Genomic DNA, 57,671 nt, shown 5'->3' on the forward strand with positions numbered 1-57,671 from the left:
ATCAATTTGAAGAAGGTGGCGGTCAGTTCGACCGTAGCGGCCTGTGGAGGGGAAGGCGCTGGCCCTGCGCGTGAGCGCAGGGTGAAACCGGCCCCGATGAAGCAGGAATCCAACAGCAGGCAGCTTTAAGCAGCAATGGCTAGCTTTGCGCAAGTTTGGAGGAACGGAAATCGCAAATACAAGAGGCCGGTGGAGAAATTGCTGCGGGAGGGGAAAGCGCACGGCGCGATGCCGTGGTGTGCAAGGTGGCGGCGCTGCCGCCACCCCCGCGGTATTACGACTGCGGCAGCAGCTGGTCCACGCCGTACAGCGCGGCGAGCTTCTGGACGTTCTCGGGAACGTTGATGAAGTCCAGGCGCTGGCCGGCCTTGAGCGCCAGGCGCTGCCAGCCCAGCATCACCGCCACGCCCGACGAGTCGGCCGTGCTGACGCCGCCCAGGTCGAACACGGTCTCGCCCGCGGCGATCGCCGCGCAGCCCTGCTCCAGCGCGCTTTTGGCGCTGCCGAAGGTGAGGGCGTCGAGCGAGAGCATGGGATTTGCCTCGGCCATTACTTCGGCGCCTTCAGCGGCTTGGCTGCCAGCTGCTGGTTACGCTCGGCCAGCTTCTTGATCAGGCCATCGATGCCGCCCTTGTTGATCTCGCTGGTGAAGGTGCCCTTGTAGGTCTCGACCAGCCACGCGCCCAGCACGTTGATGTCGTAGATCTTCCAGCCCTGTGGGCCGTTGGCCAGGCGGTAGTTCAGGGTGATCGGCTCGCCGCGCGCGACGTTCACCTGCGAACGCACCTCGACGTCGGTGGCGCCGGCTTCGGCGCGCATCGGCTTGAACTCGACGGTTTCGTTCTTGATCTGGGTGAGCGCGCCGGAATAGGTGTAGACCAGCAGGGTCTTGAATTCCTGCGACAGCTGCTTCTGCTGTTCCGGGGTGGCCTGGCGCCAGAAGCGGCCGGCCGCCTGCGCGGTCATCTTGTCGGCGTCGACGTGCGGCAGGATCTTGGAATTGACGAGGTCCATGATCTTGCTGCGGTTGCCGGACTGGATGTCCTTGTCGGCCTTGACGGTGTCGATGACTTCGGCGCTGATGCGCTTGACCAGTGCGTCCGGGGCTTCCGCGGCAATGGCGGCGGTGGCGAAGGCGAAGGTGGCGCTGGCTGCTGCGATCAGTTGAATGACTGGTTTCATGTGTCGTTTCCCTTATCGATGGAGGCCGCGCCGAGCGGGTGCCGGCGCGGCATGTCCATGGTTAACTCTTCTTACTTCTTCTCGGATGACACCGGTTGTGTAAGCATTTGTGAGCCTGCCGGCGCGGCAGCTGCCTTGCCGGCCGGATCGGCGCCTGGCTCGGCATTGCTGGTCGCGGCCTCGGCGTCGTCGCCCTGGCGCGGCGCGTTGCCGTCGTACACCTGGCTCTGGCGGCGCTGCATATAGCCGTCACGGATGAACTCGTAGCGGTCCAGCGCCGCTTCTTCCAGCAGGTTCGAGGCGTCCAGCAGGGTGGCGCGCTTGTCGACGATGTTCACGGCCTTGCCGATGTTGCGCCAGTTCACTGGTTCCTTGTAGCCCCAGATGTCGCCGGCCATATCGGCCGGCAAGGCTGCGGTGTCACGCACCGTAGATGGGCCCAACAGTGGCAACATCAAGTAGGGTCCGCTTGGAACGCCCCACACGCCCAGGGTCTGGCCGAAATCTTCGTTGTGCTTCGGGATGCCGGCTTCCGACGCGATGTCGAGCAGGCCCAGGATGCCGAAGGTCGAGTTGAAGGCAAAACGGGTCATATCGCCCATGCCGGCCTGGCCCTTGCCCTGCAGCAGGTTATTCACGGCGCTCCAGGCGTCAGACAAATTGCCGAAGAAATTGTTCACGCCAGTTTGCGCGAAGCTCGGCACCGTCTTCTTGTAGGCGGTGGCGGTCGGTTTCAGGACGGTGCGGTCGACCGCATCGTTAAAGCTGAAAACAGCGCGGTTGTACTTCTCGAGCGGATCCTGCGGATTCTGCGTCGTGGCGCAGCCGGTCAGCAGCAGGACTGCAGCGATTGCTGCGAGTCCATGGATACGGCCGGGGACAGCGAGTGGTGCGTGTGTCATTCACTACCTTCCTTTCCTTCAGCGGCCTTACTATAGATAAATTGATTGATCAAGTCTTCCAGCACCGTCGCCGATTGGGTACGGGCGATGCGGTCGCCGTCGACCAGGTTATTGGTGTCGCCACCCGGTTCGATACCGATGTACTGCTCGCCCAGCAAGCCGGCGGTCAGGATCTTTAACGAACTGTCTTTAGGGAATTTATATCCTGGCTCCATATCGAGGCGCACGAGCGCCTGGTAGGTCTTGTCGTCGAAGGTGATGTCACCCACGCGGCCAACCACCACGCCGGCGCTTTTCACCGGTGCCTGCGGCTTGAGGCCGCCGATATTGTCGAACTTGCCGGTCACGGCGTAGGTCTTGCTGAACGAAAGCGTGCTCATGTTGCCGACCTTGAGGGCCAGGAACAGCAGAGAGACCAGGCCCAGCAGGACAAACAGGCCAACCCAGACGTCGATAGTTTTGCGGTGCATACGAATACCCTAATGGAACTTGATTACTTTGATTTATTTATTGAACATCAAGGCGGTCATGATGAAGTCCAGGCCCCAGACCATCAGCGACGCGATGACGACGGTGCGCGTGGTAGCGCGCGACACGTCTTCCGGGGTCGGCTTGGTCTGGTAACCCTGGAACAGCGCCGTGAACGTGACCGCCACGCCGAAGATAAAGCTTTTGATTACACCGTTCAGTACGTCAGCGCGCACATCGACGCCGGCCTGCATCTGCGACCAGAACGCGCCCTCGTCCACGCCGATCAGCTGGACGCCGACCACGTAGCCGCCGAACACGCCAACGGCCGAGAACACGGTGGCCAGGATCGGCATCGCAATGACGCCGCCCCAGAAGCGCGGCGCCAGCACGCGCTGGACCGGGTTAATCGCCATCATTTCCATGGCCGACAGCTGCTCGCCGGCTTTCATGAGGCCGATCTGCGCGGTCAGCGAGGTGCCGGCGCGGCCGGCGAACAGCAGCGCGGTCACCACCGGGCCCAGCTCGCGCACCAGCGCCAGCGCCACCACCTGGCCCAGCGCCTGTTCGGCGCCGTAGGCCTGCAATGTGTAATACCCCTGCAGGCCCAGCACCATGCCGACGAACAGGCCGGAGACGATGATGATCACCAGCGAATAATTGCCGATGAAGTGGACTTGCTCTGAAATGAGAGCCGGACGCCGGAAGGCGCCGGGCGAGACGCCCAGCAGGTTGAAGAAGGCGCGGGTGGCGAAGCCGACACTGGCAATGGCTTCGCGCACGGTGCGGCCGATGGTGCCGAGGACATTTGCAATCATTTGCGCACTCCCAGGCCCAGGTCGTCGGCCAGTGACTTGCCCGGGTAATGGAAGGGCACCGGTCCGTCCGGCGCGGCGTTGACGAACTGCTGCACGTACGGGTCTTCCGACACGCGCAGGTCCGACGGCGTGCCTTCGGCGACGATCTTGCCTGCCGACATGAAGTACACGTAGTCGGCAATCGCGAAGCACTCGTGCACGTCGTGCGAGACCAGGATGGAGGTCGAGCCGAGCGCGTCGTTCAGGTTGCGGATCAGGTTGGCGGTGACGCCCATCGAGATCGGATCGAGGCCCGCGAAGGGCTCGTCGTACATGATGAGTTCGGGGTCGAGCGCCACGGCGCGGGCCACGGCCACGCGGCGCGCCATGCCGCCCGAGATCTCGGCCGGTTTCAGGCGGTGCGCATTGCGCAGGCCGACGGCGTTGAGTTTCAGGAGCACCAGGTCGCGAATCAGTTCTTCCGGCAGGTCGGTGTGCTCGCGCAGCGGGAAGGCGACGTTGTCGAACACCGACAGGTCGGTGAACAGGGCGCCGAACTGGAACAGCATGCCCATGCGGCGGCGCAGGCGGTACAGGCCGTCGGTGTCGAGCTGGTGCACGACTTCGCCGCCCACGCGCACTTCGCCGCGCTGGGGGCGGATCTGGCCGCCGATCAGCTTCAGGACCGTGGTCTTGCCGCAGCCCGAGCCGCCCATGACGGCCACGAGCTTACCGCGTGGGAAATCCATGCGGAGGTTCGACAGGATGGAACGATCCCCATAGGCAAAGTGCAGATCGCGGATTTCGACTAGGTTCGACACAGGGTAATTAGTATTTGGGTAATCCGTTATTGTAGTGCAGAAAGCTTAACCCCCGCTTGAGGCGCCCCATTTTCGGGCCGCTCTTCGACGTACTATTACAACAAAACTAACCGAGAAGTCAGATATTTCCACGGCTAAGCTTTTGTTTTTAAACAGATATGCATATCAATCAATATTGCATTTAATTGAATTTTATCAATAAATTCCATCGAGCAACGAAACCGGTAATTTTTGGTTAAGCCGCTGTCAGCCTCATGACGTGATGCGCTGCAATACTGTCTAGCCTAAGGACGTTGACCCGAAAACACCCGTGCGGACGCGCACATAAGTGTGTTTGTAAGTCACAATTCGCGGGTCGCTGTTGGTTCATGACCACAGCACATTGCCCAAGAATAAGAAAAGGCGGCCAAGGCCGCCTTTTTCCCAGATGCCGCGATTCAGCGCGGCAGCACCGAACTGCCCATCAGGAACTCATCCACCGCACGGGCGCACTGGCGCCCTTCGCGGATCGCCCACACCACCAGCGACTGGCCGCGGCGCATGTCGCCGGCCGCGAACACCTTGCTCGATGAGGTCTGGTAGGACTTGTCGCCCTCGGTGCTGGCGCGCGCGTTGCCGCGGGCATCCTTCTGCACGCCGAACGCGTCCAGCACATTCTGCACCGGCGACACGAAGCCCATCGCCAGGAACACCAGGTCGGCCTTGAGTTCGAACTCCGAGTTCGCCACCTCGACCATCTTGCCGTCCTTCCACTCGACGCGGCAGGCGATCAGGCGTTCAACCTTGCCGCCCTTGCCTTCCAGGCGCTTGGTCGCCACCGCCCAGTCGCGCTCGCAGCCTTCCTCGTGCGAGGACGAGGTGCGCAGGCGGGTCGGCCAGTAAGGCCAGACCAGCGGCTTGTTTTCCAGCTCCGGCGGCTGCGGCATCAGTTCGAACTGGGTCACGGAGGCGGCGCCGTGGCGGTTCGAGGTGCCCACGCAGTCCGACCCCGTATCGCCGCCGCCGATCACGACCACATGCTTGCCGGTGGCCTTGATCTGGTCCTTGAGCTTGTCGCCGGCGTTCACCCGGTTCTGCTGCGGCAGGAAGTCCATTGCGAAGTGCACGCCTTTCAGCTCGCGCCCCGGCACCGGCAGGTCGCGCGGCTGCTCGGCGCCGCCGGCCAGCACCACGGCGTCGAATTCCTTCTCCAGGTCTTCCGGGAAGATGGTGTCGCGCGCCATATTGCTGACGGTCGCCGGGAAGTCCTTGCCGATCAGGACGCCAGTCCGGAAGATCACGCCTTCCGCCTGCATCTGCTCGACGCGGCGGTCGATCAGGCCCTTCTCCATCTTGAAGTCGGGGATCCCGTAGCGCAGCAGGCCGCCGATGCGGTCGCTCTTCTCGAACACGGTGACGGCATGGCCGGCGCGCGCCAGCTGCTGGGCGGCGGCCAGGCCGGCCGGGCCGGAACCGACCACGGCGACCTTCTTGCCCGTTTTGATGGCTGCCGGTTCCGGCACGATCCAGCCGTGCTCCCAGCCCGCATCGGAGATCTTGCGCTCGATCGACTTGATGCCGACCGGGTCGTCGTTGATGCCGAGCGTGCAGGCAGATTCGCAGGGCGCCGGGCAGATGCGGCCGGTGAACTCGGGGAAGTTGTTAGTCGAATGCAGGTTCTCGACGGCCGCACGGTAGTTGCCGTGGTAAACCAGGTCGTTCCAGTCCGGGATCATGTTGTTGACCGGGCAGCCCGTGTTACAGAACGGGATGCCGCAATCCATGCAGCGCGCGCCCTGCACCTTGGCCTGGCCATCGCTCAGGGTCAGCACGAATTCCTTGTAGTTCTTGACGCGATCAGCGGGCTCAAGGTGACCCTCTTCCTGCCGTTCGAATTCCATGAAACCGGTAATTTTGCCCACGTTGTTTTCCTTTTGTCGTTCCAGTGGCGGTGCCTGCCCTGCCACTATCTTCATTCCATCCACCACCACGTCGTTCCGGCGAAGGCCGGAACCCAAGTTCGTCGCATTACGTCTGCGCTTGCAAAATTGGGTTCCCGCCTGCGCGGGAACGACGTTGTTTGAGTGCGTTGCTTAAGCGGCCAGCTCGATCTTGTCGTTCGCCTCTTCCATGCTCGAGTTGTGCATCTCCTCGAGCGCCCGTTTGTAGTCGGTCGGGAAGACCTTCACGAACTTGGTGCGGCTGTTGGCCCAGTCGTCGAGCAGGTTGCGCGCGCGGGTAGAACCCGTGTGCTTGAAGTGGCGCTCGATCAGGCGGCGCAGGATGGTTTCATCCGACTCGCGCTCGCCGTTGCGGGTCTGGCTGTGCCAGCCGGACTTGTCACCCTGCTGCTTGGTGGCCAGCACCGGCTCCAGGTTCACCATCGAGGTATTGCACTTGCCCTCGAACTCGCCCTTCGGGTCATACACGAAGGCGACGCCGCCCGACATGCCCGCGGCGAAGTTGCGGCCGGTCTCGCCCAGCACCACCACGGTCCCGCCGGTCATGTATTCGCAACCGTGGTCGCCGCAGCCCTCGACCACCGCGATGGCGCCCGAGTTGCGCACGGCGAAACGCTCGCCCGCCACGCCATTGAAGAAGGCTTCGCCGGCGATCGCGCCATACAGCACGGTGTTCCCGACGATGATGTTGTCCACCGCCCAGCCGCGGAACTCGGTGTTCGGGCGCACGATGATGCGGCCGCCCGACAGGCCCTTGCCGACGTAGTCGTTGCCTTCGCCGACCAGGTCGACCGTGATGCCGGCCGCCAGGAAGGCAGCGGCCGACTGGCCCGCGGTGCCCTGCAGCTGGATGTGGATGGTGTCGTCCGGCAGGCCGGCGTGGCCGTAGCGCTTGGCCACTTCGCCCGACAGCATGGTGCCGACGGTGCGGTTCAGGTTCTTCACCGGCGAGATGAAGGACACCCGCTCGCCCTTTTCCAGCGCCGCTTTGGCCTGGGCGATCAGCTTGTGGTCCAGCGCCTTGTCCAGGCCGTGGTCCTGCGCGTCGGTGTGGAACAGCGCGCGGCGCGAATCGACCTTCGGTTGGTAGAAGATGTTGCTGAAGTCCAGTCCCTGCGCCTTCCAGTGCCCGACCGCCTTCGATTTGTCGAGCAGGTCGGCGCGGCCGATCAGTTCGTCGTAGCTGCGGATGCCCAGTTGGGCCATCAGCTGGCGCGCTTCTTCGGCCACGAAGAAGAAATAGTTCACCACGTGCTCTGGTTTGCCCTGGAACTTGGCGCGCAGGACCGGGTCTTGCGTGGCCACGCCCACCGGGCAGGTATTGAGGTGGCACTTGCGCATCATGATGCAGCCTTCGACCACCAGCGGCGCGGTGGCGAAGCCGATTTCGTCGGCGCCCAGCATGGCGGCCACCACCACGTCGCGGCCGGTGCGCATCTGGCCGTCGGCCTGCAGGCGGATGCGGCTGCGCAAGCCGTTGAGCACCAGGGTTTGCTGGGTCTCTGCCAGGCCCAGCTCCCACGGGGTGCCGGCGTGCTTGACCGAGGACAGCGGCGAGGCGCCGGTACCGCCGTCATGGCCGGCGACCACGATGTGGTCGGCCTTGGCCTTGGCCACGCCCGCAGCGACGGTGCCGATACCCACTTCCGACACCAGCTTCACCGAGATCGAGGCGTTCGGGTTGGCGTTCTTCAGGTCGTGGATCAGCTGCGCCAGGTCTTCGATCGAATAGATGTCGTGGTGCGGCGGCGGCGAGATCAGGCCCACGCCCGGCACCGAGAAGCGCAAGGACGCGATGTACTCGGACACCTTGTGGCCCGGCAGCTGGCCGCCCTCGCCCGGCTTGGCGCCTTGCGCCATCTTGATCTGGATCTGGTCGGCCGAGGCCAGGTATTCGGCAGTGACGCCGAAACGCCCCGACGCCACCTGCTTGATCTTCGAGCGCAGCGAGTCGCCGTCTTCCAGCGGGATATCCACCGCCACGCGGTCGGTGCCCAGGATCGAGGCCAGGGTTTCGCCCTTGGCGATCTTGATGCCCTTGAATTCGCCCATGTAGCGCGCCGGGTCCTCGCCGCCTTCGCCGGTATTGCTCTTGCCGCCGATCCGGTTCATGGCAATGGCGAGCGTCGCGTGGGCTTCGGTGCTGATCGAGCCGAGCGACATGGCGCCGGTGGCGAAGCGCTTGACGATCTCTTTCGCTGGCTCGACTTCGTCCAGCGGGATCGCCTTGGATGGGTCGATCCGGAACTCGAACAGGCCGCGCAAGGTCAGGTGGCGGCGGGTCTGGTCGTTGATCAGCTGCGCGTATTCCTTGTAGGTGCTGAAGTTGTTCGAACGGGTCGAGTGCTGCAGCTTGGCGATGGCGTCCGGAGTCCACAGGTGGTCTTCGCCGCGCACGCGGAAGGCGTATTCGCCGCCGGTATCCAGGGCATGCGCCAGCACCGGGTCGGCGCCAAAGGCCAGTGCGTGCAGGCGCAGCGCTTCTTCGGCCACTTCGAACAGGCCGATGCCCTCGACGGTGGACGAGGTGCCGCGGAAGTACTTGTCGACCAGCGACTTGTTCAGGCCCACGGCTTCGAAGATCTGCGCGCCGCAGTAGGACATGTAGGTGGAGATGCCCATCTTCGACATCACCTTCATCAGGCCCTTGCCGATGGCCTTGGTGTAGTTATAGCAGGCCTTGTCGACGTCCATCTCGTGCGGCAGGCTGTGCGCGAGTTCGGCCAGGGTTTCCAGCGCCAGGTAAGGGTGCACGGCTTCGGCGCCGTAGCCGGCCAGCAGCGCGAAGTGGTGGGTCTCGCGGGCCGAACCGGTTTCCACCACCAGGCCGGTGGAGGCGCGCAGGCCGCGGCCCACCAGGTGCTGGTGGATGGTGGAGGTGGCGAGCAGCGCGGGAATCGCGACCTGTTCGCTGGAGAGGTTGCGGTCCGAGATGACCAGGATGTTGTGGCCGGACTTGACCGCATCGACCGCTTCCGCGCACAGCGAAGCGAGCGAGGCTTCGATGCCTTCCTTGCCCCAGGCGACCGGATAGCAGATGTTCAGCTCATACGACTTGAACTTGCCGCCGGTGTGCTGGCTGATCGAGCGCAGGCGCGCCATGTCGTCGAAGCCCAGCACCGGCTGCGAGACTTCCAGGCGCATCGGCGGGTTGACGTTGTTGGTGTCGAGCAGGTTCGGCTTGGGGCCGATGAAGGACACCAGCGACATCACCATGCTTTCGCGGATCGGGTCGATCGGCGGATTGGTGACCTGGGCGAACAGCTGCTTGAAGTAGTGGTACAGCGGCTTGAGCTTGTTCGACATCACCGCCAGCGGCGAGTCGTTGCCCATCGAGCCGGTGGCCTCTTCGCCCAGCACGGCCATCGGGGCCATCAGGAACTTCAGGTCTTCCTGGGTGTAGCCGAAGGCCTGCTGGCGGTCGAGCAGGGAAATGGCGCTCTTCTCGCCCTGTGCCGGGATGTCCTTGTTGCGGTGCTGGGCCAGCTGGCTTTCCGACAGCTTGATTTCATTGAGCTTGATGCGCACCGACTTGATCCAGGCCTTATAGGGCTTGGCGTTCGAGTAGGTGTCTTTCAGTTCCTTGTCGTCGATGATGCGACCGGCTTCCAGGTCGATCAGGAACATCTTGCCCGGCTGGAGGCGCCACTTCTTGACGATGCGCGATTCTGGAATCGGCAGCACGCCCGATTCGGAGGCCATGACCACCAGGTCGTCCTCGGTGATGACATAGCGCGCCGGGCGCAGGCCGTTGCGGTCGAGCGTGCCGCCGATGTGGCGGCCGTCGGTGAAGGCCATGGCGGCCGGGCCGTCCCAGGGTTCCATCATCGCGGCGTGGTATTCGTAGAAGGCGCGGCGGTTGTCGTCCATCGAGGTGTGGTTCTCCCAGGCTTCCGGGATCATCATCATCATCGCCTGGGCGATCGGGTAGCCGGCCATGACCAGCAGCTCGAGGGCGTTGTCGAAGCAGGCGGTGTCGGACTGGCCTTCGTAGATCAGCGGGAAGAGCTTGCCCAGGTCCTCGCCCAGCACGGCCGATTTCAGCACGCCTTCGCGCGCGCGGGTCCAGTTGAAGTTGCCCTTGACGGTGTTGATCTCGCCGTTGTGCGCGATCAGGCGGTAGGGGTGGGCCAGCGGCCATTCCGGGAAGGTGTTGGTCGAGAAGCGCTGGTGCACGAGGCTCAGGGCCGAGATGCAGCGCGGGTCCTGCAGGTCGCGGTAGTACACGCCCACCTGGTCGGCCAGCAGCAGGCCTTTATAGACGATGGTACGGGCCGACATCGACGGCACGAAGAACTCCTTGCCGTGCAGGAGTTTCAGGGCCTGGATCGCGTGGCCGGACGACTTGCGGATAACGTAGAGCTTACGTTCCAGCGCGTCGGTGACCATGATGTCCGGGCCGCGGCCGATGAAGATCTGGCGGATCACCGGCTCCTTGGCTTTCACGAAGGGCGACATCGGCATGGTCTCGTCGACCGGCACGTTGCGCCAGCCCAGCACGACCTGGCCTTCGATGCGCACGGCGCGTTCGATTTCCTGCTCGCAGGCGATGCGCGAGGCGTGCTCCTTCGGCAGGAACACCATGCCGACGCCGTATTCGCCGGGCGGCGGCAGCTCGACACCCTGCCTGGCCATCTCGTCGCGGAAGTACTGGTCGGGGATCTGGATCAGGATGCCGGCGCCGTCGCCCATCAGGGCATCGGCCCCCACCGCGCCGCGGTGGTCCAGGTTCTTCAGGATCTGCAGGCCCTGCTCGATGATCGAGTGGCTCTTGTTGCCCTTGATATGGGCGATGAAACCGACACCACAGGCATCGTGTTCATTGGCGGGGTCGTACAAACCTTGGGCAATCATGAGGCAATCTCCACAGCTATTTCGGGTCGAAAATCGAGAATAGTGCAATGCAACACAAACGGCAACAAGAATAATGAGGGTCGGAGTCGAATTGTTTGATAACTTTTCCGAACGAGATTTAATTAGGGACAGAGTAAAATCGGGCGGCGCGCGAGCCCTTGATGAGATCGCCCCCGCGCTATGCGTCCGTCAAAGGGGGGATCGGCGCCCTGAACGGCCGTCCACGCTTGGCCGGCAGGATCTGGCGGCTGGTCTTGCGTTCCAGCTCGGCCTTGAAGGCATCCGAACCGAGTGGCTGGTTCTTCAGGACCGCATTACTGATGAAATCCACTTCATCCTGGGCAATGCCCTGCATAACCAGGTCCGTATACGCCGCCTCACGCTGGAATGGCGTATTACCCAATCCCCAGTACAGCAGGTGGTCGGTGACGACTCCGTCGCTCCGCACGCCCGCGTGGTGGGCGTAGCTCGACCACGGATAGTCCAGCGGGCTGGCAACCAGGTTGGCGCGCAGCGGAGCGAGCTCGATATAGCGGCTGCAGGCCAGGAAATAGTGCTCGGTATCGATGAGCGAGGTACGGAAGCGCCCCTCGAACAGGCCACCGCTGCGCTCGTACTTGCTGTTGAACCAGGGGACGTAGAAGCGGCCCAGCTTCTGCATCATCAGCGCCAGGCCCGCGGCGTCGGCCGGCGTGGCCAGCACGTGCAGGTGGCTTGGCATGAGCACATAGGCGTGGATTGCCACCTGGTAGAAGCGCGCCGCCTCCTTCAGCCAGGCGATAAAACGCTGGTAATCCTCGTCTTCGCGGAAGATCGGCTGGCGGTTGTTGCCGCGCTGGAGAATGTGGTGCGGCTGCTTGGGGATGATCAGTCGGGGTAGGCGTGCCATGGGGAGTGCTCAAAGGTCGAGCAGGCATTCTAGCCCAGAAGGCTGACCCTGTCCCCAATTAATATGGGGATCGCCGAAAAACGGCCTGACCCTGTCCCTGATTAATCAGGAAAGGGTGAAGCCGGCGGACAGGCTGTAGCCTTCGCCGTAGGCGCTGCGCAGCGGCAGGTCCTGGCCCAGGCCCGAGCGGGCTTTCTTGCGCAGGCGGTACACCAGCATGTCGACCCGGCGGCTGGCGTCCGGGTCTTCGCCGCCCATGCCGGCCACGATGACGTGGCGCGGGACCGGGCGGGTGTTGATGGTCAGGAGGTGCAGGAAGTTGCACTCCTTTTCGGTCAGGTCGATCACCTTGCCGGCCAGTTCGAGCTGGCGCGCGCTCACGCGCAGGGTCCACTTGCTCGGCGCGGGGGCTGGATCGGCGGGACGCACGCGGCGATCGAGCGCTTCGATGTGGGCGGCCAGTTCCGGGAACTTGATCGGCTTGGTCAGGTAGTGGTCGGCGCCCAGGCGCAGGCCCAGGATGCGGTGATCGAAAGCGACGCGGCCGGTCAGCACCAGCAGGCCGATCTCGGGATACAGCTGGCGCATCCGCGGGATGACGTTGAAACCGTCTTCGTCCGGCAGACCCAGGTCGAGCACGACGACCGCTGCCGGCGTGCGCGTCAGCGCTGCCCACATCTCGCTCGCGGTCTTGGCGATCGTGACGTCGTGGTCGAGCTCCCGCAGGAATTCGGCCATGTCGTCGGCGTATTCGCCATTGTCTTCAACAATCAGGATCTGCGTCATGGTTGGCCAGGTTAATGATCGTTCCGATTATCACTGCTGGAACCCGATGAGGCAAGTTGTTGTTGTCCGCCCATATCCAAGCCGGGTAGCCACAGCCTGAATTCAGCGCCGCCGGGGTTTTCACCCAGGCGCAGCATGCCGCCATGGACGTCGACGATCGAGCGCGCGAGGTATAAACCGAGCCCGCTGCCGGGCAGTCCATCGGCATTGCGGCCACGGTAGCCCTTGTCGAAGATGCAGGCGGCGTCTTCTTCCGGCACGCCGCTGCCTTCGTCGCGCACGGTGAATTCGACGCCGCTGCCGCTGCGGCGCGCGCCGAGGGCCACCCGGGTGCCGGCCGGCGAGAACAGCAGGGCATTGTCGACCAGGACCTTCAGCGCCAGCCGCAAGCCTTCCGGTTCGCCGCGCAGGCCCACGCTGAGTTCTTCCGCGTCGACCGCCGCCTCGCGCCCCGCTTCGCGCACCTGCTTCACGCCGGCGGCCAGCAAGTCGCGCGGCGCGATCGTGTTGGCCTGGCGCAGCTTGCCGATGGCCGCCATGCGGTCCGGCGACAGGTATTCGTCGAGCATGGCGATCAGGCGGTCGGCCGCGACCGCGATCTTGCGGTAGCGCTGGCGGGTCGGCTCGTCGGCGCCGTGGGCGGTCGCTTCCAGGCGCTGGATGGCGCCGTCGATGGTGGCCAGTGGGGTGCGGAATTCGTGGTTCAGCATGCTCGTGAAACGGCGCTGCTCGACCAAGTGGGCGCGCTGCGGCGACAGGTCGCGCAGCAGTCCGACCAGCGCGGCGCTGCCGTCCGCATTGGCGAGCTGGGTCGAGATCACCTGCAGGCCGACCGGGTGGCCGTCCGCATTGCGCACATCGATGTCCTGGACCACGCGCTCGCCCTGCGTGCGGCCGTGGATGCTTGCGCCGAGATGCGCCGCCAGCGGCGCGAGCGCCGCGTGCTGGCCCGCCAACGCCTGCTGCAGGGCGCCCGCCTCGTGGCCCAGCAGGGCAGTGAAGGCGGGACTCAGGTAACGCAGTGTGCAGGAAGGGAGGTCGATGCTGAACGCGATGTCGCCCGCGAGTTCGGCGATGGTGCGGAAGTGTGCGTCCGGACTGGTCATCGAAGCCTCTCTGTTATCGATGGAGCAATGAAAATTGTCAGGCAGTATATCGTTGGTTTTGTCTTCCTGTACAGGTGCACCTGACCGTGCCGATGCACGCGCAAGATGAAAAATGCGCCACGACGCGCGCAGTTGTTGGATAATTCGGTCCATGAACGATACCGCTACCCTCCCCCCGCTTCCAGACCGGCTCTCGATCGATCCGAGCAGCCCTTTCCATAACCGCGACGTCTTCCAGCACGACATCGGCATCCGCTTCAACGACAAGGACCGTACCGACGTCGAAGAGTACTGCCTGAGCGAAGGCTGGATCAAGGTCGCCGCCGGCAAGACGCTCGACCGCAAGGGCAGGCCGATGCTGATCAAGCTGAAAGGCAAGGTCGAGGCGTTTTACAAGTAAAAATCACGTCGTAAACAAAGAAGGGCGACTGGTGGATGCCAGTCGCCCTTTTTTTGTTCACGCGGCAGACTATTACAATTATTCTTCCAGCGGTGCGAAGATCGCCTGCAAGTCTTCCTGCGTCAGCGCCATCTTCTGCGATTCGCCTTCGGACAGGATCGACTGCGCCAGCTCCGATTTCTTCTGCTGCAGCAACTGGATCTTTTCTTCCAGTGTGCCCTTGGCGATCAGCTTGTAGACGAATACCGGTTTGTCCTGCCCGATGCGCCAGGCGCGGTCGGTGGCCTGGTTTTCGGCGGCCGGGTTCCACCACGGGTCGTAGTGGATCACGGTGTCGGCCGCGGTGAGGTTCAGGCCGACGCCGCCGGCTTTCAGGCTGATGAGGAAGATCGGCACCGCGCCCTGCTGGAAGGCGGCCACCTGGGCTGAACGGTCGCGCGTCTCGCCGGTGAGCAGCGCGTAGCGGATGCCGCGCGCGTCGAGTTCTTCTTCGATGAGCGCGAGCATGCTGGTGAACTGCGAGAACACGAGGATCTTGCGGCCTTCGCCGAGCAGGTCTTCGACCATCTGCATCAGGTCGAGCAGCTTGGCCGACACCGCCGCGGTGTTCTTCTTGCCCGGCATGGCTTTTACCAGGCGCGGGTCGCAGCAGACCTGGCGCAGCTTGAGCAGCGCTTCCAGGATGACGATCTGGCTGCGCGCCACGCCCTTGCGGTCGATCTCGTCGCGCACCTTCTTGTCCATCGCCAGGCGCACCGTTTCGTAGAGGTCGCGCTGCGGGCCCGAGAGCTCGATGCGGCGCACCATCTCGGTTTTTTCCGGCAGCTCCTTGGCCACGTTGTCCTTGGTACGGCGCAGCAGGAAGGGCTTGATGCGGCGATTGAGCAGCATGCGGCGCACCGGATCGTCCTGGCGTTCGATCGGGTGGCGGAACTGGCTGTTGAAGGTTTTTTCGTCGCCCAGCAGGCCCGGCAGCAGGAAGTGGAACTGCGACCACAGCTCGCCCAGGTGGTTTTCCAGCGGGGTGCCGGACAGGCACAGGCGGTGGCGCGCGTTGAGCGAGCCGGCTGTTTGCGCCGCCTTGGAGCGGGTGTTCTTGATGTAGTGCGATTCGTCGAGGATCACCAGGTGGTAGTGGTGCTCGCGCAGCTTTTCCTCGTCGCGCGGCAGCAGCGCGTAGGTGGTGAGGACGATGTCGGCGCCGTCGATCTGGTCGAACAGGTCCATGCGCTCCTTGCCCTGCAGGAGCAGCACTTTCAGGCTCGGGGCGAAGCGCGCGGCTTCCTCGCACCAGTTGGTCATCAGGCTGGTCGGCGCGATGACGAGGGCCGGGCTGGTGAGGCGGCCGGCTTCTTTTTCGGTGAGGATGTGGGCGATGGTTTGCACGGTTTTACCCAGGCCCATGTCGTCGGCCAGGATGCCGCCGAGGTCGTACTCGCGCAGGAACTGCATCCACGACAGGCCATCCAGCTGGTAGTCGCGCAGGGTGGCTTGCAGGCCTTTTGGCGGCTCGACTTTCTTCACCGCGCCGAACTGGCTCAGCTTGCGGCCGGTTTCGCGCAGGCGTTCGCCGCCGCTCCAGCGCAGCTCGAGGCCGCGCGCCAGTTCCTCCAGGCGCGCCGCGTCCAGCGTGGACAGGCGCATGCGGCCCTTGATCTTGTCATTGAAGTACAGCTCGCCCAGGGTGGCCAGGATGGGCTTGAGGCGCCCCCACGGCAGCGCCACGCGGGTGCCGTCCGGCAGCGTGGCCAGGGTCTGGTCGGCTTCGGCGTGCGCGGCCAGCACGGCCGGGTCGAAGTCGTTCGGGGCGCTGCGGATCAATTGCACCAGCACCGGCAGCAGCGGCACGCGCTGGCGCGCCACGATGATGCCCAGTTCCAGTTCGAACCAGGCATTGCCCGCTTCGGCCGGTTCGTCGATGTGGGCGTACCACTCTTCGACCGGCACCACGTCGTAGCGGTACTTGGCCGATTTTTGCACGTGCCAGCCGGCGTCGGACAGCGCATCGAGGTCGTTTTCGGCGAAGCGCAGCCAGTGCGCCTGGCTGTCCAGCGCCAGTGCGCCTGCCATGGCGTTGAAGGGCGCCGTCACCGGCTTGCGGAAGCCGATTTCGTTGAGCTTGTTGAGCGCCGAGGCTTCGGCTTTCGGGTCGCGTTCGATGATCTCGGTGACGTCGCCGATCTGGCGCACCACGCGCTGGGCCGGATCGAACGACACGCGCTGGCCGTCGTAGTCGTAGGCCAGCACGGCGAAGTCGTGCCAGCGCGGCGCGCCGCCGTCCGACATCTGCACCGATTCGAGCAGCAGGTGCGGGATGGGTTTGACGTCGTTGCGCAGGCGCTGGGTGAGCGGCTGCGGCAGCGGCATCAGGCCCTGCAGGCCGTGCGCGAGCAGCAGCTGCGACACGCGCTTCTTGTCGGTGCCGGTGAGGGCCGGGGCCTGGGCCACCAGGGCCTGCAGTTCGGCCAGCGAGATGTCGATGCCGCCGCGATTGAGTTCCAATGGGCCGATCGACAGGTTGTCGATGTACCACGGCGGATCGGTCGGCAGCATGTAGTCGATCTGGTCGGCGGCGCTGTGGGTGGCGCCCTTGGCCGGTTCGACCGACCAGCCCAGCTTGGCCACGCGGCCTTCGTCGCGCCAGGCCAGGCTGGCAAGGCGCTGCGGGCCGGCCTGCAGCGGATACACCAGGCCGCCGGCCATGTCGGACCACGAGTTCGCCCACAGCAGCTTGCCCTGCTCGAGCAGCATCTGCAGCAGGATCGCGCCGACCTTGCCTTTGGGTTCGGTGGCGCTGGTGCCCTGCGCGGAGCCGCTGCGCATGGCGATGAAGAAGCGCACCAGGTCGACGTCTTCGCCTTCGAGGTAGGCCGGGGGCGCGGACAGCAGCGAGAACACTTCGCTCACCGGGCTGGCGGCGGCGACGTCGCCGTTCGGGCGCAGGCGCGCCTTGCACAGGCAGATGGCCACGTGGCGGCCGCCGCTGGTGGGCGCCATCACGTAGACAAACTTGTACTGCACGGCCTTCGGATCGACGACCTCGTCGGTCAGTTTAGGCTGGGGATGCGCCGCCGCTTCGACCCGTTGCAGCCAGCTCACCACCGGCGCGGGCAGGGCGGGAGCGCGTGCGGGAGCGCGGACAACCGGTGTGGCGTCGCTGGCGTTCTCGCGGTGATCATCGACTGTGTGCATGGGTCTCGTGGTGTCAGTATTAAAAACGACAATAAATACCATTATCCTTCATACGGGCACTTCCGTTTTGTTCGGAATCGCACGTAGCGGGCAAAACTTCCACGCGCCTGCGCCTTCCTTGCGCGGGCATGTGAATTCGTTGTGCACAGCCGACTGTTCTCGCATGATCACGTGACGCTGTCAAGACTGGCGCATCCGCCACGTTTGCGTATGATTGTTTGCTTGACCTTTTGACGCATTTGATTCACGCCCATGCTGCCTTCCATCGAACAACGCCTCGCCCTCGAACTGTCCGCCAAACCAGCGCAGGTGGCCGCCGCCGTCGCCCTGCTCGACGAAGGCGCCACCGTCCCCTTCATCGCGCGCTACCGCAAGGAAGCCACCGGCGGGCTCGACGACATCCAGCTGCGCCTGCTGGAAGAGCGCCTGCGCTACCTGCGCGAACTCGAAGACCGGCGCGCCTCGATCATCGCGTCGATCACGGAACAGAACAAGATGACGCCGGCGCTGCTGCAGTCGATCGCCCTGGCCGAAGACAAGACCCGCCTGGAAGACCTCTACCTGCCCTACAAGCAGAAGCGCCGCACCAAGGCGCAGATCGCGATCGAAGCGGGCCTGGCGCCGCTGGCCGAGGCCCTGCTGGCCGACCCCACGCTCACGCCCGAAGAAGCAGCCGGCGCCTACCTGCGCGACGCCTTCACCAACGACGATGGCGGCGCCAACCCGGGCGTGCCCGATGCGAAGGCTGCACTGGACGGCGCGCGCCAGATCCTGATGGAGCGCTTCGCCGAAGACGCGACCCTGCTGCAATCGCTGCGCGACTACGTGCGCGAGCACGGCGTGGTGGAGTCGAAAGTCGTCGCCGGCCAGGAAGACGCGGGCGAAAAATTCGCCGACTATTTCGACTATTCCGAGACCCTGGGCACCATCCCTTCGCACCGCGCGCTGGCGCTGATGCGCGGACGCCGCGAAGGCGTGCTCGATGTCGTGCTGCGGCTCGATACCGAAAGCGAAAAGCCGAAGTGGGACGCGCCGCACAACCCCTGCGAAGGCCGCATCTGCGCCGCCTTCGGCATCAAGAACAATGGCCGCCCGGCCGACAAGTGGCTGGCGGACACCGCGCGCTGGACCTGGCGCGTGAAGAGCTTCATGTACATCGAAACCGAATTGATGGGCGCGCTGCGTGAGAAGGCCGAACTCGATGCGATCGGCGTCTTCGCGCGCAACCTGAAAGCCCTGCTGCTGGCGGCGCCGGCCGGCCCGCGCGCGACCATGGGCCTGGACCCGGGCCTGCGCACCGGCGTGAAAGTGGCGGTGGTCGACGCCACCGGCAAGGTGGTCGATACCGCCACCATCTACCCGCACCAGCCGCGCAACGACTGGGACGGCGCGCTGCACACGCTGGGCCAGCTGGCGGCGAAACACAATGTGTCGCTCATCTCGATCGGCAACGGCACCGCCTCGCGCGAAACCGACAAGCTGGCCGGCGACCTGATCAAGCAGAATCAAGAGCTCAAGCTCCAGAAGATCGTCGTGTCGGAAGCCGGCGCCTCGGTGTATTCGGCGTCCGAATTCGCGTCGCGCGAACTGCCCGACCTTGATGTGTCGATCCGCGGCGCGGTCTCGATCGCGCGCCGCCTGCAGGACCCGCTGGCCGAACTGGTGAAGATCGACCCGAAATCGATCGGCGTGGGCCAGTACCAGCACGACGTCTCGCAAACCCAGCTCGCGCGCTCGCTCGACGCGGTGGTGGAAGACTGCGTGAACGCGGTGGGCGTGGACGTGAACACGGCATCAAGCGCGCTGCTGGCGCGCGTGTCGGGTTTGTCATCCAGCGTGGCGCAGGGCATCGTGGCCTACCGCGACCTGAAGGGCGCGTTCGCCTCGCGCGCGGCCTTGAAGAGCGTGCCGCGCCTGGGCGACAAGACCTTCGAGCAGGCAGCCGGCTTCCTGCGCGTGATGAACGGCGAGAACCCGCTCGACGCGTCGGCGGTGCACCCGGAATCGTATCCGGTGGTGCAGAAGATCCTGCTTGATACCAAACGCGACATGAAGAACGTGATCGGCGACGCTGCGCTGATCAAGTCGCTGAACCCGGCAAAGTACGCGGACGAGAAGTTCGGCGTGCCGACCGTGACCGACATTTTGAAAGAGCTGGAAAAGCCGGGGCGCGACCCGCGTCCGGAATTCACCACCGCCACCTTCAAGGAAGGCGTGGAAGCCATTTCCGACCTGCGCCCCGACATGATCCTGGAAGGCGTGGTCACCAACGTGGCGGCCTTCGGCGCGTTCGTGGACATCGGCGTGCACCAGGATGGCCTGGTGCACATCTCGGCGCTGTCGAATACCTTCGTCAAGGATCCGCACACCGTGGTCAAGGCCGGCCAGGTGGTCAAGGTCAAAGTGCTGGAAGTGGACCCCAAGCGCAAGCGCATCGCGCTGACCATGCGCCTGACCGACAGCGCGCCGCAGCCCGGCGCCAAACCCGAGCAGCGCGCCGACCGCAACGACGGCAAGCGCCTGGCCCAGCACCAGCGCCAGGAAAAACCAGCGCCCGCAGCGGGCGGCGCGATGGCGGAGGCCTTCGCCAAGCTGCGCAAGTAAGCGCACCACCGGCGGAAACGCCGCTTGCCTGGCAAGAAAATGTAGGGTGGCCGGCTTCGCCGGCCGCGCGTCCGGATCACCGACGCACTGTGTGGCAGACCACGCCGGAGCTGAGCGCGCGGCCGGGGAAACCCGGCCGCCCTACCTCAGCGGTGCTTGAAGTACACGCCCACCAGGTAGATACCCAGGCAGGCAAAGCCGATCAGCAGCATGCGCGACTGCGCCATGGCCGGGACGCCGGTCTTCTTGATGTGCATGGCGTCGCGCACCAGCAACAGCGCATACGCCAGCGCCGACACGCCGCACAGGAAGTCGCCGGCGCCGCCACGCAGGACGCCCCCGACGAGGTTGATCACGCCCGGGATGCCGAGGATGGTCGCGATGACGAGGTTGGACGTGGCGGAGGGACCGCGGCGGGGTGGCTGTTGCATGGCGTGGACCTGGGATGTTTGGAAATCCGCGCGATCATACAACAGTCGCGGCCCGGCCGTAACCGCAGCGGCTGGCCTCAGGCGAAGATGCGCATGGCGCTGGCGCCGACCTTGACGACGAAGCACAGGCAGAACAGCCCGAAGCAGGCGTAGCCGACCAGCGTGGTGCGGGGCGAGGCGATCGCGAGGCGCTTGTCGCGCCAGGACTGCACGGCGCAGTACAGCAGGAAGGCCCCGGCCAGCAGCTGGGTGGTGCCCAGCATGACATCTTCCAGCGGATCCTGGAACATCCCCGTCATCGCATCGTACACGCCCGGAATGACGAAGAACGCAGCCATGATCCACAGCAGGGGCGACGGCATGGAGGCAAACCCCCGGTATGTAGTCATGATGACTCCCGTTCGAATGGCATGCGAACCATCATAGCGGGCTTTTTTCGCCAAAAACGCGTAGATTGTCACGCCGGGACGCAGGCCCCCCGCTGCCGCCCATGCCCGCCCAGCCGAATTCTTATAAAATGTCGGCATCCCACCCATTCTCACTGAAGGCTAATCACATGAGCGACGTACAAACCTGGATCAAAGACACCGTGGACTCCACCCCGGTCGTGCTCTTCATGAAGGGTACCGCCCAGTTCCCGCAATGCGGTTTCTCGGGCCGCGCCATCCAGATCCTGAAAGCCTGCGGCGTCGAGAACATCGCCACCGTCAACGTGCTGGACGACCCGGAAGTTCGCCAGGGCATCAAGGACTACTCGAACTGGCCAACCATTCCCCAACTCTACGTGCGCGGCGAGTTCATCGGCGGCTCGGACATCATGAACGAGATGTACGAATCGGGCGAACTGAAAACCCTGCTGAACAATGGCTGACCGGCCGCGCCGGATCGTTGTCGCCATCACCGGCGCAACCGGCGCGACCTATGGCGTGCAGCTGCTCAAGCGGCTGGGCGCCACTCCCGGCGTCGAGACCCACCTGGTCATGTCCGACGCCGCCTCCCTCACCCTGCACCAGGAACTCGGCCTGCAGCGGCGCGACGCCGAAGCGCTGGCCCACGTCGTCCACCGCAACCGCGACATCGGCGCGTCGATTGCGAGCGGCTCGTTCCAGACCGACGGCATGGTGATCGCGCCCTGTTCCATGAAAACGCTGGCGGCCGTTGCCCACGCCCTGTCGGACAACCTGGTCACGCGGGCCGCGGATGTGATGCTCAAGGAAAGGCGCAGGCTGGTGCTGATGGTGCGCGAAACGCCGTTCAACCTGGCGCACCTGCGCAATATGACCGCCGTGACGGAAATGGGGGGCATCGTGTTCCCGCCCCTGCCGAGCTTCTACCAGCGCCCGGCGACCATCGAGGAGATGGTCGAACACACGGTCGACCGGGCGGTCGACCTGCTCGGGCTCGACAACGCCCTTGCCCCGCGCTGGGGCGGCATGAAAAGCGCGCCGGACGCCTGACCGGCGCCCCGGCTGCACTCAGCCGTTCAACGCTTGTCGCCGTCGAACGGGTCGTCGGCCTTCTTTGCTTCGCGCGCTTCCTCAATCATCCGCCGCCGGGCGTTACGTTGTCGCATGACCTCGGCATGGCGCGCCGCCGTCATGGGCGGTGCGGTCATCAATTCCTTGAGCTGGGCGGTGTTGGCGTAATTGTTTCGCATACGGCAGCTGCTCCTTGACGTGACGGGTGGCGGCGGATCCGCTCGCCACCAACCGATTATGGACTACCTCCGGCCGTTTGTGCGTTCCGGAAGTCACGAAAAGTGCAGTTACGAAACTATTTTTGCTCGGGCTTCTGGTGATTCATGCGCACCAGCATGCGAATGAATTCGCGTGCGAGCTGGCGATGATGCTCATCCAGGCGTTGCAGGTCAGCAATAAGCTTGACGTCGGCCGATTCGAAACGTGCGCTGCCATTGGCGGCATCGCCGTTGCCGGCCACGTTGTCGGTGCCGCCGAAGCGCAGCCAGTCCGCCGGCACGCCCAGCCACTGGGCAATCATGCGCAGTTTTTCCTGGGTCGGGATGGCTTCGCCCACCAGCCACTTGCGCGCGGCATGGACGGTGATCGGGCGGCCTTCGAAGCGGATGTTGAATTCCCTGGCGAGGCGGGTCGGGCTATCGGGCGAGTAGTGGGCGTTCTTCAGCGCCTGCTGCAGGCGCCCACTGAAGCTCTCCCGTTCATTAGTTGAATTCATTGTGATACTTACAATATATGTGCGGATGGCCAGGGAGCGGCCAGCTCCTAACTGCTGAGAAGCATTCGGACAATCATACCCTTAAAAAGTAACAAAGATGTGATTATTTAATAGAATTTGCGTGTTTTAGATACTGCAAAGTCGGCCTGTATTCTAGCGCAAAAGGCAGAATATATCTTATAGGAAATATTATGCGCCGGCCGCACGCTTGTTCCCGAGCTTTATCGTCGCGGGATAATCCGCCGGTAATCCGGCATATCAGGCTCAGGCGAGCTGGAAACGGAAGACGCCGTCAGCGTCTTTGGCGCGCCGCAGCATGCCGTCGCGCCAGAGTTTATGGAGGTGAGCCAGTGCCTCGCCCAGAGCGAAGCTGAGCTGGTGGGCATCGAGCTGGCGGCGGAACATGATGGGCACGATATCGACCGCCGACTGCGGCGCGACACAGGCCGCCATCACTTCCGCCAGGCGCGCCGTATGGTGGTCGCGCAGCTGCCGGATCCGGGTATGCAGGCCGCGGAAGGGCTTGCCGTGTGAAGGCAGGACTAAAGTGTCTTCCGGCAAGTTTGTGAACTTTTCCAGCGAGCGCAGGTACTGGTCGAGCGGATTGCCTTCAGGCTCGACCGCGAATACCGAGACATTGGTCGAAATGCGCGGCAACACCATATCGCCGGAAATCAGCACATTCAATTGCTCGGAATACAGCGAGGCATGTTCGGGTGAATGGCCGAACCCGGTGATGACGCGCCAGTTATGGCTGCCGATCCGCACCAGGTCGCCGTCCTGCAGGCGGGTATAGGCGTCCGGCACGGCCGGCACCAAGGAGGGGTAGTAGTTCTTGCGGCTGCGCATCTGCTCGAGCAGGGCGGGATCCCTCAAGCCGTGGCGCTCGAAGTGGGGAATGGCCGAGGGACCATCGACACCCGGCAGCGCCGCCGCCATCATGCGGGCGAATCCGAACTCGCCGGCGGTGGTCCAGAACGACGCATCGAAACGCTTGCTGAGCCAGCCCGACAGGCCCACGTGGTCAGGGTGGCAATGGGTGGCGAACACGCGCAGCAGCGGCGCGCCCTGCAGGCCACCGTCCAGCACGTCTTCCCAGGCGGCGCGGGTGGCGTCGGTGCCGGCCCCGCTGTCGATCACGCTCCAGCCGCCGCGCCCTTCCTGCTCGTCTGCCAGGAGCCACAGGTTGATGTGGTCCAGGGCGAAGGGCAGCGGCATGCGGATCCAGGACAGGCCCGGCATCACTTCATGCACGAGGCCGGGCACGGGAATGGTGTCGCCAAATGGATAGTTCAGCTGGGCTTCGAGCGGGTTCATACCAAACTTTCTGTTCGTGATAAAGCGGGCGCGCTACAATGCGATTAACGTTAACGTAAACGGCAATCCGCACCTGTAGATTGTAAGCGATTCCTTGTTTTGCTTCCCTTGACCGCATAGCTCACCATGGCCACTTATACCATCGCCGAACTGGCACGCGAATTCGACATCACGGCCCGCGCCATCCGGTTCTATGAGGACCAGGGCCTGCTGAGCCCCTCGCGCGAAGGCGTGGGCGGGCGCAACCGCGTCTACACCCCGCGCGACCGCACCCGCCTCAAGCTGACCCTGCGCGGCAAGCGCCTCGGCCTGACCCTGTCTGAAATCAAGAGCATCGTCGACATGTACGAGTCGCCGCGCGACACCGTGGCCCAGATCGACCGTTTCCTCGGCGTGCTGGCCCACCAGCGCGTGACCCTGGAGCAGCAGCGCGCCGACATCGAGATGGCGCTGGAAGAAATTGCCGCCCACGAAGAAGAATGCCGCCGCCTGCTGGCCGACAGTAGCGAGCGCCGCGACGCCGCCTGAAGCCAGAACCAGGGGGCGAACTGCCCCCATTTTTTGGCCTGTTAGTTGACGTTTACGTTAACGTAAGAGGCGAGTATGATTCACCCTTGATTCCTGCCCAACCACCGTTCACCGTGAGGACGACATGCTGCATCTCCCAGGCTTGACCTTTGACCATGGCGAAGACATCGCCGCGCTGCGCGAAGCGGTGCAACAGTTCGCCGCCGCCGAAATCGCACCGCGCGCTGCGGAGATCGATCGTTCCGACCAGTTCCCGATGGACCTGTGGAAGAAGATGGGCGAACTCGGCCTGCTGGGCATCACCGTGAGCGAGGAATACGGCGGCGCCAACATGGGCTACCTGGCGCACATCATCGCCATGGAAGAAATCTCGCGCGCCTCGGCCTCGGTCGGCCTGTCCTACGGCGCCCATTCGAACCTGTGCGTCAACCAGATCAAGCGCAACGGCACCGAAGAGCAGAAGCAGAAGTACCTGCCCAAGCTGATCTCGGGCGAGCACGTGGGCGCGCTGGCCATGTCCGAGCCGAACGCCGGTTCCGACGTGGTGAGCATGAAGCTGAAGGCCGAGCTCAAGGGCGACCGCTACGTGCTCAACGGCACCAAGATGTGGATCACCAACGGTCCGGACGCCGACACCCTGGTGGTGTACGCCAAGACCGACCTGGAAGCCGGCCCGCGCGGCATGACCGCCTTCCTGATCGAAAAGGGTTTTAAAGGTTTTTCAGTCGCGCAAAAGCTCGACAAGCTGGGCATGCGCGGCTCGCACACCGGCGAACTGGTGTTCCAGGACTGCGAAGTGCCGGTCGAGAACATCCTGGGCGGCCTGGGCAAGGGCGTGAACGTGCTGATGTCGGGCCTGGACTTCGAGCGCACCGTGCTGTCGGGCGGCCCGCTGGGGATCATGTCGGCATGCATGGATTCGGTGGTGCCCTACATCCACGAGCGCAAGCAGTTCGGCCAGGCGATCGGCGAGTTCCAGCTCATGCAGGGCAAGATCGCCGACATGTATTCGACCATGATGGCCTGCCGCGCGTATGTGTACGCCGTCGGCCAGGCCTGCGACCGCGCCGACAACGCAGCTGCCGTGCGCGCACTGCGCAAGGACGCGGCCGGCGCGATTTTGTATTCGGCTGAAAAAGCGACGTGGATGGCGGGTGAAGCGATCCAGGCGCTGGGTGGGAATGGCTATATCAACGAGTACCCGGTGGGCCGCCTGTGGCGTGACGCCAAGCTGTACGAGATCGGCGCGGGGACCAGCGAGATTCGCAGGATGCTGATTGGGCGGGAGTTGTTTGGTGAGACGATGTAAGTGAGAGGCGAAGGTGGGGATAAGGCGATGCGGCGAGATTTGCGCAACGCGTAGCTTATACGCGTAATTTTTCCTTCGCCAACCTCAAGACCGTCGTTCCGGCCTTCGCCGGAACGGCGTGCAAGTGTGACGGCTAAGGCGTCTTGCTGCACCACGCTTCAGCGTCATGCACATCAGCAGTTACTGCCCTAGAATGTCCGCTCCACCTCCCAGCGCGCGAGACGAACGATGACCCACGTGGCGTTCCCCAAACTGCTGTCGTCCCAGATCGCATTCGACATCGCGCGCGCCATCCTGGATGGCTTCGACAAGCATTACCGCCTGTTCCGCCAGGCCAGCCAGCAGGCCAGGCGCTACTTCGAGACCGCCGACTGGGGCGCCGCGCAGCAGGCGGCGCGCGAGCGCATCGATTACTACGACCGGCGGGTGCAGGAATGCGTGCGCATCCTCGAGGACGAGTACACGCCCGAGGAGCTCAGCGACCTGGTCTGGCCCGAAACCAAGCTGCACTACATAGGCCTGCTCTCGGGCCACAAACAACCGGAACTGGCCGAGACCTTCTTCAACTCGGTCAGCTGCATCATTTTGCACCGCAGCTACTACCATAACGATTACATCTTCGTGCGCCCGGTGATCTCCACCGAGTACATCGAGACCGACGAGCCGCAGCCCACCTACCGCGTGTACTACCCCGCGGCCGACAGCCTGCGCTTTGCGCTCAAGCGCGTGGTGACCAACTTCCAGCTTGCCCTGCCTTTCGAGGACCTGGACCGCGATATCGCCCTTGTCGAGGCGCGCCTCACCGAGGCATTCGGACTCGACCGGGCGGAACCGAACCTGCAGCTGCAGGTGCTATCCAGCCTGTTTTTCCGGAACAAGGAAGCCTACATCGTCGGCCGCGCCATCAACGGCCCGCGCGACTACCCCTTCGTGATTCCGGCGCTGCACAACCGAAGCGGCCAGCTGGTGCTCGATACGGTGCTGCTGGACGTGTACCACATCACCCTGCTCTTCAGCTTCACGCGCGCCTACTTTTTGGTAGACATGGAAGTGCCGTCGGCGTTCGTGGGTTTCTTGCGCAGCCTGATGCCGCGCAAGCCGCGCAGCGAGATCTACACGGTGCTGGGGCTGCAGAAGCAGGGCAAGACGCTGTTCTACCGCGACTACCTGCAGCACCTGAAGCACAGTTCGGACAGCTTCCAGATTGCCCCCGGCATCCGCGGCCTGGTGATGCTGGTGTTCGAGCTGCCCTCCTTTCCCTATGTATTCAAGGTGATCAAGGATTTCTATCCGCCCCCAAAAGACACCACGCGCGCGCTGGTCAAGGAAAAATACCTGCTGGTGAAGCACCACGACCGGGTCGGGCGCATGGCCGATACGCTGGAATATTCGGACGTTGCCTTTCCGCTGGCGCGTTTTTCGGAAGAGCTCCTGGCCGAACTGAAGCAGTACGCGCCGTCGCTGGTGGAGATCGAGGGCGAGCGGATTATCGTGCACCACCTGTATATCGAGCGCCGCATGGTGCCGCTGAATATCTATCTCACCAATGCCCAGCAAGCCGGCCGGGACGACCTGGTCGAGCACGGCGTGCGCGAATACGGCAATGCGATCAAGGACCTGGTGGCGGCGAATATCTTCCCCGGCGATATGCTGTATAAAAATTTCGGCGTCACCCGTCACGGCCGCGTCGTGTTCTACGATTACGATGAAATCGACTACCTCACCGACTGCAACTTCCGCGATATCCCGCAAGCGCGCAACGACGAGGACGAGATGGCGTCCGAGCCGTGGTACCCGATCGGCAAGCACGACGTGTTTCCCGAACAATTTGGCCGTTTCCTCCTTGGTAATCCGAGGATCCGCCACCATTTCATGCAGCACCACGCGGATCTGCTGACCCGCGATTTCTGGCAATCCCGCAAGGACCGCATCCTGGAAGGCGTCATCGACGACGTGTTCCCGTATCCCCAGCACATCCGCTTTTGCAACCAGACACCCACCCCTCTTTTGGAGAACACACAATGAATGATCCAGTCGTTATCGTTGGCGCCGCCCGTACCCCGATGGGTGCCTTCCAGGGCGATTTTTCGTCGAAGTCGGCGAGCGACCTCGGCGCGGTGGCGATCAAGGCGGCGGTGGAGCGCGCCGGCGTCGCCGCCGACGCGGTCGAACACGTCTACTTCGGCAACTGCCTGATGGCCGGCCAGGGCCAGGCCCCGGCGCGCCAGGCGCTGATCAAGGCCGGCCTGCCGATGTCCACCGGCGCCGTCACCCTGTCCAAGATGTGCGGCTCGGCGATGCAGGCCGCGATCTTCGCGCATGACCAGCTGCTGGCCGGCAGCGCCGATGTCGTCGTCGCGGGCGGCATGGAATCGATGACCAACGCGCCCTACCTGATCCCGAAGGCGCGCGGCGGCTACCGCATCGGCCACGCGACGATGTTCGACCACATGATGATGGACGGCCTGGAAGACGCCTACTCGCGCAACGAGAAGACCGGCGAAGGCCGCTCGATGGGTACCTTCGCCGAAGAGTGCGTGGCCACTTACCAGTTCACCCGCGAAGACCAGGACGCGTTCGCGATCGAATCGGTCAAGCGCGCCCAGAACGCCAGCAACGAAGGCTGGTTCAATTGGGAAGTCGCGCCGGTTTCCGTGGCCAGCCGCGCCGGCGAGGTCGTGGTCGAAAAGGACGAAGGCCCGATGAAGGCCAAGATCGACAAGATCCCTTCCTTGAGGCCCGCCTTCAAGAAGGACGGCACCGTGACCGCCGCCTCGTCCTCGTCGATCAACGACGGCGCCGCGGCCCTGGTGATGATGCGCGAATCGAAGGCGAAGGAACTGGGCCTGGCGCCGATCGCGCGCATCCTCGGCCACGCCACCTTCGCCCAGGAACCGAACCTGTTCACCACCGCCCCGATCGGCGCGATGCACAAGCTGTTCAAGAAGACTGGCTGGACGGCGGCGGACGTCGACCTGTTCGAGATCAACGAAGCCTTCGCCGCGGTGCCGATGGCCGCCATGCGCGACCTCGACATTCCGCACAGCAAGGTCAACGTGCACGGCGGCGCCTGCGCCCTGGGCCACCCGATCGGCGCCTCCGGCGCGCGCATCATCGTGACCCTGCTCGGCGCGCTCAAGCGCACCGGCGGCAAGCGCGGCGTGGCCTCGCTGTGCATTGGTGGCGGCGAAGCCACCGCCATGGCGATCGAGCTGGTGTAATTTACAAAACGTGGTTAATGCGGCCAATTTACGTCGCATTAACCACGAATTGAATTGAATCCACACAAAAGGAGCCTGTCATGCCTACTGCCTTGATCATCGGCGCGTCCCGCGGCATCGGTCACGAGATGGTGCGCCAGTACCGCCTCGATGGCTGGCGCGTCATCGCCACCGCGCGCAAGCGCGAAGACTGCGACGAACTGGCGCAGCTGGGGGCAGTGAGCTACCAGCTCGACGTCACCAGCGCCGATTCCATCGCCGCGCTGGGCTGGCAGCTCGACGACGAACAGGTGGACCTGGCCTGGATCGTGGCGGGCGTCTACGGCCCGGAACACGCCAGCTTCCCGACCGGCCCCGAATTCGACGCCGTGATGCACACCAACGTGCTCGGCCCCATGCGCCTGGTTCCGATCGTGGCGCCGCTGGTCGCCACCAGGCACGGCAAGCTGGCGGTGCTGTCCTCGAAGATGGGCTCGATCGGCGCGCGCAGCTCTACCGAAGGCACGCTGTACCGCGCCAGCAAGGCCGCGCTCAACTCGGTGCTGGCCGATACCGCCATCACCTACGGCGCGCAAGGCGCGACCTGCGTGGCCTTCCATCCGGGCTGGGTGCAGACCGACATGGGCGGCAGCGGCGCCACGCTCACGGTCGAACAGAGCGTGACCGCCCTGCGCGCCACGCTGGCCGGGCTCGACACCTCCAGCAACGGCGCCTTCCTGAACTACGACGGCAGCCCGATTCCCTGGTAACGCCCCAAACAATACAAACTATATAAACGAGACACGATGATACTGAGCGAAGAACACCAGATGATCCGCGACGCCCTGCGCAGCTTTTCGCAGGAGCGCCTGGCCCCCGGCGCCGCGCGCCGCGACAAGGAGCACACTTTCCCGAAGGACGAGCTGAAGGAACTGGCCGCGCTGGGCGCCTTCGGCGTCGCGGTGCCGGAAGAATACGGCGGCGCGGGCCTGGACTACGTGTCGCTGGCGCTGGTACTGGAAGAAATCGCGGCCGGCGACGGCGGCACCTCGACCATCATCTCGGTCAACAACTGCCCGGTGTGCTCGATCGCCATGATGTATGCGAACGAAGAGCAAAAGCAGCGCTTCTTGCGCCCGCTCGCGCAGGGCGAGATGCTGGGCGCCTTCGCCCTCACCGAACCGCACGCCGGCAGCGACGCATCGAGCCTGCGCACCACCGCCACCCGCGACGGCGACGACTGGATCATCAACGGCACCAAGCAGTTCATCACCAGCGGCAAATACGGCGACGTCGCCATCGTCATGGCGGTCACCGACAAGGCGGCCGGCAAGAAGGGCATCAGCGCCTTCTGGGTGCCGACCGACACGCCCGGCTACATCGTGGCCGGCATCGAAGAAAAGATGGGCCAGCACTCGTCCGACACCGCCCAGATCGTGTTCGAGAACTGCCGCGTGCCGCAGGCGAACCTGATCGGCATTGAGGGCATGGGCTACAAGATCGCCCTGTCGGGCCTGGAGGGCGGCCGCATCGGCATCGCCTCGCAGTCGGTCGGCATGGCGCGCGCCGCCTACGAGGCCGCGCTGGCGTATGCGAAAGACCGCGAGAGCTTCGGCAAGCCGATCTTCGAGCACCAGGCGGTGCAGTTCCGCCTGGCCGACATGGCGATGCAGATCGAGGCCGCGCGCCAGCTGATCCTGCACGCCGCGTCGATGAAGGATGCAGGGGTGCCCTGCCTGAAGGAAGCGGCGATGGCCAAGCTGTTCGCCTCCGAGATGGCCGAGCGCGTGGTCTCCAGCGCCATGCAGGTGTTCGGCGGCTACGGCTACGTGGCCGACTTCCCGGTCGAGCGCATCTACCGCGACGTGCGCGTGTGCCAGATCTACGAGGGCACCAGCGACATCCAGAAGATCCTGATCGCACGCGCGCTTTGATGGAGATTCGTCCGGCCACCGAGGCCGACCTGCCGGCGCTGTTCGCCTACCTGGGCGAGCAGCTGGCCGAGAACGGCCGCGACGGCACTCCGCTGTTCCAGCCGATGGAGCGCGTCGACACCGGCGTGCCGCCGGCGATGCGCGAGCGTTTCGCGGCCGGTGTGGCGACACCGGTCGGCCAGCCGGGCTGGCGGCATGTGTGGATCGCGCTCGACGACGCCGGCGAGGTTGCCGGCCACATCGACCTGCGCGGCCAGCCGGATGCGGCCTCCAGCCACCGCAGCCTGCTCGGCATGGGCGTGCGCCACGACCTGCGCCGCGCCGGCCTGGGCACGCGCCTGGTGCACACGGCGCTGGCCTGGGCCCGGAGCACGGGCTTCGACTGGGTCGACCTGGAAGTGCTGGCGCAGAATCACCAGGCACGCGCCCTCTACGCGCGCACCGGGTTCACCGAGACCGGAGTAGTAGCGGACCAGTACCGCATCGGCGGCGCGCAGGTGGGCGCCGTGTCGATGAGCATTCGCTTGCGCTGAACCCTGTCAGGAAACGGCCGGCTCCAGCAGCGTCACGGTCTGGCGCTCGGTGTCGAGCCTGGCCCGCACGCCCATCGGGACGGTGAACTGGTGGCGGATATGGCCGATCGAATAGCCCGTCACCGCCGGCACCAGCAGGGGTTTCAGGTGATGGTCGAAGGTCTGGTCCAGGGTGAGCGAACGCTGGCCCGGCTCGGGCGCGCACTCCTCGCACACGCCCACCATCACGCCGGCCGCGTTGGCGAAGCCGGTGGCCAGGTCGAGCTGGGTCATCCAGCGATCGAGCCGGTAAGGCGCTTCGTCCACCTCTTCCAGGAACAGCAGGCCGCCGCGGAAGCCTGCCGCGTAGGGCGTGCCGCTCAGGGCGGCGACGATCGACAGGTTGCCCCCCAGGAGCGGGCCGGTGGCCGTCCCCTGGGTCAGGGTGCGGATGCCGAAGTGGGGCATGGTCTGCGCCTTGACCACGTTCTCCGGCGCCATCGGGATGGTGTAGGTCGCGCGCGGGTCGCACAGCACGGCCATCATGTGCTCGCGCGAATAGTCGGCCAGCGTGGACGAGGCCACCGGGCCGTGGAAGCTCACCAGTCCCGCCTTGTTATGGATCGCCAGGTGCAGCGCGGTGATGTCGGAGTAGCCGAGCAGGATCTTCGGGTTGCGGCGGATCAGCGCGTAGTCGAGGCTGGAGAGCAGCGAGATGCAGCCGGAGCCGCCGCGGATCGGCCAGATCATTTTTACTTCCGGGTCGGCGAACATGGCGTGCAGGTCGGCCAGGCGCTGTTGCACCGAGCCAGCGTAGTTGCCGTAGGCGGCGCCAAGGTAAGTGCTCACTTTCACGCGCAGGCCCAGCGCTTCGATGTTCTGGACGGATTTTTCGATGAGGCGGTCGTTGACCACGCCGCCGGGGGCGACCAGGCCGACCAGGTCACCGGGGCGCAGGCGGGGGGGTTTGATGAGGCGTTGCGCGGCTTGGCGCGGGGCAGCGGAGGCGAGGCCGGAAGAGGCGGCGGCGATGCCCGCTGCGGTAAGGGCGCCGAAGCCGCGCCGTGTGAGATTCATACGCGACATATACCAACGTCGTCCCGGCGAAGGCCGGGACCCAATTTTGCACGCGTTACGATAGCGCACGCAGAACTTGGGTCCCGGCCTGCGCCGGGACGACGGTTCATAGGGGATGGGTAAAAACGATGCACCGTCTGATCCACCATCAAAACAAAAACGGCCCGCGCCGTGGAGGTGTTCACCTCCATCAGCAGCGGGCCGCAGGCAGCGATCAAGTTAGAAGAACTTGTAGGTCGCCATCAGGGTGAAGGCACGGCCGCGTGGGTCGGCCACGCGTGGCTCCCACGAGCTGCCGGCGCCGGTGTTGCCGTCGTAGGTGATCGCGAACGGTGGATCTTCGTCGAAGATGTTCTTCACGCCGGCGGTCAGCGTCAGGCTCTTGATGCCGGAGTAGCTCACGCTCAGGTTGAAGATCGAGTAATCATCCACTTTCGGGTTGTAGTTGGTCGGCTTCACCAGGCCATTGGCGACACCCGGCAGCACCTGGTCGTCGTAGCCCGAACGGTAGATGTTCTGGAACAGGCCGCTCCAGTTGCCGTACTTGTAGGTCACGTAGGCGCTGTGCTTCCATTTCAGGCCCAGGTCGCCGGTGAAGGTGAAGCGGCCCACTTCGCTCTTGCCGAATTCGGCATTGGTGGTGGCGCGCGACTTCTTCTCCAGCAGGCGCGAACCGTCCATGCCGATGGTCCAGATGGCGCCGGTGCTGAACTTGCCGTTCAGGCGGGCACCCAGTTCGAGGCCGCGGGTGGTGCGCTCGCCGGCGTTGACCCAGCGCTGGTCGATGAAGGCGATGTTACCCGACGCGTCGCGGATGAAGTTCTCCGAGAACAGGTTGTAGTTCGCCACCATGGTCGCGGTGCTGAACGAATCGATGGTGTTCTGCTTGCGCACTTCCCAGATGTCGGCGTTGGCCGAGAACCAGGTGAACGGCTCGATCACGACGCCGACGGTGCCCTGCTTCGCGGTTTCCGGACCCAGGCTGCTCTTGCCGCCGGTGAAGATGTTCGGGGTGATCGATTCGCAGCCTGGCTTGGTCGCGTCGACCAGGCCGGTCGGGCACCTGGACGGATCGACCAGGTCCTTGCCGGCATATGGCGACTCGGTGACGCCGTTGTAGAGCTGGTTGAACGACGGGGCGCGGAAGCCTTCGTTGTACGAACCGCGGAACAGCAGCTCCGGAATCGGCTGGTAGCGGAACGAGATCTTCGGGTTGGTGGTGGCGCCGATGCCGCTGTAGTGGTCGCGTCGGATCGCCAGCGTCACGTCCAGGTTGTTGATGACCGGGACCAGCAGTTCGGCGTAGACCGCCTTGATGTCGCGGTGCACGCCGTCCAGCGCATTCGGATCGTCGAAGGGTGCGTTCAGGATCACCGGACGGGCGCCCGCGGCGCGCCGGTCGCCATTGAACTCGTAGCCTTCGCGGCGCAGGTCGAAGCCGACCGCGCCCATCACGGTGCCGGCCGGCAGGTTGAACAATTCGCCCGACAGCGCGCCGTCGAGCTGGGTCAGGGTGGTCCTGCCGCCGTACATGGTGACGCCGGCGGCCGAGGTGCTCTTGATCAGGTCGATCGCTTCCTGCGACTGTTGCTGGCCCGGCAGCAGGAAGGGATTGATCTTGCCGGTGCCCAGCGCGTTGGCCAGGGCGACCGTGTAGTTGTAGCCGGTGCCGAGCAGCGATTCCGATTCGCTGAAGGCGCGCGAGATGCCGGTGCGGTAGTCGAAACGCTTGCCGAACAGGTTGACCGGGCCGTCGGCGCCGACCAGCAGGCGCGCGGCCTTGGACTCGGTGACGATCTCGCGGTTGCCGCACTCCATGCAGCGCCAGCGGTAGGCGATCGGCAGGCCGTAGTTGGCCGACACGCTCGGGAACACCTTGACCAGCGCGTTGTACACGGTGTCGTAGGCGGCGCCGGTGCGCGGGTAGAAGGAGCTGGCCGGGAAGGTGGTGGTGCCCGGCGAAATCTGGTTGGGCGAGAAGCGCTTGGCCACTTCCACGTTCGAGCCCACGGCTTCGACGAAGAACTGATGATCGCCCGACTGGAAGGTGGCGCGCGCCAGCGCATTGCTGCTCTTGACCGGCTGCTGCAGGACGGCCGCGCGGCCGGTATCCCAGGCGCAGCCATAGGCCGAGCCGGCGCTGTTCCACAGCTTCTCGTCGTACGGACCCATGCCGTCGATGCTGTTGCAGCCAGGGCCGCCCGGCAGGTCGAGGATGCTGATGCCGCTGTAGGTGGTGGTGCCGCCGCCCGGGATGGTCGGGCCGGTGCCGGTGCGCGACAGGAGCGACGGGCCGATGGTGGTGGCGAACACGTTGCCGCTCGGGGTACCGCGGGTATCCACCGAGACGCCGCGGTCTGGCTGGAAGGTGTTGACGAAGTCGCGCTGGTCGCCGCGCAGGGCCTTGTTTTCGCGGTGGGAGAAGGTGGCCAGCACGTTCCAGCCGTCGGTGTCCAGGTCGCCCCAGCCGCCGGTAATCGACGCGCGGCCGATCTCGCTGCCGCCGGCCTCGGTGACGTCGACGAAGGCCTGGGTTTCCAGGCCCCTGTAGTTCTTCTTCAGGATGAAGTTGATCACGCCGCCGATCGCATCGGTGCCGTAGATCGCGGAAGCGCCGTCCTTGAGCACCTCGACGCGCTCCACCGCCGACATCGGGATCGAGTTCAGGTCGACCGCCGAGCCCTTCATGCCGTGGGTTGCCACGCGGCGGCCGTTGAGCAGCACCAGGGTCGAATCGGCGCCCTGGCCGCGCAGGTTGGCCGAGGACGCGCCATTGTTGCCGCGCTGGGCGCCCGAGGTGACGTCGGCGTTCGAGGCCAGGTTGTCGGAACCGTTGCCATTGATGTTCAGGGTTGCGATCAGCTGCTCGGCACTGACGATGCCCTGGTCTTCCAGCTGCTTGCGCGAGATGATTTCGAGGGGCAGTGCGCCTTCCTTGGCGATGCGCTTGATGCTACTGCCGGTGATCTCGACACGCTGCATCTTGCTGGTGTCCACAGCGGTTTGTGCGATGGCAGGGCTGACTGCACCCATCAGGGCGATCAACTGGGCAAGCTTCTTTAACTTCACGCGTTTCTCCTAACGTTTTCCCTTGGCGGTCATGGCTGCCGACCGGCTTTTCGATGTCGTAATGTCTTTGCATTACGTTACTTTTCGATTTCAGAGTATGCGTAGTTACTTAACGTCATCCAATGAATTATCCGGCGGCCAGTATAACTAACAGGAATGTTTTATTTAGGAAAACCCCACTCTCTTAGCGCCTAGCCCCGACAGAGCGTGCCCTTTGCGCAACATCAACGTCCAGATAACGCCATTGTGTGAATTCCACTGGGTGACGTTTGTAGTTTTTCAACCACGGATGGCGCAGGTCGCCCGACAAAACATGGGTCAGCGGCACCCACGGGTTGTACGCGTGGATCAGCTGGTTCATCTCGAAGTACAGCTTCTGGCGCGCCGGGCCATCGCGCAGGGCGCGCGCCTGCTCGTAGCGTTGGTTATAGGCCGGCAGGTTGAAGCGCGAATAATTGGCGCGGCCGGCATTCGGTCCGTAGAGCAGCTGGTAGAAGTTGTCGCCGTCCGGGAAGTCGGCGATCCAGTTACTTTCGAACATCTGCACCGTGCCGATGCGCGAGGCCTTGATGATCTCGGTCTTCTTGTCGGACTTGAACACCACGCGCAGTCCCACCGCGTTCAGGCACTTGCGCCACAACTCGTCGCGCAGGCGCCCGCCGACCGTGGCTTCGCTGTGCATGGTAAGCGTCAGCGGGCGGTTGTCCGGCGTGCGGCGGAATCCGTCCTGGTCGCGCCGGTGGTAGCCGTGGCGGTCCAGCAGCGCGTTGGCAAGCTGGGGGTCGTAGGGCACCGGGCTGCGGTAGTTTGGGTCGTAGCCCAGCACATTCGGCGGCAGCGGCGACTCGGCCTTGATCGCGAAGCCTTTTTTCAGCAGCGCGATGTCCTCGGCATTGTTGTAGGCCAGCGAGATCGCGCGGCGCAGCGCCAGCTTGTCTTTCCCGTAGCCGCCCACCACCGGGTCGTTCATGTTCATCCACATGTAGTAGGTCTGCAGCACCGGGAAGCGCGACAGCACGATGCCGCGCGCCGCCAGCTCCGGTTTGAGCTGGCCGTCGCGCACCACCATGTCGGTCATCGATTCCGGGACCTGCTCGAGGTAGTCGTATTCCTCGTTCAGGAAGCCCAGCATGCGGCCCTGGAATTCCTCGGCGATGCGCACCTCCACCCGGTCCACCCGCGGCAGGCGCTTGCCTTCCAAGGCAGCGGCGATGGCCTGGTCCTCCGGATTGTTTCCCGGGGTGGCGTGGAACACGGCCGACGAATACGGGTTGGCCAGCAGGACCAGGCGGTCGCTGCGCTTCCACTCCTTGACCATGAACGGGCCCGTGCCCACCGGGTGGTTGCCGGCCTGGCCCGGATAGGCCTCGATGACTTCGCGCGCCACCACGCCGGTGGCGGCGGTGGCGAGGTAGAACAGGAAGTTGTTGTCGGGCGCTTTCAGGCGGATGCGCAGCGTGTAGCGCTCCGGGGCCTGCAGGCCGGGCACTTGCGTATCGGCGCTGTAGTCCTTGTGCAGCGCCTCGTCGCCCGCGATCTTCCCGTCGAACATATAGGCCCACGGCGACTTGAGGGCCGGGTTGTACAGGCGCTTGAGGCTGTAGACGTAGTCCTGCGCCGTCATCTCGCGTTTGACGCCCTTGAAGGCCGGGTCGGGGGTGAAATAGATGCCGGGGCGGATGCGGAAGGTGTAGGTGAGGCCGTCGGCGCTCACTTCGGGCATGGCGGTGGCCGTATTCGGGCGCAGCTGGGCGGGGCGGGCCAGGTAGTCGTAGCGCAGCAGCGGATCGAACAGGTTTTCCAGCAGCGACAGCGAGGCATTGTCGGAGGCCGAGGCGGGATCGAGGCCGGTCTCGCTGGTGGACAGGAACATGTGCAGCACCTTTTCCTGCGCCTTTGCAGGCGCCTGGGCGGCGCTGCCCGCGCAGACCAGGGGGAACAGGAGGATGGCGGCGAGCAGGCGGAGTTTCATGGCAGGAGCGAGGTAGGAAGCGTTGCGTATCATATGCCCGCCCTCTTTATAGGGGCAATAGGCATAACTTTTTCGCATGGCGCGGGTGCATTCTTTCATCATGGCAGCATGTTCCCGGCCTATACTCTCCGCTGCACAATCGGTAGCTCAGCGGCGAATTTCATATGGCACTCAATTACATCTGGTCTGGTTTCTTCCTCGTCGGTTTCATCGCCGCGCTCGCACAATGGCTGTTCCTGGGCGACACCGAAATCTTCAAGCGCGTCATCGACGGCACCTTTTCGTCGGCCAAGATGGCGGTGATGGACATCGCGCTGCCGCTGGCCGGCGTCATGACCCTGTGGCTGGGCATCATGAACGTGGGGGAGAAGGCCGGCGCCATCAATCTGTTCGCACGCATTATCGGCCCCTTCTTTTCGCGCATCTTCCCCGAAGTGCCGCGCGACCACCCGGCCAATGGTCATATGGTGATGAATTTTTCCGCCAACATGCTTGGCCTGGACAACGCCGCCACGCCCTTCGGCCTGAAGGCGATGGAGAGCCTGCAGACCCTCAATCCGCACAAGGAAGAGGCCAGCAACGCCCAGATCATGTTCCTGGTGATCCAGACCTCGGGCCTGACCGTCATTCCGCTGGCGATCATGGCGCAGCGCGCGATCCTGGGCGCGGCCAACCCGGCCGACATCTTCATCCCGACCCTGATCGCCACCTACTGCTCGACCATGACCGGCATCATCGCGGTCAGCCTGCGCCAGCGCATCAACCTGCTGCACCCGGTGGTGTTCGCCTGGATCGGCGGCATGACCGCGGTGATCGCGGCGCTGGTGTGGTACTTCACGGTCTTCCTCGACAAGGCCCAGATCGAACTGGTGTCGGTGGTGGCCGCCAACCTGATCCTGTTCTCGATCATCGCGGCCTTCATGGTGGCCGCGCTGGCGCAGCGGGTCAACGTCTACGAAGCCTTCATCGAAGGCGCCAAGGGCGGTATCGAGACCTCGCTGAAGATCATTCCCTACCTGGTCGGCATGCTGGTCGCAATCAGCGTGGTGCGCAACTCGGGCATCCTGGGCATCATCGTCAGCGGTTTTTCCTGGGTCTTCACCCAGCTCGGCCTGCCGACCGACTTCGTCGGCGCGCTGCCGACGGCGCTGATGAAGCCGCTGTCCGGCAGCGGTTCGCGCGCCATGATGATCGACGCCATGACCACCTATGGCGTCGACTCCTTCGTCGGCCGCCTGGCCAGCATCCTGCAGGGCGCGGCCGACACCACCTTCTATGTGGTGGCGCTGTATTTCGGCGCGGTCGGCATCCGCAAGACCCGCTATGCGATCGGCTACGGCCTGCTGGCCGACCTGGCCGGCGTGATCGGCGCCATCTTCGTCGCTTATCTCTTCTTCGGTTAAGGACAGCCCATGCTGCGTCGCCTCACGCTTGCCACCCTCTTCTTCGCCGCCTTCGGCGCCGCCCATGCCCAGCTGCCGGCCTCCGTCGCGCAAGTGATGGCGCAGCACGGGCTGCCGGAAGACAGCGTCGGCGTGCTGGTACTGAAAGGCGACGCTGTCGTGCTGGCGCACCAGGCCGACCGGCCGATGCAGCCGGCATCGACGATGAAGCTGGTGACAACCCTCATCAGCCTGGAACGCCTGGGCCCCGCCTTCCGCGGCCGCACCGAGCTGCGCAGTACGGGCGAGGTCGTGAAGGGCGTCCTGCGCGGGAACCTGATTTTAAAAGGCGGCGCGGATGCCGACCTGTCCGGCGAACACCTGGAAAACATGCTGCGCGCCCTGCACTACCAGGGCATCCGCCGCATCGAGGGCGACCTGGTGCTGGACCGTTCGCTGTTCCAGCCTTCGCGCCTCGATGTCGGCCTGCCGCCGTTCGACGAGTCGCCCGAGGCCTACTACAACGTGATTCCGGACGCGCTGCTGGTCAACAAGAACATGCTGCAGCTCGACATGCGCTCGACAGCGAAGGCCTTGACGCTGTCGATGCAGCCGGCGCTGGACCGCGTCAGCATCGGTTCCGACATGACGCTGATCGAGGCCGACTGCGCCAAGTGGGAGGACGGCTGGAAGCTGCCGGAAGCGGTGCGCCAGAAGGATGGCCGGATCAAGGTGCTGTTGCATGGGACCTTCCCGAAAGAGTGCGCGCGCAGCTACAGCATCAATGTGCTGGACCGCGACGACTACATCGACCGCCTGTTCCGCCAGAAGTGGAAGGAACTCGGCGGCAAATTCAGCGGCAAGGTCGTGGAAGGCGTCGCGCCGCCGGAGTCGCGGGTGCTGGCCGAGCATACCTCGCGCATGCTGCCCGAACTGGTCCGCGACACCAACAAGCCATCGGACAACCTGCTGGCCCGTACCCTGTTCCTGAGCCTGGGCAGCCTGCAGCCGGATCCGGCGGCGGGCAGCTTCGCGCTTGCGCCGAACGGCGAGACCACCTTTACCCGCGCCGATGCGGCGGTGCGCGAGTGGATGCGCGCGAACCGGATCGACGACACCGGCTTTGTGATCGAGAACGGGTCGGGGCTGTCGCGTGCGGAACGCATCACGCCGCAGCAAATGGGCCATCTGCTGCAGGCGGGGCTGCGCAGCAACTGGATGCCGGAGTTCCAGGCGAGCATGCCGATTGCGGGGATCGATGGGACGCTGCGGCGCCGCTTGCAGGGGACGCCGGCGGCCGGGCGGGCACGACTCAAGACGGGCACGCTTCGCAACGTGGTCGCGCTGGCGGGATATGTGCCGGATGCGAACGGGGTGCAGAATGTGTTCGTGGCGATGGTGAATAGCGAGCAGGCCAGTAATGGGCGGGGGCGTGCTGTGGTCGAGGCGCTGGTGGATTGGGTGGCGCGGTCGGGGGTGGCGCCTGCGGCGCCGTGAAGCTACGTGGTTTGCTTATGAAATTGGGTTCCCGCCTGCGCGGGAACCCAAGTTTGCGTGATCAGACGTTAGCCAGAAACCTCACAAGCCCTGCTGCTTGAGCGCCTCAATCTCGACATCCCCATCATCCATCAGCCTTAGCCCCAGCTCCGCCGTCGACAAGCCCAAACTCCGCCCCATCGACAACAGCAAACTCTGCCCCGGCGCCGCCCTCTCCGGCATCAGCTGGTAGACCGGATCCGCCAGGGCCTGCGCCGGCGTGGTCACCGCCCACCCCATCTCCCTGAACTGGCGAATCACATCATCCAGCCACATTGCGTTGATCAGGTTATGGTGCAGCAGCAGCACCTGCGGGATATCCCTGCCCTGCAGCCGCTGCGCCAGGGCCCGGTACGCCAGCGCGCGCTGGCGGATGTGCGACAGGTAGGCAACCCGGATCGGCTCCACGTTCGCCCCCGGATCCTTCTCCAGCACCTCGACCAGCTTGGCATCGAGCCGCCAGTCGCTGGTGTCGAGCGAGACGTAGGCGTTGCGGTAGCCGTTCTCACGCAAGAACGCACGCATGCCGTTGCGCTTATCCAGCGTGTTCCCTTCGCGCAGATAGGTAAAGCGGAACCATTTCTGGTAGCCCGGCAGGGTTGCAATGATGCGGTCGCAGTCGAGCAGCTCCTGCTGGTACTGCGCCAGACTGACCTTGGCACTGTTCAGGTCCGGATGCGTCATCGTGTGGTTGCCCACCGCATGCCCGGCCTGGCCCCAGGCCCGCGCCAGCGCCAGGCCTTCGGGCTTGACGGCGCCATTTGCCGCCGTGACGAACAGCGCGGCTTTCACTTTGTGCTTCGCCAGCGCAGCCAGCATCGCCTCGTTGCGGGCCTGGGCCGACAGGCGCGGCGTCGCGCCGAGGTGGGGGCCGTCGTCGAAGGTCAACGCCACCGACTGCGCATGCAGCTGCGGGGCCAGGGCGAAACAGGCGGCGGCGATGGCGCCGCGCAGCCAGTGCGGGCTCACAGCACCCGCCTGTAGGTCGCGCGCACCAGCTCGCGATCGCCGCAATCGAAATGCCACCACTCGGTATTGATGCCCAGGAAGCCAGCTCCCAGCATCCCTTCGCGCAGCAGGCGGCGGTTGGCCACCTGCGCATCGGTCAGCTCGCCGGTGACAAGAAACCCCTCTTCCAGCGCCGGGTGCGACAGATTGGTCATGTCGTCGAAGCCGGTGCCCATGTCGAGCTCGCGCCCGGCTTGGTCCAGCAGGGTGATGTCGAGCGCCATGCCGTAGGAGTGGATCGAGCCGCGCACCGGGTTGGCCAGGTACATCTGCAGGCCGGTGCCTTCCAGCGCATTCCACAACTGTTCCTGCACCCGCTGCGGGCGCAGGGCGTCCAGCACCAGTGCGGTGTAGCCAGGACGCTTGACGGCCAGCCAGGCCACGAACTGTTCCAGCGCGGTGGCGGCGTCGCGGTGCAGCCAGGCGCAGTCGAAAGGCGAATACAGGTCGCGGCCGACGAAGTTGTGATCGGTGGCGTAGCGCAGGTCGACCGCGATTCCCTCGATGCTGGAAAGGTGGCGGAATTCCGGGCTGCCGGCGATGTCTTCGCTGGCTACGACGAGACTCATGCACAACCCTTGTCGAGACAGGCACGCGCGGTCGCGCCGATGCAGTTGGCCAGCTCGCGCGCGCCGTGCGACAGCGGCGAATGGCTGGCGCTGAGCAGGTAGAGCTGCACCGGCAGCGCCGGCGCCCAGGTGCGGCATTGCACCTTGGCCGGGTCGGCCGAGGCGGCGGTGAAGGGGTCGAGCACGGCGATGCCGGCGCCGGCTTCCACCAGCGAGCGGGCAATCTGGTAGGTCTGCACCACGGTGTGGTAGACCGGCTGCACGCCCTGGGCTTCGCAGGCCGCGACCACCATCTCGCCCAGCGGGTCGCCGTCGTTCAGGCCGATCAGTTCCCCGGTCAGGCCGTCGGCGGTGAAGGGCTGGTTCAGCTCTTCCGCGCTCCAGGTGCCGGCGGGCGCCATCACGGTCAGGTTGCCATGGGCGATGGCTTCGGCCACGATGCCCGGGTGGCGCGGGTCCTGCAGCGACAGCGCCAGGTCGGCCTCGCCCAGGCGCAGCGCATTGACGATCTCGCTCGTATGGTGGGTCGACAGTTCGCAGCGCGCCTGCGGGAACTCGCGGCGCCACACCGTCATCGCCTGCGGCAGCACGCTGATCGCGATGGTCGGGGTGGACACCAGGCGCACGGTTTCCACCGCGCGGCCCTTCAGGCTGGCGGCCAGGCGGCGGATGCCCTGCAGGTCGCGGTTGAGCTTTTCGGTTTCGACGAACAGGCGGTGCGCTTCCGGCTTCGGATAGAGCTTGCCGCGCACGCGCTCGAACAGCGGCATGCCCAGCTGCAGCTCGGCGTGCTGCAGGACTTTCGTCACCGCCGGCTGCGAAATGTGGAGAACCTGGGCGGCACCGCTGATGGTACCGACCTGCATGATGGCGTGGAAAACTTCGATATGACGCAGGCGCATCGCTTTATCCTTCAGTAGAGGCGCCGCGCGCAGGGCGCGGATTTTCCGAAGGATACAGGGAAAACCGGGCTGCGGCGATGGTCACGGCGTGTTGACCACAGCGGGCGCCGCGGCCGGCACCGGCGGGGTCACGGGCGTCGGCACCGGCGTGGGCAGGGCCGGCGTCGGAACCGGAACGGGCGCGGCGGGCGCCGGCGCGGTTTCCGGGACCACCGGGGCCGGCTCGGTGGCGGGCGGCAGCGCCGGGACCGGGCTGGTGATGATGGCCGGCTGCACCACCGGCAGCGGCGCGTTGGCCGGCGTGGTCAGCACTTCCAGCAGCGCGGCGGTTTCGGCGTCCGGGTTGCCGGCGATATCGAGCGGGCGGTACTTCATCTGGAAGGCGCCCAGCACGGTGCGGGTTTGCTGGTCGAGCACGCCGGTCTGCTGGATGCCGTAGCCGTGGGTGGCCAGCTTGCGCTGGAACCAGAACACGTCCGGCAGCAGCGCCTCGAAGGCGGGGCGCACGGCGGCGACGCGGTTGGCGTCCGGCCACAGCACCAGGCCGGCCTGGGCCAGTTGCTGCCACGGGAACAGCGGGCCCGGGTCCTGCTTGCGCAGCGGGGCGATGTCGCTGTGGCCCAGCACGTTCTCGGGCGCGATGCCGTGGCGCTGGACGATGTCCTTCACCAGCACCAGCAGGGCGTCGACCTGCGGCTGCGGGAAGGGCGCGAATACGCGGCCCTGCGGGGTGTCGACCCAGCCCTTGTTGACGATCTCGATGCCGATCGAGCTGTTGTTGAGTTGGGTGAAGTTCTTCCAGCTCGAATTGCCGGCGTGGTAGGCGGCGCGGGTCTCGTCCACCAGGCGGTAAGTGATCGGCTGGGCGTCGTCGGTCAGCAGGTAGTGGGAACTTACCTGCTGCTCGGTCAGGATCTTGATCGAGGTCGGCTTGTCCGACACTGTGTAGTGCAGCACCAGGAAGCGCGCGCGGCTCGACTGGCCCTTGGCGGTATAGGTGGTGTCGTACTGCGGGCCGGTCGGGGTGGTGGTACAGCCGGCCAGCAGGGCCAGGGCCAGGGTGGCGATCAGGATTTTCATCAGCGGGAGTCTCGTGTGGATACTTGTTATTTTATGGCAGTGGGTGCGGAACATGCATTCACTGCCAGCCGTGCGGCCGCGTAGTGAGCGCGTACTCCGGTCTGGCTCAGGGTGGCGTCAAGCGGCAGGGCCGCGCGCATGGTTTCCACGATCACCGGGTGCAGCTCGGCGGCGCGGCCGGCCAGCGCCACCGGGCGCGGGCCGAAGCGCTTGACCAGCGCCAGCGCCAGCCGGGCCAGTTCCTGGCCCGCTTCGCGCAGGATGGCGGCGGCGGCCGGGTCGCGCTCGGCGGTGGCCGCCACGGCGATGGCCAGCTTGCCCACTTCGCCGCGTTCGCGGCCATAGATGAACTGGCGCGAGAACGACCAGTCCGAGCCGCCCACGTGCTGGAACACGGCGTGCGCCATGGGCGAGCTTTCCCAGGCGCCGGGGCGCTCGTCTTCCAGGCGCCAGATGTGGCGCAGCGCTTCGCGCGCGATCCAGAAGCCGCCGCCGCCATCGTCCAGCACCACGCCGCGTCCGCCGGCGCGGTGGAAGCCGTGGTGTTCGTCGATGAAGGCGCCGATCGAGCCGGTGCCGGAATACACCAGGTAGCCTTCTCCCGGCCGGAAGCTGGCCAGGTAGGCGATTTCGATGTCGTTGCTCAGCACGACCGCAGCGGGCTCCAGGCCGAGCAGCTCGGCCAGCACGCGCTGCAGCGGCCCGCCGTCGCCGCCAAAGCCGGTGATCCCGGCGCGCACGGCGCTCGGGCGGCCGTGGGCCAGCACACCGCTTGCGATGTCGCCGAAGGTGGCCTGGACCGCTTCGCGGCCATCGGCACTGCCCATCTGCAGGGCCGACAGGCCGCCCACCGTGCCTTCTGCGACGATGCGCCCGCCCGGCCCTGCGAGGGCCCAGCGGGTCTGGGTGCCGCCGGCGTCGATGCCGAGGCCGAGGCCGAGGCTCGCGCCTTCGTGCTGGAGTTCGGGATTATGCATAGCCCGCGAGTGTACGTTGTCGTTCCGCCAGCACACCAATGAATGCTGGCGGTCCTTGCATGAACAAAGCTTATGAGCTCGCTACAAGTATAGAACGATTGGCGCTTACGGTTTCGGCCAGGCCTGGATCCGCGCCCCCTCGTTGCCAAGGCGGTCCACGGCGCTGACCACCACCAGGTTGGCCGCGCCCAGCTTCGCGTCGTCTGGAATCGTCCAGTCGCTGCGCGTGCCCGGAGCCACCGCGAAGCGCCACTCGCTGCCGTGGCGCGACCAGATGGCGTAGACGGCCGTCGCCTTGTCCGCCTTGAGCTTGAGCGCGACGCCGTCCTTGCCCGGCGCGGCGCTCACCTGCGGCCTGGCGGGACGCGCCACGCTCAGCCAGGTGGTGGCCGGCACCAGTGCCTGGCCCGGGTAGGTGGTGGCGCGCAGCTGGTCGCTGATGCCCTTGCGGTTCTGGGTCAGCGCGATCATGCTGAAGTGGACGTGGCCGGTCGACAGCGGGCGCCGGCGGGTCAGCGCGATCTGCTCGAGGATCTCCTGCGGCTCGTACTGCTTGGTCGGCGCCGGCGCGCCGATGCGGCTGGTGAACAGGCCCGGCCACATATGGCGGCCCTGCGGGTTCTGGCTGATCCAGTAGTCGAGCAGCACCGGGTAGGACTGGGCGGTTTGCGTGATCGGCCAGTAGAGCTGGGGCACGAAGTAGTCGACCCAGCCTTTTTCCAGCCACAGCTCGGCGTCCGCATACAGCTTGTCGTATTGCGAGAAACCCGAGATGCCCGGCGGGCGGCGGTCCGGGCGTCCCATGCCGAAGGGGCTGATGCCGAAGCGCACCCAGCTCTTCTCGCGGTGGATGCCCTTGTACATGGCTTCGATCAGGCGGTTGACGTTGTCGCGGCGCCAGGAGGCGCGATCGAGCTTGCCGCCGCCGGCCAGGTAGCGGTCCCAGGCCGGGCCGTCGGGGAAGTCGAGTTCCTTGGTGGCCGGCTTGCCGTTGCCGTCCAGCGCAGCGGCATTGCCCGCCACGCCCGGCGCTTCGATCGGGTAAGGGTAGAAGTAATCATCGATGTGGATGCCGTCGACGTCGTAGCGGCGCACCACGTCGAGGACCACGTCCATGGTCTGCTTCGATGCGGCTTCCTCGGCCGGGTCCATCCACATGAACTTGCCGTAGCGCTTGACCGCCGACGGGATGGTGTTGGTGATGTGGTTCGGCGCGGCCGGCGAGCGGGCGTTGTCGTGGCGCGCGCGGTAGGGATTGAACCAGGCGTGCAGCTCCAGGCCGCGCGCATGCGCTTCCGTAATCCAGAACGCCAGCGGGTCGTACATCGGCGACGGCGGCTTGCCCTGGGCGCCGTTCAGGTATTCGGTCCAGGGCTCGATCCTGGACGGGTAGATCGCATCGGCCGCCGGGCGCACCTGCAGCACGATGGCGTTCAGGTTCAGCGCCACCGCGCGCTCCAGGATGGTGATGGCTTCGGCCTGCTGCTGGGCGGTGCTCAGGCCCGGCTTGGTCGGCCAATCGATGTTGGCGACGGTGGAGACCCACACGGCGCGGAATTCGCGCGGCGCCGCCGGCGGCGTGTCGGCCGCGCTGGCAGGAGCGCCCGGCTGGGTTTTGCAGGCGGTCATCAGGCCGCTCAGCGCCAGCGCACTGGTCAGGCCGGCGAGCGCAAGCGCGCGTTTTTTCAGGTCAGGTGTCACATCGGCTCCATTATTCTTGTTCAGACTTTGACGAACCACCGCTTGCGCCACATGAAGTACGCAATCGCGAACATGCAGGCGTTGAAGAGGATGGCATAGATGAGTGAGTTGTTGGCCGCGCCCAGCGGCAGCGCCTTGATCGGGGCGTACAGCATGCGGCCGAGCGAGAGCTGGCTGCCGTCGGGCTGGGCCAGCTTGATAAAACCGAGCATCTTGGCGATCAGGCCAGACAGCGCGAAGATGAACAGCGCGTTCATCCCGTAGATCACAAAAGGCCTGGCCCACACGGCCGCGCGCTCACGCACGATGGCGTAGGGATTGGCGTCGAGCAGCCAGTAGAAGATGCCGAAGGCGAGCAGCGCCCAGCCGGTCATCAACAGGCAGTACGACACCGTCCACAAGCTTTTATTGATCGGCATGAGCACCGCATCGAGACTCGAACCCAGCGCCAGGAACACCAGGCCGGCGAACAGCATCCACACCGTCTGTTCGATGCGCGGCAGGTTTGCTGCCAGCACGCGCCCCGCGAGCACGCCGAACAGCTGGCTGCACAGGGCCGGGATGGTGCTGACCAGCCCTTCCGGGTCCCAGGTTTTCGATTGCACCCACATGTGGCCATCGAGCAGCATGCGGTCGATGTAGGCGCCAAAATCCTGGCCCGGCTCGAGCACACCGGCGCCGATGCCGGGCACCGGCACCCACAGCATCAGCACCGAGTACAGCGCCAGCAGTGCCGTCACCACGGCCAGCTGCGCGCGCCAGCCGAGGTAGACCACCAGCGGCGCCGCCAGCAAGGTGCACAGGGCGATGCGCTGCAATACGCCCGGGATGCGCACGGTATCGAGGTCGAAGCGCGGGATATAGTTGAGCAGGAAGCCGATCAGGAAGATCAGCGCGGCGCGTTTGGCCAGTTTCAGCAGCAGGCGCGGCTTGTCGGCGCCGCTGGCCGCCAGGCGGCCGAGCGAGAGCGTCATGGCGACGCCGCCGATGAACAGGAAAAAGGGGAAGATGCAGTCGGTGAAGGTCCAGCCGTTCCACTTGGCGTGGGCCAGCTGCGCATGCAGGTTGCCCCAGTCGCCAGGATTGTTCACGAGGACCATCGCGGCAATGGTAAAGCCGCGGAAGGCGTCGAGCGAGGTCAGGCGCACCGGTGCATCGTGCATTGCTGCATATTCTCCTGTTGGTTGGCTTTTACTTCTTGCCGAATTCCGGGTCGATTTTTACCAGGGCCGCCATGATGAAGGCCGGGATCGTCGACAAGCAGGCCCAGATGAAGAAGTGCTGGTAGCCGAGGTACTCCTGCAGGTCGCCGCTCCACATGCCCGGCACCATCATGCCCAGCGCCATCAGGCCGGTGCAGATCGCGTAGTGGGCGGTCTTGTGCTCGCCCTCGCAGACCATGATCATGTACAGCATCATCGCGGTAAAGCCGAAGCCGTAGCCGAACTGCTCGACCGCGAGCGAGGCGCACACCACCGCGAAGCTGGTCGGCTGCGCCTGCGACAGGTAGACGAACACCAGGTCCGGCAGGTGGACCGCGAACACCATCAGCCACAGGCAGCGCTTCAGGCCCAGGCGCGAGATCAGGTAGCCACCCGCCAGGCCGCCCATGGTCAAAAACGCGATGCCGATGGTGCCGTAGGCAATGCCGTACTGCTCGGTGGTGAGGCCCAGGCCGCCCACGGCCAGCGGGTCCTTGAGGAAGGGCGCCACCAGTTTGAGCAGCTGCGCTTCGCCGAGGCGGAAGGTGAGGATGAAGCCGAGGATCAGCCAGATGTCGCGCTTGCGGAAGAACAGCGCGAAGGTCACAAAAAAGTCGCGCAGCGGGTTGTCGCTGGCCCGCACCTTGTGGTCGCTGTCCGGCTTGGGCAGGATGAAGCCGTGCCACAGGAAGGCCAGCAGGAACAGCCCGGCCAGCACGAAGAACACCACCGACCAGGCCTGGTTGACGTCGCCGAGCTTGTGCGCGAGGTAACCGGCCAGCACCACCAGCGGTCCCTGGCCGGCCAGCGTGGCCAGGCGGTAGAAGGTCGAGCGCACGCCCACGAAGGCGGCCTGCTGCTGCTGGCGCAGGCCGAGCATGTAGAAGCCGTCGGCCGAGATATCGTGGGTGGCGGAACTGAAGGCCATCAACCACATGACGGCCAGGCTGGCCACGAAGAAGTTCGGCAGGTGCAGCGACATGCCCACCGCCACCAGCGAGGCGGCCACCGCCAGCTGCAGCAGCACGGTCCAGCGGCGCTTGGTGCCGAACATGTCGACGATGGGCGACCACAGGGGCTTGATCACCCAGGGCAGGTAAAGCAGGCTGGTATAGAAGGCGATGTCGGAGTTCGACACGCCCATGTCCTTGTACATGATGACCGACAGGCTCATCACCACCACATAGGGGATGGCCTGGGCAAAGTACAGCGAAGGCACCCATGACCATGGATTGGCATGCGAGGAATTCTTGGCGAGCGAAGTCTGCATAAGTCTTTCGTGGTCGGCGGGCGCCGGGCCGGTTGGGCGGTTCAGGCGATGGCGTCGCGCACGCTGCCGTGCGACGAGGCCAGCAGCGCCTGCGCCTGGTCGACACTGGTTTGTTTGATCAAGGCCACGATCGCCGTCTTGACGTGGTAGCCGCACTGCTCCAGCACTGCCTGTGCGGCCGCTTCGTCGGCGCCGGACGCGAAGGCGGTCAGGCGGATGGCGCGCCGTACCAGCTTGGCGTTGGTGGCCCGGAAGTCTACCATCAGGTTGCCGTACACCTTGTTCAGGCGCACCATCAGCGCGCTCGAGAAGGTGTTCAGCGCGATCTTCTGCGAAGTGCCCGCCTTCAGGCGGGTCGAGCCTGAGATGACTTCCGATCCGGTGTCAAGCAGGATGCCGATCTCGGCCTCAGTCGCCACGGGCGCATCGGGGTTGTTCGAGAAGCCGATCGTCAGCGCGCCGGCTTCGCGCGCAGCGCGCAGCGCGCCCAGCACGTAGGGCGTGAAGCCCGATGCGGCCAGCAGCAGCACCACGTCGTCCGGGCCCACGTTCACGCTCTTCAGGTCCGCCGCGCCCTGCTCCAGGTCATCCTCGGCGCCTTCCACCGCGACGAACATCGCCTCCGCGCCGCCGGCCAGCAGCGCCACGGCGCGGCCATGCGGCCACGAGAAGGTGGGGTTCAGTTCCACGCTGTCGAGCACACCGAGGCGGCCCGAGGTGCCGGCGCCGGCGTAGATCAGGCGTCCGCCCGCTTCCATGCGCGGCAGCGCCGCGGTGACGGCGGCGGCGATGCGCGGCGCGGCCGCGCGCACCGCTTCCACGGCGCGGGTCTGGTCGTCGACGAAGACGTTCACCAGTTCGGCGGTCGGGTACTGGTCGAGAGTGGCGTGGTCCTGGGCCGGGGTTTCGGTTTTCAGCATGGCCTTGTCTTTTCGGTGCGGAGTGATCGATAAAACCAGTGTAATACCAATTGTCCTGCCCGGCCCATGAAAGCTGGGGCCGTCATCATGCCGAAAAGTTATGCAGGCCAGGTCATGCCGGCCGCCGCAGTTCGGCAACGAAGTCGTAATGGTCGCTCAGGCAGTAGGAATGGGTCAGTTCCACCGGTTCGCCCGATTCCAGGTAGCCCACGCGGGTGATGAACAGCACCGCGCGGCCTTCCGGCACCGCCAGGCGCGCCGCCAGTTCGGCGGACGCATTCATGGCGCGCAGGTGCTGCAGCGCGCGCACCGGCATGTGCCCGGTCCTGGCCAGGTGGGCATAGAGCGAGCCGCCGACGTTCTCGGGCCGCGGCAGCACGGCGGCCGGGATCACGCTCACTTCATAGGCCATCACCACGTCGTCGGCCAGGCGCAGGCGCTCCAGGCGCGCCACCCGCGTGCTGGGCGACAGGCCCAGCGAGAGCTGTTCGTCGGCGTCGGCCTGCATGACTTCGCGCCGCAGCCAGTGGCTGCTGGGCGTGTAGCCGCGCTGCTGGAGCTGCTCGGAAAAGCTCGACAGGTCCGACAGCGGCTGCTCGATGCGCGGCGCGATGTAGTTGCCGGAGCCGCGCTTGCGCACTACCAGGCCCTGCTCCACCAGCTGGTCGATCGCCTTGCGCGCGGTGACGCGCGAGACTTCCAGCTGGTCGGATAGGGTGCGTTCGGAGGGCAGGGCCTGGTCGGCCTGGTAGCGGCCTTCGCGCACGTCGAGCGCGAGTTTGCGCGCCAGCTGCATGTACAGCGGCGAGTTGTCGTTCAGGTCGACCTGGAAGGCAGGGCTGGTGGTGTTCATCGGCATGGTCAGGGTGTGGCGCAAAGTGTAATGGCAACACTCGTCCCTGACACAGTGCACCGCATGAAAAAGCTTTGTATATGCATTCGCTTTCCTTATAAGCATACCACTTGATACCAATATAAAACGGTTATGCCAAGGCGACGGCTATTCATTTGGCAAGCCTTCCTGTCACTCCGTATGCTCATCCGACGCATTAAGCGATACACAACAACAAGCCATGGCGGCGAGAAGGAGACCGGATGAACGAGCGCAGGCGAAGTTTGCTGGGCATGGCCCTGCTGGGCGCGGTCGAGCCGCTGTTCGCTGCGCCCGCGTCAAGCGGCGGCGCAGCTGCGCTGTCTCTCGGTGCGCTCGACGCCGAACTCGCCGGCATCGTCAACGATCCGGCGATGCAGCTGGCCAGCCTGTCGGTGGTGGCGATCCGCGCCGGGCAGCCGGTGTACGAGCAGGCCTTCGGCCGACGTTTCATCGGCGCCAATGGCCTGCCAGACCAGCCGGCCACGCCCGCCACCCTGTTCCGCATCGCCTCGATCTCCAAGATGATGACCACACTGGGACTGATGCGTCTAGTAGAGGCGGGCCGCATCGACCTGGACGCCGACGTCTCGCGCTACCTCGGCTTCAGCCTGCGCAACCCGCACTTCCCCCAACGCGCGATCACGCTGCGCACCCTGCTCACCCACACCTCGTCGCTGCGCGACGAAGGCGGCTATTCGTGGCCGCTGGCCACCGCGCTGAAAGACGTGCTGGCGCCGGGCGCGCCGCTGTATGGCGAAGGAACAATGTGGGCGCAGCGCGCCGGCCCGGGCGAGTACTTCACCTACTGTAACCTCGGCTGGGGCGTGATCGGCACCGTGATGGAAGCCGTCACGGGCGAACGCTTCGACCTCCTGATGCAGCGCCTGCTGCTGCAGCCGCTCGGTGTCAATGCCGGCTACAACCCGTCCGCCCTGCCACCGGCGGCGCTCGGCAACCTGGCCACGCTCTACCGCAAGCGCACGACCGACACCGAGATCTGGAATGCGCAGGGGCCGTGGATCCCGCAGGTGGACGACTACTCGGTGAAGCCGCCGGCGCCGCCGGCCGGGATCGCGTCTTACGTCCCGGGCGCCAATGCGACGCCCTTCAGCCCCACCGGCGGCCTGCGCATCTCAGCGCGCGACATGGGCGTGGTGATGCGCATGCTGATGAACGGCGGCGTGCACGGCGGCCAGCGCCTGCTCCAGCGCGCCACGCTGGAGCGCATGTTTGCGCGCCAGTGGACCCACGACGGCATTGGCGCCAATGGCGATTCGCTGGGCGGCTTCTTCAATGCCTGGGGCCTGGGCAACGCCCATTTCCCGGACCGGCCGGGCATGGCCTTGGTCGAGGGCGGCGGCTTCGACGCGGTCGGCCACCTGGGCGACGCCTATGGCCTGCGCTCGGTGTTCGCGGCCGACCTGGCGCGCGGCAATGGCGTGATCGTGCTGGCCGGCGGCAGTTCGGCCGACCCGGAAATCAACAAGGGCCGCTACTCGGCGCTGGCGCGCTATGAGGAACGCATCCTGACTGCGCTGTACCGCCATGCCATCGTCGGCCAACGGCCAGCAACATGATCCAAACCTCTACATATATCCCGGTTATGAGGCTAGATGCGACTTTCATTGGCTGTCCTGTGGGCCAAGCCCTAAGCTCCACCCAACACTAAAAAGAAGAGTTTAGAATGCAGCAAATCATCGTCATCGGCGGCGGCGTGGTCGGCTTGACGTCGGCCTGGTGGCTGGCGGAAGCCGGCTACCGCGTCACCGTCCTCGAACGCGCGCCCGAAGTGGGCAGCGGATCCAGCTATGGCAACGGCGGGCAGCTCAGCTACCGCTACGTCTCGCCCTTGGCCGACGAGGGCGTGCCGCTGAAAGCCCTGCAATGGATGTTCCAGGACACCGGCCCGCTGCACTTCCGCCCGGAAGCCGACCTGCGCCAGTACCGCTGGCTGGCCAGCTTCCTGGCGCACTGTCGCGCCGACGTCAACCGCAAGACTACGGCCAAACTGCTGGAACTGGGCGAACTGTCGCGCCAGGGCATGAAGCAGCTCGAAGTGACGGTGCCGCTGGACGCCTTCGACTGGCGCGACGCCGGCAAGCTGGTGGTCTACCGTTCGCGCGACGTGTTCGAAAAAGCGGCTGGCAAGCAGGGCGCCGGCGAAATCTGGAGCCCCGCCGACTGCGCCGCGCGCGAACCATCGCTGGCCGCGGCCGAACCGCTGCTGGCCGGCGGTATCTATAACAGCGGCGAAGCGGTGGCCGACTGCCACGCCTTCTGCCTGGTGCTGGCCGACCGCCTGCGCGCCCACCCGCAGTTCCAGGGCTTCGTCCATGGCGAAGCGCGGCGCCTGTTGGCCGACCAGGGCCGCATCACCGGCATCGAAGTAGCGAACGGCCTTGACGTCCGCGTGCTCGCTGCCGACAGCTATGTGCTGGCGGCCGGCATCCAGAGCCGCACGCTGGCCGATACGGTGGGCGTGAGCCTGCCGCTCTACCCGCTCAAGGGCTACAGCCTGACTGCGCCGATCCGCGCCGACGACGTGGCGCCGGAAATCAGCGTCACCGACTTCGAGCGCAAGGTGCTGTACGCGCGCATCGGCAACAAGCTGCGCGTGGCGGCCATGGTCGACATGGTCGGCGAAGACCTGAGCCTGAACCCGAAACGGGTCGACGGCCTGACCCGCCAGGTGCGCGAAACCATGCCGCGCGCCGCCGATTATTCGAAGCTGTCGGTCTGGGCCGGCCTGCGCCCCGCCACTCCAAGCAGCGCCCCGATCATCGGCGCCACCCGCTACGGCAACCTGTGGCTGAACGTGGGCCATGGGCCGCTGGGGTTTACGTTTGCCTGCGGCAGCGCCAGTTTGCTGGCGGGGGCGATGCAGGGGGAGGCGCCGCCTTTCCCACTGGACGGGCTGAGCCTGCGCGCCTGAGCGCCGTCCCCGCCGCCTGAAATGGCGGATAATGGCGGCCATGTCCAAAACGACCACACCCGAGACCTGCCCCTGCGGCGGGCCGTCGCTGGCCGCCTGCTGCGGACCGTTCATCGAAGGAAGCGCCCTGCCGCCCACGGCCGAAGCGCTGATGCGCTCGCGCTACACCGCCTACAGCCAGAAAAACGAGCCCTATCTGCTTGCCACCTGGCACCCCAGCACCCGGCCGGCCGAGCCCATCATCGATGAGAAAGAAGCCATCCGCTGGCTGGGACTTGAGGTAAAATCTGCTTTACGTTTACGTCAACGTAAAGTAAATTTGCCGGACGATCCAGACAGCGATACGGTCGAATTCGTCGCCCGCTTCAAGACGGGGGGACGCGCGCACCGCCTGCACGAAGTGAGCCGTTTCCTGCGCGAGCCCGACCCCGCGACCGGGGCGCCGCGCTGGTATTACCTGGACGGCAGTTTCCCGAATAAAGAATAGAACAGCAGAGACAGAGGACGGCACATGCCCCAGATCGAGAGCAAACTCAACCCGCGCAGCGACGACTTCAAGGCCAATGCCGCAGCCATGCAGCTGGTGGTGGACGACCTGCGCGCCAAGGTGGCAAAGAATGCCCAGGGCGGCGGCGAGGCGGCATCCGCCAAGCACGTCGCACGCGGCAAGCTGCTGCCGCGCGACCGCGTGCAAATGCTGCTCGACCCGGGCACGCCCTTCCTCGAATTCTCCCAGCTGGCCGCCTACGACATGTACGACGGCGCTGCTCCAGCCGCGGGCATCATCACCGGCATCGGAAGGGTCAGCGGCCAGGAATGCGTGATCGTCTGTAACGACGCTACCGTCAAGGGCGGCACCTACTACCCGATGACGGTCAAGAAGCACCTGCGCGCCCAGGAGATCGCCGAGCAGAATAATCTGCCCTGCATCTACCTGGTCGATTCGGGCGGCGCCAACCTGCCGAATCAGGACGACGTCTTCCCGGACCGCGACCACTTCGGCCGCATCTTCTATAACCAGGCCAACCTGTCCGCCAAGGGCATCCCGCAGATCGCCGTCGTGATGGGTTCCTGCACTGCCGGCGGCGCCTACGTGCCGGCCATGAGCGACGAATCCATCATCGTCAAGGACCAGGGCACCATCTTCCTGGGCGGCCCGCCTCTGGTAAAGGCGGCCACCGGCGAAGTGGTGACGGCCGAAGACCTGGGCGGCGGCGACGTCCACACCCGCCTGTCGGGCGTGGTCGACCACCTGGCGCAAAACGACCTGCACGCGCTGTCGCTGGCGCGCACCATCGTGTCGAACCTGAACCGCGTCAAACCTGTGCAGGGCGCGTTGCGCGAAAGCCGCGAGCCGAAGCACGCACCGCAAGAACTGTATGGCGTCATTCCCGTCGACACCCGCAAGCCCTTCGATGTGCGCGAAGTGATCGCGCGCGTGGTCGACGGCAGTGAGTTCGACGAGTTCAAGGCGCGCTATGGCACCACGCTGGTGTGCGGCTTCGCCCATATCTACGGCATGAAGGTCGGCATCATCGCCAACAACGGCATCCTGTTCTCGGAGTCGGCGCTCAAGGGCACCCACTTCATCGAATTGTGCTGCCAGCGCAAGATCCCGCTGGTGTTCCTGCAAAATATCACCGGCTTCATGGTCGGCCGCAAGTACGAAAACGAAGGCATCGCCCGCAACGGCGCCAAGATGGTCACCGCCGTCGCCACCGCCTCGGTGCCGAAGTTCACCGTCATCATCGGCGGCTCGTTTGGCGCCGGTAACTACGGCATGTGCGGACGCGCTTTCTCGCCGCGCTTCCTGTGGATGTGGCCGAACGCGCGCATTTCCGTCATGGGCGGCGACCAGGCGGCGTCGGTGCTGGCGACCGTCAAGCGCGACGGCATCGAGGGCAAGGGCGGGCAGTGGTCGGCGGACGAAGAAGCCGCCTTCAAGCAGCCGATCAAGGAGCAGTACGAGCACCAGGGCCACCCGTATTATGCGAGCGCGCGGCTGTGGGACGACGGCGTGATCGACCCGGCCGATACCCGCACCGTGCTGGGCCTGGGACTGTCGGCCGCGCTGAATGCGCCGATCGAAGACACGAAGTTCGGCGTCTTCCGGATGTAAAGGGAGCTTGACAAAATGGACTACCAGACCCTCACCATCGCCATCGACGACAAGGTGGCCTCCGTCACCCTGAACCGCCCGGAACTGCGCAACGCCTTCAACGAGCACGCGATCGCCGAGCTGGCGCTGGCCTTCGACGAGCTGGGACGCATTGACGCCGTGCGCGCCATCGTGCTGGCCGCGAACGGCCCGGCCTTCTGCGCCGGCGCCGACCTGAACTGGATGAAGAAGATGGCCGGCTACTCGCACAGCGAGAACCAGGACGACGCCATGCGCCTGGCCGACATGCTGCGCACCATCTACCTGTGCCCGAAGCCCACCGTGGCCAAGGTGCAGGGCGACTGCTACGCCGGCGGCATGGGCCTGGTGGCGGCCTGCGACATCGTGGTGGCCAGCGATGTTGCGAACTTTTGCCTGTCGGAGGTCAAGCTCGGCCTGATCCCGGCCACCATCTCGCCCTACGTCATCAAGGCGATGGGCGAGCAGGCGGCGCGCCGCTACTTTATTACCGCCGAGCGCTTCGATGCCCAGGAGGCCCGCCGCATCGGCTTGGCCCATGAAGTGGTGGCGCCCGAGGCACTGGACGCGACCGTCGCCGGCATCGTGAAGTCGCTGGTGACCAACAGCCCGAACGCCGTGTGCCAGGCCAAGAAGCTGGTGCGCGAGGTCGTGGGCCAGCCGGTGAACGATGCGCTGCTGGGCGACACCGCCGGCCGCATCGCGGAAATCCGCGCCTCCATGGAAGGCCGCGAAGGCGTCGCCTCCTTCCTCGAGAAGCGCAAGCCGACCTGGCTGAACTGAATACCCTATTGAAAAGCCTGGAAACACCGTGAAGCCGCATACCTCTTCCGACTGGATCGCACGCAGCCTGCGCAGCGTATGGCACCCCTGCACCCAGATGCAGCACCACGAAGAGGTGCCGCTGATCGCGGTCAGCCACGGCAAGGGTCCCTGGCTGTACGACCACGAAGGGCGGCGCTACCTGGACGGCATCAGCTCCTGGTGGGTCAACCTGTTCGGCCACGCCAACCCGCGCATCAACCGGGCATTAAAAGACCAGCTGGACAAGCTGGAACACGCGATGCTGGCCGGCTTCACCCACGAACCGGTGGTCGAGCTGTCCGAGAAACTGGCCGCCCTCACCGGCCACAACCTCGGTCACGCCTTCTATGCGTCGGACGGCGCCTCGGCGGTCGAGATCGCGATGAAGATGAGCTACCACGCCTGGCGCAACGCCGGCTTCCCGGGCAAGCATGAATTCGTCTGCCTGCAGGGCAGCTACCACGGCGAAACCATGGGTGCGCTGGCCGTCACCGACGTGCCGCTGTTCAAGGATGCCTACGGCCCGCTGCTGCGCGCGGCCCACGTGGTGCCGGCGCCCGATTCGCGCAATGCCGGCGAAGGCGAAACCGCGCAGGACGTGGCCCGGCGCGCGATCGGCGCGGTGCGCACCCTGTTCGAGGAACGCGGCGACAACATCGCCGCCATCATCGTCGAGCCGCTGGTGCAGTGCGCCACCGGCATGGCCATGTACGAGCCGCTCTACCTGGAACTGCTGCGCGAGCTGTGCGACCAGCACCGCGTGCACCTGATCGCCGACGAGATCGCGGTGGGCTGCGGGCGCACCGGCACCTTCTTCGCCTGCGAGCAGGCCGCCATCTGGCCGGACTTCCTGTGCCTGTCCAAGGGCATCAGCGGCGGCTACCTGCCGCTGTC

General features: G+C 65.3%; 48 protein-coding genes and 1 pseudogene (1 of these 49 running past the window's edge). 19 read left to right on the forward strand and 30 right to left on the reverse strand.

Features of this window, described 5'->3' with window-relative positions; all coding sequences use genetic code 11:
• Window positions 1–274 precede the first annotated feature (274 nt).
• The 11 genes from BM031_RS00005 to BM031_RS00055 all read right to left on the reverse strand — a co-directional run bounded on the left by BM031_RS00005 (window position 275) and on the right by BM031_RS00055 (window position 13,745).
• Window positions 275–532 (reverse strand): STAS domain-containing protein, encoded by a 258-nt coding sequence (locus BM031_RS00005; RefSeq protein WP_229408335.1) that lies wholly within the window; start codon window positions 530–532, stop codon window positions 275–277.
• Between the two features lie 17 nt (window positions 533–549).
• Window positions 550–1,182, reverse strand: coding sequence for an MlaC/ttg2D family ABC transporter substrate-binding protein (locus BM031_RS00010; protein ID WP_091869349.1), 633 nt, complete (start codon window positions 1,180–1,182; stop codon window positions 550–552).
• Between the two features lie 71 nt (window positions 1,183–1,253).
• Window positions 1,254–2,084, reverse strand: coding sequence for an MlaA family lipoprotein (locus tag BM031_RS00015; RefSeq protein WP_091869352.1), 831 nt, complete (start codon window positions 2,082–2,084; stop codon window positions 1,254–1,256).
• Window positions 2,081–2,554: an outer membrane lipid asymmetry maintenance protein MlaD gene (mlaD, locus tag BM031_RS00020; protein ID WP_091869355.1), complete on the reverse strand. Its 474-nt coding sequence runs from the start codon at window positions 2,552–2,554 to the stop codon at window positions 2,081–2,083. The genes BM031_RS00015 and mlaD overlap by 4 nt, the downstream gene beginning before the upstream one ends.
• Window positions 2,555–2,587: 33 nt before the next feature.
• Window positions 2,588–3,370, reverse strand: a complete 783-nt coding sequence (gene mlaE / locus BM031_RS00025; RefSeq protein WP_091869358.1) for a lipid asymmetry maintenance ABC transporter permease subunit MlaE — start codon at window positions 3,368–3,370, stop codon at window positions 2,588–2,590.
• Window positions 3,367–4,170 carry an ABC transporter ATP-binding protein gene (locus tag BM031_RS00030; protein ID WP_091869361.1) on the reverse strand — a complete coding sequence of 268 codons (804 nt, stop codon included), beginning with the start codon at window positions 4,168–4,170 and terminating at the stop codon, window positions 3,367–3,369. Before BM031_RS00030 ends, mlaE begins: the two co-directional genes overlap by 4 nt.
• 437 nt (window positions 4,171–4,607) lie before the next feature.
• Window positions 4,608–6,071 (reverse strand): glutamate synthase subunit beta, encoded by a 1,464-nt coding sequence (locus BM031_RS00035; protein WP_091869364.1) that lies wholly within the window; start codon window positions 6,069–6,071, stop codon window positions 4,608–4,610.
• Window positions 6,072–6,242: 171 nt separating this feature from the next.
• Complete coding sequence (locus tag BM031_RS00040; RefSeq protein WP_091869366.1) at window positions 6,243–10,964, reverse strand: glutamate synthase-related protein; 4,722 nt, start codon at window positions 10,962–10,964, stop codon at window positions 6,243–6,245.
• Window positions 10,965–11,142: 178 nt separating this feature from the next.
• On the reverse strand, window positions 11,143–11,853 hold the full coding sequence (locus BM031_RS00045; RefSeq protein ID WP_091869368.1) for a transposase: 711 nt from the start codon (window positions 11,851–11,853) through the stop codon (window positions 11,143–11,145).
• 105 nt (window positions 11,854–11,958) lie between these two features.
• A complete protein-coding gene (locus BM031_RS00050; protein WP_091869370.1) occupies window positions 11,959–12,639 on the reverse strand; it encodes a response regulator transcription factor in 681 nt (226 codons plus the stop codon).
• A gap of 11 nt (window positions 12,640–12,650) precedes the next feature.
• Window positions 12,651–13,745: a sensor histidine kinase gene (locus BM031_RS00055; RefSeq protein ID WP_091869373.1), complete on the reverse strand. Its 1,095-nt coding sequence runs from the start codon at window positions 13,743–13,745 to the stop codon at window positions 12,651–12,653.
• A 151-nt stretch (window positions 13,746–13,896) separates the two neighbouring features.
• On the opposite strand from BM031_RS00055, the gene BM031_RS00060 reads away from it, so the two are divergent.
• Window positions 13,897–14,145, forward strand: a complete 249-nt coding sequence (locus tag BM031_RS00060) for a DUF3297 family protein (RefSeq protein ID WP_091869376.1) — start codon at window positions 13,897–13,899, stop codon at window positions 14,143–14,145.
• A 78-nt stretch (window positions 14,146–14,223) separates the two neighbouring features.
• Here BM031_RS00060 and BM031_RS00065 read toward each other — a convergent pair whose 3' ends face one another.
• A complete protein-coding gene (locus BM031_RS00065) occupies window positions 14,224–17,337 on the reverse strand; it encodes a DEAD/DEAH box helicase (protein ID WP_091869379.1) in 3,114 nt (1,037 codons plus the stop codon).
• Between the two features lie 252 nt (window positions 17,338–17,589).
• Here BM031_RS00065 and BM031_RS00070 point away from each other — a divergent pair, with 252 nt between their 5' ends.
• A complete protein-coding gene (locus BM031_RS00070; RefSeq protein ID WP_091869382.1) occupies window positions 17,590–19,941 on the forward strand; it encodes a Tex family protein in 2,352 nt (783 codons plus the stop codon).
• Between the two features lie 146 nt (window positions 19,942–20,087).
• Here the strand turns inward: BM031_RS00070 and BM031_RS00075 are convergent, their stop codons facing one another.
• On the reverse strand, window positions 20,088–20,372 hold the full coding sequence (locus tag BM031_RS00075) for a hypothetical protein (protein ID WP_091869384.1): 285 nt from the start codon (window positions 20,370–20,372) through the stop codon (window positions 20,088–20,090).
• 77 nt (window positions 20,373–20,449) lie between these two features.
• Window positions 20,450–20,761, reverse strand: coding sequence for a hypothetical protein (locus BM031_RS00080; RefSeq protein ID WP_143084483.1), 312 nt, complete (start codon window positions 20,759–20,761; stop codon window positions 20,450–20,452).
• Between the two features lie 167 nt (window positions 20,762–20,928).
• On the opposite strand from BM031_RS00080, the gene grxD reads away from it, so the two are divergent.
• Together grxD and BM031_RS00090 are read left to right on the forward strand one after the other, a co-directional pair.
• The gene (gene grxD / locus BM031_RS00085; RefSeq protein WP_091869390.1) at window positions 20,929–21,243 is read left to right on the forward strand and encodes a Grx4 family monothiol glutaredoxin; all 315 of its coding nucleotides are present in this window, start codon (window positions 20,929–20,931) and stop codon (window positions 21,241–21,243) included.
• On the forward strand, window positions 21,236–21,829 hold the full coding sequence (locus BM031_RS00090; protein WP_091869393.1) for a UbiX family flavin prenyltransferase: 594 nt from the start codon (window positions 21,236–21,238) through the stop codon (window positions 21,827–21,829). The genes grxD and BM031_RS00090 overlap by 8 nt, the downstream gene beginning before the upstream one ends.
• Before the next feature lie 26 nt (window positions 21,830–21,855).
• Here BM031_RS00090 and BM031_RS25390 read toward each other — a convergent pair whose 3' ends face one another.
• The 3 genes from BM031_RS25390 to BM031_RS00100 all read right to left on the reverse strand — a co-directional run bounded on the left by BM031_RS25390 (window position 21,856) and on the right by BM031_RS00100 (window position 23,882).
• Window positions 21,856–22,029, reverse strand: a complete 174-nt coding sequence (locus BM031_RS25390; RefSeq protein ID WP_177207605.1) for a hypothetical protein — start codon at window positions 22,027–22,029, stop codon at window positions 21,856–21,858.
• A gap of 116 nt (window positions 22,030–22,145) precedes the next feature.
• A complete protein-coding gene (locus BM031_RS00095) occupies window positions 22,146–22,565 on the reverse strand; it encodes a hypothetical protein (RefSeq protein ID WP_091869396.1) in 420 nt (139 codons plus the stop codon).
• Between the two features lie 264 nt (window positions 22,566–22,829).
• Entirely contained in the window at window positions 22,830–23,882 is a 1,053-nt protein-coding gene (locus tag BM031_RS00100) for an MBL fold metallo-hydrolase (protein ID WP_091869399.1), read from the reverse strand.
• 126 nt (window positions 23,883–24,008) lie between these two features.
• Here BM031_RS00100 and BM031_RS00105 point away from each other — a divergent pair, with 126 nt between their 5' ends.
• The 7 genes from BM031_RS00105 (at window position 24,009) to BM031_RS00135 (ending at window position 31,386) form a co-directional block, all read left to right on the forward strand.
• Window positions 24,009–24,410, forward strand: coding sequence for a MerR family transcriptional regulator (locus tag BM031_RS00105; protein WP_091869402.1), 402 nt, complete (start codon window positions 24,009–24,011; stop codon window positions 24,408–24,410).
• 124 nt (window positions 24,411–24,534) lie between these two features.
• Complete coding sequence (locus tag BM031_RS00110; RefSeq protein WP_091869405.1) at window positions 24,535–25,719, forward strand: isovaleryl-CoA dehydrogenase; 1,185 nt, start codon at window positions 24,535–24,537, stop codon at window positions 25,717–25,719.
• 228 nt (window positions 25,720–25,947) lie between these two features.
• The gene (aceK, locus tag BM031_RS00115) at window positions 25,948–27,744 is read left to right on the forward strand and encodes a bifunctional isocitrate dehydrogenase kinase/phosphatase (protein ID WP_091869408.1); all 1,797 of its coding nucleotides are present in this window, start codon (window positions 25,948–25,950) and stop codon (window positions 27,742–27,744) included.
• Entirely contained in the window at window positions 27,741–28,940 is a 1,200-nt protein-coding gene (locus BM031_RS00120; RefSeq protein ID WP_091869411.1) for an acetyl-CoA C-acyltransferase, read from the forward strand. The genes aceK and BM031_RS00120 overlap by 4 nt, the downstream gene beginning before the upstream one ends.
• Before the next feature lie 80 nt (window positions 28,941–29,020).
• Complete coding sequence (locus tag BM031_RS00125) at window positions 29,021–29,689, forward strand: SDR family oxidoreductase (RefSeq protein ID WP_091869413.1); 669 nt, start codon at window positions 29,021–29,023, stop codon at window positions 29,687–29,689.
• Between the two features lie 36 nt (window positions 29,690–29,725).
• A complete protein-coding gene (locus BM031_RS00130) occupies window positions 29,726–30,853 on the forward strand; it encodes an acyl-CoA dehydrogenase family protein (protein WP_091869417.1) in 1,128 nt (375 codons plus the stop codon).
• Complete coding sequence (locus BM031_RS00135; protein WP_091869419.1) at window positions 30,853–31,386, forward strand: GNAT family N-acetyltransferase; 534 nt, start codon at window positions 30,853–30,855, stop codon at window positions 31,384–31,386. The genes BM031_RS00130 and BM031_RS00135 overlap by 1 nt, the downstream gene beginning before the upstream one ends.
• 6 nt (window positions 31,387–31,392) lie before the next feature.
• Here the strand turns inward: BM031_RS00135 and BM031_RS00140 are convergent, their stop codons facing one another.
• The 3 genes from BM031_RS00140 to BM031_RS00150 all read right to left on the reverse strand — a co-directional run bounded on the left by BM031_RS00140 (window position 31,393) and on the right by BM031_RS00150 (window position 37,483).
• On the reverse strand, window positions 31,393–32,451 hold the full coding sequence (locus tag BM031_RS00140; protein WP_229408336.1) for a S66 peptidase family protein: 1,059 nt from the start codon (window positions 32,449–32,451) through the stop codon (window positions 31,393–31,395).
• Between the two features lie 210 nt (window positions 32,452–32,661).
• Window positions 32,662–35,511: a TonB-dependent receptor domain-containing protein gene (locus BM031_RS00145; RefSeq protein WP_091869424.1), complete on the reverse strand. Its 2,850-nt coding sequence runs from the start codon at window positions 35,509–35,511 to the stop codon at window positions 32,662–32,664.
• A gap of 184 nt (window positions 35,512–35,695) precedes the next feature.
• Window positions 35,696–37,483 (reverse strand): ABC transporter substrate-binding protein, encoded by a 1,788-nt coding sequence (locus tag BM031_RS00150; protein ID WP_091869427.1) that lies wholly within the window; start codon window positions 37,481–37,483, stop codon window positions 35,696–35,698.
• A gap of 164 nt (window positions 37,484–37,647) precedes the next feature.
• Between BM031_RS00150 and BM031_RS00155 the strand changes: the two genes are divergently transcribed.
• Both BM031_RS00155 and dacB read left to right on the forward strand, forming a co-directional pair.
• On the forward strand, window positions 37,648–38,886 hold the full coding sequence (locus BM031_RS00155) for a spore maturation protein (RefSeq protein WP_091869430.1): 1,239 nt from the start codon (window positions 37,648–37,650) through the stop codon (window positions 38,884–38,886).
• 9 nt (window positions 38,887–38,895) lie between these two features.
• Window positions 38,896–40,362: a D-alanyl-D-alanine carboxypeptidase/D-alanyl-D-alanine endopeptidase gene (gene dacB, locus BM031_RS00160; protein ID WP_091869433.1), complete on the forward strand. Its 1,467-nt coding sequence runs from the start codon at window positions 38,896–38,898 to the stop codon at window positions 40,360–40,362.
• An 81-nt stretch (window positions 40,363–40,443) separates the two neighbouring features.
• Here dacB and BM031_RS00165 read toward each other — a convergent pair whose 3' ends face one another.
• The 10 genes and pseudogenes from BM031_RS00165 to BM031_RS00210 form a co-directional block, all read right to left on the reverse strand.
• The gene (locus BM031_RS00165; RefSeq protein WP_229408337.1) at window positions 40,444–41,370 is read right to left on the reverse strand and encodes a polysaccharide deacetylase family protein; all 927 of its coding nucleotides are present in this window, start codon (window positions 41,368–41,370) and stop codon (window positions 40,444–40,446) included.
• Window positions 41,367–41,978, reverse strand: coding sequence for a M15 family metallopeptidase (locus tag BM031_RS00170; protein WP_091869436.1), 612 nt, complete (start codon window positions 41,976–41,978; stop codon window positions 41,367–41,369). The genes BM031_RS00165 and BM031_RS00170 overlap by 4 nt, the downstream gene beginning before the upstream one ends.
• Window positions 41,975–42,880: a LysR family transcriptional regulator gene (locus tag BM031_RS00175; RefSeq protein ID WP_091869439.1), complete on the reverse strand. Its 906-nt coding sequence runs from the start codon at window positions 42,878–42,880 to the stop codon at window positions 41,975–41,977. Before BM031_RS00175 ends, BM031_RS00170 begins: the two co-directional genes overlap by 4 nt.
• Before the next feature lie 306 nt (window positions 42,881–43,186).
• Window positions 43,187–43,960 (reverse strand): annotated as a pseudogene (locus BM031_RS00180) (N-acetylmuramoyl-L-alanine amidase); the annotation flags it as partial.
• Between the two features lie 26 nt (window positions 43,961–43,986).
• Window positions 43,987–44,937, reverse strand: coding sequence for an N-acetylglucosamine kinase (locus BM031_RS00185; RefSeq protein WP_091869445.1), 951 nt, complete (start codon window positions 44,935–44,937; stop codon window positions 43,987–43,989).
• A 105-nt stretch (window positions 44,938–45,042) separates the two neighbouring features.
• Window positions 45,043–46,638 (reverse strand): glycoside hydrolase family 10-like protein, encoded by a 1,596-nt coding sequence (locus BM031_RS00190; RefSeq protein WP_091869449.1) that lies wholly within the window; start codon window positions 46,636–46,638, stop codon window positions 45,043–45,045.
• Window positions 46,639–46,658: 20 nt separating this feature from the next.
• Window positions 46,659–47,801 carry an acyltransferase family protein gene (locus tag BM031_RS00195; RefSeq protein WP_091869452.1) on the reverse strand — a complete coding sequence of 381 codons (1,143 nt, stop codon included), beginning with the start codon at window positions 47,799–47,801 and terminating at the stop codon, window positions 46,659–46,661.
• Between the two features lie 28 nt (window positions 47,802–47,829).
• Window positions 47,830–49,110 (reverse strand): MFS transporter, encoded by a 1,281-nt coding sequence (locus BM031_RS00200; RefSeq protein ID WP_091869455.1) that lies wholly within the window; start codon window positions 49,108–49,110, stop codon window positions 47,830–47,832.
• A 41-nt stretch (window positions 49,111–49,151) separates the two neighbouring features.
• A complete protein-coding gene (locus tag BM031_RS00205; protein WP_091869458.1) occupies window positions 49,152–50,030 on the reverse strand; it encodes an N-acetylmuramic acid 6-phosphate etherase in 879 nt (292 codons plus the stop codon).
• Between the two features lie 112 nt (window positions 50,031–50,142).
• Entirely contained in the window at window positions 50,143–50,883 is a 741-nt protein-coding gene (locus BM031_RS00210; RefSeq protein ID WP_091869461.1) for a GntR family transcriptional regulator, read from the reverse strand.
• Window positions 50,884–51,125: 242 nt separating this feature from the next.
• Between BM031_RS00210 and BM031_RS00215 the strand changes: the two genes are divergently transcribed.
• The 6 genes from BM031_RS00215 to bioA all read left to right on the forward strand — a co-directional run.
• Entirely contained in the window at window positions 51,126–52,481 is a 1,356-nt protein-coding gene (locus BM031_RS00215) for a serine hydrolase domain-containing protein (RefSeq protein WP_229408338.1), read from the forward strand.
• Window positions 52,482–52,588: 107 nt separating this feature from the next.
• Entirely contained in the window at window positions 52,589–53,836 is a 1,248-nt protein-coding gene (locus BM031_RS00220; RefSeq protein ID WP_091869464.1) for a D-amino acid dehydrogenase, read from the forward strand.
• Window positions 53,837–53,876: 40 nt separating this feature from the next.
• Complete coding sequence (locus tag BM031_RS00225) at window positions 53,877–54,323, forward strand: YchJ family protein (protein ID WP_091870336.1); 447 nt, start codon at window positions 53,877–53,879, stop codon at window positions 54,321–54,323.
• Between the two features lie 24 nt (window positions 54,324–54,347).
• Entirely contained in the window at window positions 54,348–55,955 is a 1,608-nt protein-coding gene (locus tag BM031_RS00230; RefSeq protein WP_091869467.1) for a carboxyl transferase domain-containing protein, read from the forward strand.
• Between the two features lie 15 nt (window positions 55,956–55,970).
• Window positions 55,971–56,756 (forward strand): enoyl-CoA hydratase/isomerase family protein, encoded by a 786-nt coding sequence (locus BM031_RS00235; protein WP_091869470.1) that lies wholly within the window; start codon window positions 55,971–55,973, stop codon window positions 56,754–56,756.
• Between the two features lie 28 nt (window positions 56,757–56,784).
• On the forward strand, window positions 56,785–57,671 hold the 5' portion of the coding sequence (gene bioA, locus BM031_RS00240; protein ID WP_091869473.1) for an adenosylmethionine--8-amino-7-oxononanoate transaminase. The gene runs 454 nt beyond the window's last position; the window shows 887 of its 1,341 coding nt (coding positions 1–887); the start codon lies at window positions 56,785–56,787; its stop codon lies off the right edge, out of view.

The organism is Massilia yuzhufengensis, assembly GCF_900112225.1.
Classification (GTDB): domain Bacteria; phylum Pseudomonadota; class Gammaproteobacteria; order Burkholderiales; family Burkholderiaceae_D; genus Telluria; species Telluria yuzhufengensis.

Bases quoted from the DNA above. Each gene is read 5' to 3' on its own strand.
- BM031_RS00005 (WP_229408335.1), bottom strand. From the start codon at position 532: ATGCTCTCGCTCGACGCCCTCACCTTCGGCAGCGCCAAAAGCGCGCTG.
- BM031_RS00010 (WP_091869349.1), bottom strand. From the start codon at position 1,182: ATGAAACCAGTCATTCAACTGATCGCAGCAGCCAGCGCCACCTTCGCC.
- BM031_RS00015 (WP_091869352.1), bottom strand. From the start codon at position 2,084: ATGACACACGCACCACTCGCTGTCCCCGGCCGTATCCATGGACTCGCA.
- mlaD (WP_091869355.1), bottom strand. From the start codon at position 2,554: ATGCACCGCAAAACTATCGACGTCTGGGTTGGCCTGTTTGTCCTGCTG.
- mlaE (WP_091869358.1), bottom strand. From the start codon at position 3,370: ATGATTGCAAATGTCCTCGGCACCATCGGCCGCACCGTGCGCGAAGCC.
- BM031_RS00040 (WP_091869366.1), bottom strand. From the start codon at position 10,964: ATGATTGCCCAAGGTTTGTACGACCCCGCCAATGAACACGATGCCTGT.
- BM031_RS00045 (WP_091869368.1), bottom strand. From the start codon at position 11,853: ATGGCACGCCTACCCCGACTGATCATCCCCAAGCAGCCGCACCACATT.
- BM031_RS00050 (WP_091869370.1), bottom strand. From the start codon at position 12,639: ATGACGCAGATCCTGATTGTTGAAGACAATGGCGAATACGCCGACGAC.
- BM031_RS00055 (WP_091869373.1), bottom strand. From the start codon at position 13,745: ATGACCAGTCCGGACGCACACTTCCGCACCATCGCCGAACTCGCGGGC.
- BM031_RS00060 (WP_091869376.1), top strand. From the start codon at position 13,897: ATGAACGATACCGCTACCCTCCCCCCGCTTCCAGACCGGCTCTCGATC.
- BM031_RS00065 (WP_091869379.1), bottom strand. From the start codon at position 17,337: ATGCACACAGTCGATGATCACCGCGAGAACGCCAGCGACGCCACACCG.
- BM031_RS00070 (WP_091869382.1), top strand. From the start codon at position 17,590: ATGCTGCCTTCCATCGAACAACGCCTCGCCCTCGAACTGTCCGCCAAA.
- BM031_RS00075 (WP_091869384.1), bottom strand. From the start codon at position 20,372: ATGCAACAGCCACCCCGCCGCGGTCCCTCCGCCACGTCCAACCTCGTC.
- BM031_RS00080 (WP_143084483.1), bottom strand. From the start codon at position 20,761: ATGACTACATACCGGGGGTTTGCCTCCATGCCGTCGCCCCTGCTGTGG.
- grxD (WP_091869390.1), top strand. From the start codon at position 20,929: ATGAGCGACGTACAAACCTGGATCAAAGACACCGTGGACTCCACCCCG.
- BM031_RS00090 (WP_091869393.1), top strand. From the start codon at position 21,236: ATGGCTGACCGGCCGCGCCGGATCGTTGTCGCCATCACCGGCGCAACC.
- BM031_RS25390 (WP_177207605.1), bottom strand. From the start codon at position 22,029: ATGCGAAACAATTACGCCAACACCGCCCAGCTCAAGGAATTGATGACC.
- BM031_RS00095 (WP_091869396.1), bottom strand. From the start codon at position 22,565: ATGAATTCAACTAATGAACGGGAGAGCTTCAGTGGGCGCCTGCAGCAG.
- BM031_RS00100 (WP_091869399.1), bottom strand. From the start codon at position 23,882: ATGAACCCGCTCGAAGCCCAGCTGAACTATCCATTTGGCGACACCATT.
- BM031_RS00105 (WP_091869402.1), top strand. From the start codon at position 24,009: ATGGCCACTTATACCATCGCCGAACTGGCACGCGAATTCGACATCACG.
- BM031_RS00110 (WP_091869405.1), top strand. From the start codon at position 24,535: ATGCTGCATCTCCCAGGCTTGACCTTTGACCATGGCGAAGACATCGCC.
- aceK (WP_091869408.1), top strand. From the start codon at position 25,948: ATGACCCACGTGGCGTTCCCCAAACTGCTGTCGTCCCAGATCGCATTC.
- BM031_RS00120 (WP_091869411.1), top strand. From the start codon at position 27,741: ATGAATGATCCAGTCGTTATCGTTGGCGCCGCCCGTACCCCGATGGGT.
- BM031_RS00125 (WP_091869413.1), top strand. From the start codon at position 29,021: ATGCCTACTGCCTTGATCATCGGCGCGTCCCGCGGCATCGGTCACGAG.
- BM031_RS00130 (WP_091869417.1), top strand. From the start codon at position 29,726: ATGATACTGAGCGAAGAACACCAGATGATCCGCGACGCCCTGCGCAGC.
- BM031_RS00135 (WP_091869419.1), top strand. From the start codon at position 30,853: ATGGAGATTCGTCCGGCCACCGAGGCCGACCTGCCGGCGCTGTTCGCC.
- BM031_RS00140 (WP_229408336.1), bottom strand. From the start codon at position 32,451: ATGTCGCGTATGAATCTCACACGGCGCGGCTTCGGCGCCCTTACCGCA.
- BM031_RS00150 (WP_091869427.1), bottom strand. From the start codon at position 37,483: ATGAAACTCCGCCTGCTCGCCGCCATCCTCCTGTTCCCCCTGGTCTGC.
- BM031_RS00155 (WP_091869430.1), top strand. From the start codon at position 37,648: ATGGCACTCAATTACATCTGGTCTGGTTTCTTCCTCGTCGGTTTCATC.
- dacB (WP_091869433.1), top strand. From the start codon at position 38,896: ATGCTGCGTCGCCTCACGCTTGCCACCCTCTTCTTCGCCGCCTTCGGC.
- BM031_RS00170 (WP_091869436.1), bottom strand. From the start codon at position 41,978: ATGAGTCTCGTCGTAGCCAGCGAAGACATCGCCGGCAGCCCGGAATTC.
- BM031_RS00175 (WP_091869439.1), bottom strand. From the start codon at position 42,880: ATGCGCCTGCGTCATATCGAAGTTTTCCACGCCATCATGCAGGTCGGT.
- BM031_RS00185 (WP_091869445.1), bottom strand. From the start codon at position 44,937: ATGCATAATCCCGAACTCCAGCACGAAGGCGCGAGCCTCGGCCTCGGC.
- BM031_RS00195 (WP_091869452.1), bottom strand. From the start codon at position 47,801: ATGCACGATGCACCGGTGCGCCTGACCTCGCTCGACGCCTTCCGCGGC.
- BM031_RS00200 (WP_091869455.1), bottom strand. From the start codon at position 49,110: ATGCAGACTTCGCTCGCCAAGAATTCCTCGCATGCCAATCCATGGTCA.
- BM031_RS00205 (WP_091869458.1), bottom strand. From the start codon at position 50,030: ATGCTGAAAACCGAAACCCCGGCCCAGGACCACGCCACTCTCGACCAG.
- BM031_RS00210 (WP_091869461.1), bottom strand. From the start codon at position 50,883: ATGAACACCACCAGCCCTGCCTTCCAGGTCGACCTGAACGACAACTCG.
- BM031_RS00215 (WP_229408338.1), top strand. From the start codon at position 51,126: ATGAACGAGCGCAGGCGAAGTTTGCTGGGCATGGCCCTGCTGGGCGCG.
- BM031_RS00220 (WP_091869464.1), top strand. From the start codon at position 52,589: ATGCAGCAAATCATCGTCATCGGCGGCGGCGTGGTCGGCTTGACGTCG.
- BM031_RS00225 (WP_091870336.1), top strand. From the start codon at position 53,877: ATGTCCAAAACGACCACACCCGAGACCTGCCCCTGCGGCGGGCCGTCG.
- BM031_RS00230 (WP_091869467.1), top strand. From the start codon at position 54,348: ATGCCCCAGATCGAGAGCAAACTCAACCCGCGCAGCGACGACTTCAAG.
- BM031_RS00235 (WP_091869470.1), top strand. From the start codon at position 55,971: ATGGACTACCAGACCCTCACCATCGCCATCGACGACAAGGTGGCCTCC.